At 53.8% G+C, this 57671-nt stretch carries 49 protein-coding genes, 2 tRNA genes and 10 pseudogenes (2 of these 61 running past the window's edge); 28 read left to right on the forward strand and 33 right to left on the reverse strand.

Going from position 1 to position 57671, the window contains the following annotated elements; translation table 11 throughout:
• From sufB to WH277_RS16535, 6 genes are all read left to right on the forward strand, one after another.
• Positions 1-241, forward strand: the 3' portion of a protein-coding gene (sufB, locus tag WH277_RS16510; RefSeq protein ID WP_133845279.1) for a Fe-S cluster assembly protein SufB. Its footprint begins 1253 nt before the window's first position; only the last 241 of its 1494 coding nucleotides appear in the window; its start codon lies off the left edge, out of view; its stop codon occupies positions 239-241.
• Positions 242-291: 50 nt separating this feature from the next.
• Positions 292-1038, forward strand: a complete 747-nt coding sequence (gene sufC / locus WH277_RS16515; protein WP_133845278.1) for a Fe-S cluster assembly ATPase SufC — start codon at positions 292-294, stop codon at positions 1036-1038.
• Positions 1013-2293: a Fe-S cluster assembly protein SufD gene (gene sufD / locus WH277_RS16520; protein ID WP_339505972.1), complete on the forward strand. Its 1281-nt coding sequence runs from the start codon at positions 1013-1015 to the stop codon at positions 2291-2293. The genes sufC and sufD overlap by 26 nt, the downstream gene beginning before the upstream one ends.
• On the forward strand, positions 2290-3510 hold the full coding sequence (sufS, locus tag WH277_RS16525) for a cysteine desulfurase SufS (protein WP_133845274.1): 1221 nt from the start codon (positions 2290-2292) through the stop codon (positions 3508-3510). The genes sufD and sufS overlap by 4 nt, the downstream gene beginning before the upstream one ends.
• Positions 3511-3577: 67 nt before the next feature.
• The gene (sufE, locus tag WH277_RS16530) at positions 3578-4000 is read left to right on the forward strand and encodes a cysteine desulfuration protein SufE (protein WP_133845272.1); all 423 of its coding nucleotides are present in this window, start codon (positions 3578-3580) and stop codon (positions 3998-4000) included.
• 139 nt (positions 4001-4139) lie between these two features.
• Entirely contained in the window at positions 4140-5126 is a 987-nt protein-coding gene (locus tag WH277_RS16535) for a L,D-transpeptidase family protein (protein ID WP_339505973.1), read from the forward strand.
• 84 nt (positions 5127-5210) lie between these two features.
• Here WH277_RS16535 and WH277_RS16540 read toward each other — a convergent pair whose 3' ends face one another.
• From WH277_RS16540 to WH277_RS16560, 5 genes and pseudogenes are all read right to left on the reverse strand, one after another.
• Positions 5211-5447 carry a major outer membrane lipoprotein gene (locus WH277_RS16540; RefSeq protein ID WP_034895178.1) on the reverse strand — a complete coding sequence of 79 codons (237 nt, stop codon included), beginning with the start codon at positions 5445-5447 and terminating at the stop codon, positions 5211-5213.
• Between the two features lie 304 nt (positions 5448-5751).
• Positions 5752-7164, reverse strand: coding sequence for a pyruvate kinase PykF (gene pykF / locus WH277_RS16545; protein WP_159337214.1), 1413 nt, complete (start codon positions 7162-7164; stop codon positions 5752-5754).
• Between the two features lie 427 nt (positions 7165-7591).
• A tRNA-Val gene (locus WH277_RS16550) sits at positions 7592-7668 on the reverse strand.
• A gap of 159 nt (positions 7669-7827) precedes the next feature.
• Positions 7828-7904 (reverse strand) — tRNA-Val (locus WH277_RS16555).
• A gap of 146 nt (positions 7905-8050) precedes the next feature.
• Positions 8051-9336 (reverse strand): annotated as a pseudogene (locus WH277_RS16560) (MATE family efflux transporter).
• Between the two features lie 284 nt (positions 9337-9620).
• Between WH277_RS16560 and WH277_RS16565 the strand changes: the two are divergent.
• Positions 9621-10286, forward strand: coding sequence for a riboflavin synthase subunit alpha (locus WH277_RS16565; protein WP_133845265.1), 666 nt, complete (start codon positions 9621-9623; stop codon positions 10284-10286).
• A 50-nt stretch (positions 10287-10336) separates the two neighbouring features.
• Here WH277_RS16565 and WH277_RS16570 read toward each other — a convergent pair.
• Together WH277_RS16570 and punC are read right to left on the reverse strand one after the other, a co-directional pair.
• Positions 10337-11328, reverse strand: a pseudogene (locus tag WH277_RS16570) (cyclopropane-fatty-acyl-phospholipid synthase).
• A gap of 312 nt (positions 11329-11640) precedes the next feature.
• Entirely contained in the window at positions 11641-12852 is a 1212-nt protein-coding gene (gene punC, locus WH277_RS16575) for a purine nucleoside transporter PunC (protein ID WP_339505974.1), read from the reverse strand.
• 113 nt (positions 12853-12965) lie between these two features.
• Between punC and punR the strand changes: the two genes are divergently transcribed.
• Entirely contained in the window at positions 12966-13898 is a 933-nt protein-coding gene (gene punR, locus WH277_RS16580; RefSeq protein WP_133845259.1) for a DNA-binding transcriptional activator PunR, read from the forward strand.
• On the opposite strand, the pseudogene WH277_RS16585 reads toward punR, so the two are convergent.
• Positions 13895-14780, reverse strand: a pseudogene (locus WH277_RS16585) (substrate-binding domain-containing protein). The gene punR and the pseudogene WH277_RS16585 overlap by 4 nt on opposite strands.
• A gap of 294 nt (positions 14781-15074) precedes the next feature.
• Here WH277_RS16585 and cydH point away from each other — a divergent pair.
• Positions 15075-15164 (forward strand): cytochrome bd-I oxidase subunit CydH, encoded by a 90-nt coding sequence (cydH, locus tag WH277_RS16590; RefSeq protein WP_133845256.1) that lies wholly within the window; start codon positions 15075-15077, stop codon positions 15162-15164.
• Positions 15165-15206: 42 nt separating this feature from the next.
• On the opposite strand, the gene WH277_RS16595 is transcribed toward cydH, so the two are convergent.
• Positions 15207-16079: a C40 family peptidase gene (locus WH277_RS16595; RefSeq protein ID WP_133845254.1), complete on the reverse strand. Its 873-nt coding sequence runs from the start codon at positions 16077-16079 to the stop codon at positions 15207-15209.
• A gap of 368 nt (positions 16080-16447) precedes the next feature.
• Between WH277_RS16595 and WH277_RS16600 the strand changes: the two genes are divergently transcribed.
• Entirely contained in the window at positions 16448-16786 is a 339-nt protein-coding gene (locus tag WH277_RS16600; RefSeq protein ID WP_133845252.1) for a Grx4 family monothiol glutaredoxin, read from the forward strand.
• 75 nt (positions 16787-16861) lie between these two features.
• Here WH277_RS16600 and WH277_RS16605 read toward each other — a convergent pair whose 3' ends face one another.
• From WH277_RS16605 to WH277_RS16630, 6 genes are all read right to left on the reverse strand, one after another.
• Complete coding sequence (locus WH277_RS16605) at positions 16862-17461, reverse strand: exonuclease domain-containing protein (RefSeq protein ID WP_339505975.1); 600 nt, start codon at positions 17459-17461, stop codon at positions 16862-16864.
• A gap of 96 nt (positions 17462-17557) precedes the next feature.
• Positions 17558-17965 carry a lactoylglutathione lyase gene (gene gloA / locus WH277_RS16610; RefSeq protein ID WP_133845248.1) on the reverse strand — a complete coding sequence of 136 codons (408 nt, stop codon included), beginning with the start codon at positions 17963-17965 and terminating at the stop codon, positions 17558-17560.
• Positions 17966-18052: 87 nt separating this feature from the next.
• Positions 18053-19153, reverse strand: a complete 1101-nt coding sequence (locus WH277_RS16615) for an alkene reductase (protein ID WP_133845246.1) — start codon at positions 19151-19153, stop codon at positions 18053-18055.
• Positions 19154-19197: 44 nt separating this feature from the next.
• Complete coding sequence (locus tag WH277_RS16620; RefSeq protein ID WP_133845244.1) at positions 19198-19788, reverse strand: TetR/AcrR family transcriptional regulator; 591 nt, start codon at positions 19786-19788, stop codon at positions 19198-19200.
• Between the two features lie 38 nt (positions 19789-19826).
• Positions 19827-21464: a phosphoethanolamine transferase EptA gene (gene eptA, locus WH277_RS16625; protein WP_339505976.1), complete on the reverse strand. Its 1638-nt coding sequence runs from the start codon at positions 21462-21464 to the stop codon at positions 19827-19829.
• A gap of 107 nt (positions 21465-21571) precedes the next feature.
• Positions 21572-22216, reverse strand: a complete 645-nt coding sequence (locus WH277_RS16630) for an NAD(P)-dependent oxidoreductase (RefSeq protein WP_339505977.1) — start codon at positions 22214-22216, stop codon at positions 21572-21574.
• A 101-nt stretch (positions 22217-22317) separates the two neighbouring features.
• Here WH277_RS16630 and WH277_RS16640 point away from each other — a divergent pair.
• The 3 genes and pseudogenes from WH277_RS16640 (at position 22318) to WH277_RS16650 (ending at position 24498) form a co-directional block, all read left to right on the forward strand.
• Positions 22318-23232, forward strand: a pseudogene (locus WH277_RS16640) (LysR substrate-binding domain-containing protein).
• 42 nt (positions 23233-23274) lie between these two features.
• Positions 23275-23514: a DUF1289 domain-containing protein gene (locus tag WH277_RS16645; protein ID WP_159337210.1), complete on the forward strand. Its 240-nt coding sequence runs from the start codon at positions 23275-23277 to the stop codon at positions 23512-23514.
• 87 nt (positions 23515-23601) lie between these two features.
• Positions 23602-24498, forward strand: coding sequence for an aldo/keto reductase (locus WH277_RS16650; protein WP_133845236.1), 897 nt, complete (start codon positions 23602-23604; stop codon positions 24496-24498).
• Positions 24499-24536: 38 nt separating this feature from the next.
• Here WH277_RS16650 and WH277_RS16655 read toward each other — a convergent pair.
• Positions 24537-26520 (reverse strand): annotated as a pseudogene (locus WH277_RS16655) (FUSC family protein).
• Positions 26517-27374 (reverse strand): efflux RND transporter periplasmic adaptor subunit, encoded by an 858-nt coding sequence (locus WH277_RS16660; protein ID WP_171148578.1) that lies wholly within the window; start codon positions 27372-27374, stop codon positions 26517-26519. Before WH277_RS16660 ends, WH277_RS16655 begins: the two are co-directional and overlap by 4 nt.
• A 347-nt stretch (positions 27375-27721) precedes the next feature.
• Here WH277_RS16660 and slyA point away from each other — a divergent pair.
• A pseudogene (slyA, locus tag WH277_RS16665) lies at positions 27722-28054 on the forward strand (transcriptional regulator SlyA); the annotation flags it as partial.
• Here slyA and WH277_RS16670 read toward each other — a convergent pair.
• Positions 28044-28517 carry an outer membrane lipoprotein gene (locus tag WH277_RS16670; RefSeq protein WP_339506384.1) on the reverse strand — a complete coding sequence of 158 codons (474 nt, stop codon included), beginning with the start codon at positions 28515-28517 and terminating at the stop codon, positions 28044-28046. The pseudogene slyA and the gene WH277_RS16670 sit on opposite strands and share 11 nt — an antisense overlap.
• Positions 28518-28791: 274 nt before the next feature.
• Between WH277_RS16670 and anmK the strand changes: the two genes are divergently transcribed.
• The 5 genes and pseudogenes from anmK (at position 28792) to pdxY (ending at position 33321) form a co-directional block, all read left to right on the forward strand.
• Positions 28792-29910: an anhydro-N-acetylmuramic acid kinase gene (gene anmK / locus WH277_RS16675; RefSeq protein WP_133845228.1), complete on the forward strand. Its 1119-nt coding sequence runs from the start codon at positions 28792-28794 to the stop codon at positions 29908-29910.
• A gap of 63 nt (positions 29911-29973) precedes the next feature.
• A complete protein-coding gene (locus tag WH277_RS16680; RefSeq protein ID WP_133845226.1) occupies positions 29974-30300 on the forward strand; it encodes an MliC family protein in 327 nt (108 codons plus the stop codon).
• A 64-nt stretch (positions 30301-30364) separates the two neighbouring features.
• Positions 30365-31021 carry a pyridoxamine 5'-phosphate oxidase gene (gene pdxH / locus WH277_RS16685; protein ID WP_159337207.1) on the forward strand — a complete coding sequence of 219 codons (657 nt, stop codon included), beginning with the start codon at positions 30365-30367 and terminating at the stop codon, positions 31019-31021.
• Between the two features lie 134 nt (positions 31022-31155).
• Positions 31156-32389: pseudogene (gene tyrS / locus WH277_RS16690) on the forward strand (tyrosine--tRNA ligase).
• Positions 32390-32460: 71 nt separating this feature from the next.
• The gene (gene pdxY / locus WH277_RS16695) at positions 32461-33321 is read left to right on the forward strand and encodes a pyridoxal kinase PdxY (RefSeq protein ID WP_133845220.1); all 861 of its coding nucleotides are present in this window, start codon (positions 32461-32463) and stop codon (positions 33319-33321) included.
• Positions 33322-33367: 46 nt separating this feature from the next.
• Here pdxY and gstA read toward each other — a convergent pair whose 3' ends face one another.
• Together gstA and WH277_RS16705 are read right to left on the reverse strand one after the other, a co-directional pair.
• The gene (gene gstA, locus WH277_RS16700) at positions 33368-33973 is read right to left on the reverse strand and encodes a glutathione transferase GstA (protein ID WP_133845218.1); all 606 of its coding nucleotides are present in this window, start codon (positions 33971-33973) and stop codon (positions 33368-33370) included.
• Positions 33974-34073: 100 nt separating this feature from the next.
• Positions 34074-34991 carry a LysR family transcriptional regulator gene (locus WH277_RS16705; protein ID WP_133845216.1) on the reverse strand — a complete coding sequence of 306 codons (918 nt, stop codon included), beginning with the start codon at positions 34989-34991 and terminating at the stop codon, positions 34074-34076.
• 93 nt (positions 34992-35084) lie between these two features.
• Here WH277_RS16705 and WH277_RS16710 point away from each other — a divergent pair, with 93 nt between their 5' ends.
• Both WH277_RS16710 and WH277_RS16715 read left to right on the forward strand, forming a co-directional pair.
• Positions 35085-35702, forward strand: coding sequence for a glutathione S-transferase family protein (locus WH277_RS16710; RefSeq protein ID WP_339505980.1), 618 nt, complete (start codon positions 35085-35087; stop codon positions 35700-35702).
• A 2-nt stretch (positions 35703-35704) separates the two neighbouring features.
• The gene (locus tag WH277_RS16715; RefSeq protein ID WP_339505981.1) at positions 35705-36592 is read left to right on the forward strand and encodes a pyridoxamine 5'-phosphate oxidase family protein; all 888 of its coding nucleotides are present in this window, start codon (positions 35705-35707) and stop codon (positions 36590-36592) included.
• A 46-nt stretch (positions 36593-36638) separates the two neighbouring features.
• Here the strand turns inward: WH277_RS16715 and dtpA are convergent, their stop codons facing one another.
• Positions 36639-38132, reverse strand: a complete 1494-nt coding sequence (gene dtpA / locus WH277_RS16720) for a dipeptide/tripeptide permease DtpA (RefSeq protein WP_212814260.1) — start codon at positions 38130-38132, stop codon at positions 36639-36641.
• Between the two features lie 553 nt (positions 38133-38685).
• Between dtpA and betI the strand changes: the two genes are divergently transcribed.
• From betI to betA, 3 genes are read left to right on the forward strand one after another with little or no spacing between them, the layout of a single operon-like run.
• Complete coding sequence (gene betI, locus WH277_RS16725; protein WP_133845208.1) at positions 38686-39285, forward strand: transcriptional regulator BetI; 600 nt, start codon at positions 38686-38688, stop codon at positions 39283-39285.
• 20 nt (positions 39286-39305) lie between these two features.
• Entirely contained in the window at positions 39306-40763 is a 1458-nt protein-coding gene (gene betB / locus WH277_RS16730; RefSeq protein ID WP_133845461.1) for a betaine-aldehyde dehydrogenase, read from the forward strand.
• A 46-nt stretch (positions 40764-40809) separates the two neighbouring features.
• Positions 40810-42456 carry a choline dehydrogenase gene (betA, locus tag WH277_RS16735; RefSeq protein ID WP_133845206.1) on the forward strand — a complete coding sequence of 549 codons (1647 nt, stop codon included), beginning with the start codon at positions 40810-40812 and terminating at the stop codon, positions 42454-42456.
• A gap of 88 nt (positions 42457-42544) precedes the next feature.
• Here the strand turns inward: betA and WH277_RS16740 are convergent, their stop codons facing one another.
• The 10 genes and pseudogenes from WH277_RS16740 to ydgT all read right to left on the reverse strand — a co-directional run bounded on the left by WH277_RS16740 (position 42545) and on the right by ydgT (position 50680).
• Positions 42545-43180, reverse strand: a complete 636-nt coding sequence (locus WH277_RS16740) for a carbonic anhydrase (protein WP_133845205.1) — start codon at positions 43178-43180, stop codon at positions 42545-42547.
• A 111-nt stretch (positions 43181-43291) separates the two neighbouring features.
• Positions 43292-43924: an endonuclease III gene (gene nth / locus WH277_RS16745; protein WP_133845203.1), complete on the reverse strand. Its 633-nt coding sequence runs from the start codon at positions 43922-43924 to the stop codon at positions 43292-43294.
• Positions 43921-44625: an electron transport complex subunit E gene (locus tag WH277_RS16750; protein ID WP_133845201.1), complete on the reverse strand. Its 705-nt coding sequence runs from the start codon at positions 44623-44625 to the stop codon at positions 43921-43923. Before WH277_RS16750 ends, nth begins: the two co-directional genes overlap by 4 nt.
• Positions 44618-45250 (reverse strand): electron transport complex subunit RsxG, encoded by a 633-nt coding sequence (gene rsxG / locus WH277_RS16755; RefSeq protein ID WP_133845199.1) that lies wholly within the window; start codon positions 45248-45250, stop codon positions 44618-44620. Before rsxG ends, WH277_RS16750 begins: the two co-directional genes overlap by 8 nt.
• Positions 45250-46311 (reverse strand): electron transport complex subunit RsxD, encoded by a 1062-nt coding sequence (gene rsxD / locus WH277_RS16760; RefSeq protein WP_133845197.1) that lies wholly within the window; start codon positions 46309-46311, stop codon positions 45250-45252. The genes rsxG and rsxD overlap by 1 nt, the downstream gene beginning before the upstream one ends.
• Positions 46312-48628: pseudogene (gene rsxC, locus WH277_RS16765) on the reverse strand (electron transport complex subunit RsxC).
• Positions 48621-49196, reverse strand: a complete 576-nt coding sequence (gene rsxB, locus WH277_RS16770) for an electron transport complex subunit RsxB (RefSeq protein WP_133845193.1) — start codon at positions 49194-49196, stop codon at positions 48621-48623. The pseudogene rsxC and the gene rsxB overlap by 8 nt, the downstream one beginning before the upstream one ends.
• Complete coding sequence (gene rsxA / locus WH277_RS16775) at positions 49196-49777, reverse strand: electron transport complex subunit RsxA (protein WP_133845191.1); 582 nt, start codon at positions 49775-49777, stop codon at positions 49196-49198. The genes rsxB and rsxA overlap by 1 nt, the downstream gene beginning before the upstream one ends.
• 126 nt (positions 49778-49903) lie before the next feature.
• A complete protein-coding gene (locus tag WH277_RS16780) occupies positions 49904-50344 on the reverse strand; it encodes a DUF2569 domain-containing protein (protein WP_133845189.1) in 441 nt (146 codons plus the stop codon).
• Positions 50345-50464: 120 nt separating this feature from the next.
• On the reverse strand, positions 50465-50680 hold the full coding sequence (gene ydgT / locus WH277_RS16785) for a transcription modulator YdgT (RefSeq protein WP_159337200.1): 216 nt from the start codon (positions 50678-50680) through the stop codon (positions 50465-50467).
• A 490-nt stretch (positions 50681-51170) separates the two neighbouring features.
• On the opposite strand from ydgT, the pseudogene ytfQ reads away from it, so the two are divergent.
• The 4 genes and pseudogenes from ytfQ (at position 51171) to yjfF (ending at position 55433) form a co-directional block, all read left to right on the forward strand.
• A pseudogene (ytfQ, locus tag WH277_RS16790) lies at positions 51171-52080 on the forward strand (galactofuranose ABC transporter, galactofuranose-binding protein YtfQ).
• A 7-nt stretch (positions 52081-52087) separates the two neighbouring features.
• Positions 52088-53445, forward strand: a pseudogene (locus tag WH277_RS16795) (sugar ABC transporter ATP-binding protein); the annotation flags it as partial.
• Positions 53438-54457, forward strand: coding sequence for a galactofuranose ABC transporter, ATP-binding protein YtfT (gene ytfT / locus WH277_RS16800; protein WP_133845181.1), 1020 nt, complete (start codon positions 53438-53440; stop codon positions 54455-54457). The pseudogene WH277_RS16795 and the gene ytfT, both read left to right, overlap by 8 nt.
• Positions 54450-55433: a galactofuranose ABC transporter, permease protein YjfF gene (gene yjfF, locus WH277_RS16805; RefSeq protein WP_133845179.1), complete on the forward strand. Its 984-nt coding sequence runs from the start codon at positions 54450-54452 to the stop codon at positions 55431-55433. The genes ytfT and yjfF overlap by 8 nt, the downstream gene beginning before the upstream one ends.
• 244 nt (positions 55434-55677) lie before the next feature.
• On the opposite strand, the gene WH277_RS16810 is transcribed toward yjfF, so the two are convergent.
• Together WH277_RS16810 and WH277_RS16815 are read right to left on the reverse strand one after the other, a co-directional pair.
• On the reverse strand, positions 55678-56862 hold the full coding sequence (locus WH277_RS16810) for an amidohydrolase (protein WP_445235322.1): 1185 nt from the start codon (positions 56860-56862) through the stop codon (positions 55678-55680).
• A 23-nt stretch (positions 56863-56885) separates the two neighbouring features.
• Positions 56886-57671 carry the 3' portion of a hypothetical protein gene (locus WH277_RS16815; protein ID WP_339505982.1) on the reverse strand. The gene runs 426 nt beyond the window's last position, so 786 of the gene's 1212 nt are visible here — the last part of the coding sequence; the start codon falls outside the window, past its right edge — the gene reads right to left on this strand; it ends in the stop codon at positions 56886-56888.

Raw genomic sequence — 57671 nt, forward strand, 5'->3', positions numbered from 1 at the left:
ACACACTTTCCCGTATGTGGAAGTGCGTAATAACACCGCACAGTTAGAGCATGAGGCCACCACATCACGTATTGGTGAAGACCAGCTGTTCTACTGCCTGCAACGCGGGATCAGCGAAGACGATGCGATTTCTATGATTGTTAACGGTTTCTGCAAGGATGTCTTCTCAGAGCTGCCGCTGGAATTTGCAGTGGAAGCGCAGAAACTGTTGGCCATCAGCCTCGAACACAGCGTGGGCTAACCTACGCACAGCATTGATATGGTGCCGGAAAGCACTACGAAGGAAACCTTATGTTAAGCATTAAAGATTTACAGGTCAGCGTTGAAGACAAAGCTATCCTGCGTGGATTGAATCTTGAAATCAAACCGGGCGAAGTTCACGCCATCATGGGGCCAAACGGCTCAGGGAAAAGTACCCTTTCTGCCACTCTGGCAGGGCGTGAAGATTATGAAGTCACCGGCGGCTCCGTGGAGTTTAAAGGTAAAGACCTGCTGGAACTGGCCCCGGAAGATCGTGCCGGTGAAGGCATCTTTATGGCTTTCCAGTACCCGGTTGAGATCCCTGGCGTCAGTAACCAGTTCTTCCTGCAAACCTCGGTTAACGCGGTGCGCAAATACCGTGAACAGGAAGCGCTGGACCGTTTTGATTTCCAGGACTTCATTGAAGATAAGATTCAGCTGCTGAAAATGCCTGAGGATCTGTTGACCCGCTCCGTCAACGTTGGTTTTTCCGGCGGTGAAAAAAAGCGTAATGATATTCTGCAGATGGCGGCGCTTGAGCCGGATCTGTGCATCCTGGATGAGACGGACTCCGGTCTGGACATCGATGCCCTGAAAATCGTGGCAAACGGGGTTAACAACCTGCGTGATGGCAAACGTTCATTCATCATCGTCACGCACTACCAGCGTATTCTTGACTACATCCAGCCGGACTTCGTCCATGTGCTGTATCAGGGCAAAATTGTGAAATCAGGTGATTTCTCACTGGTTAAACAGTTGGAGGAGCAAGGCTATGGCTGGCTTACCGACCAAGAGTGATAACGCGCTGCAACAGTGGCATCACCTGTTTGAAACGCGTGGTGAAAGCCGTTCGTTGCAGGCTCAGCAACACTGGCAGCAGCTGCTGCGCTTAGGCCTGCCTACGCGTAAGCAGGAAAATTGGAAATATACGCCGCTGGACCAGCTGCTGGGCCATCAGTTTGTGCTGCCTCAGCCTGCTGAACTAAATACAGACGCTATCGACGACGTGGCACTGGCGATTGATGCTGTGCGCCTGGTGTTTGTTGATGGACGTTTTGCACCGGCCCTGAGTGACAGTGAGTATGACCTGTTCGCCATTCAGGTGACTCAGGCCGCGGAACGTCGCGAGTTGAGTGCGCCAATTCAGCCCGAAGTGTTCCTGCATCTGACAGAAAGCCTGGCAGAGGAAGTGACGACCATTCAGTTGGCACGTGGTAAAGCAGCAGTACGTCCCCTTTACCTGCTTCATATCAGCAGCGGCAGTGCGGCAGGCGAGATGAACACCTCTCACTATCGTCACCATCTGGTGCTGGAAGAAGCGGCGGAAGCGACGGTGATTGAGCATTACGTCACGCTTAACGCCTCAACGCACTTTACCGGTGCGCGTTTCACCGCCGATGTGGGCAATAACGCGCAGCTGACGCACTACAACCTCTGCTTCGAAGATCAGAGCAGCTATCACTTCTCACATAACGACCTGATGCTGGGCCGTGATGTGCGCGTGCAGAGCCACAGCTTCCTGCTGGGGGCGGGTCTGACCCGTCACAACACCAGCAGCAAACTGGAAGGCGAGGGCAGCGACCTGGTGATCAACAGCCTGATGCTGCCGCTGGACAAAGAAGTGTGTGACAGCCGCACCTATCTTGAGCACAACAAAGGCCATTGCCAGAGCCGTCAGCTGCATAAAACCATTGTGCGTGACCGTGCCCGTGCGGTGTTTAATGGTCATATTAAAGTGGCCAAGTATGCGCTGAAAACTGACGGTCAGATGAGTAACAACAACCTGTTACTGGGACGTCTGGCAGAAGTGGATACCAAACCGCAGCTGGAAATCTACGCTGATGACGTGAAATGCGGTCATGGTGCGACGATCGGTCGTATTGACGAAGAGCAGATGTTCTATCTGCGTTCTCGTGGGATCGACGAAGCCGCCGCACAGCGCATGATTATCTATGCGTTTGCCGCTGAATTAACCGAAGCCATTTCTGATGAAACGCTGAAAGAAGCCGTGATGCAGCGCATCGCGCAGCGTTTCCCTGGAGGCCTGCAATGAGTTTTGACCTGGCCCGCGTTCGGGCGGAGTTTCCGCTGCTGGCGCGCGAGGTCAACGGGCAACCGCTGGCCTATCTCGACAGTGCGGCCAGTGCGCAAAAGCCGCAGGCAGTCATTGACGCAGAAAGCCGCTTTTATGAACATGGCTATGCCGCCGTGCACCGGGGTATTCACACGCTGAGTGCGGAAGCCACCACGGAAATGGAAAATGTGCGCACTCAGGCCGCACAGTTCCTCAATGCGGCTTCAGCGGAAGAGATCGTCTTCGTTAAAGGCACCACAGAAGCGATCAATCTGGTCGCTAACAGCTGGGGCGGCAGCCAGTTGCAGCCGGGCGACAACATCATCATTACGGAGATGGAGCACCACGCGAATATCGTGCCGTGGCAGATGGTGGCACAGCGCACCGGCGCTGAAGTGCGCTTTATCCCACTGACTGCTAACGGTGAGCTGGATATCGCTCAGTTACCTGTATTGATGGACAGCCGTACCCGCCTGCTGGCGGTGACGCAGGTCTCTAACGTGCTGGGAACTGAAAATCCGGTGAAAGCGCTGGTCGCGCAGGCGAAAGCCGCAGGCGTGGTTACGTTGATCGACGGTGCGCAGGCCGTGATGCATCACCAGGTCGACGTCCAGGATCTGGACTGCGATTTTTATGTTTTCTCCGGGCACAAACTTTATGGCCCGACCGGCATTGGCATCCTGTATGGCCGTAAGGCACTGCTGGATCAGATGCCGCCGTGGGAAGGGGGCGGGGCGATGATTGCTACCGTCAGCCTGACCAAAGGCACCACCTTTGCTGCGGCTCCATGGCGCTTCGAAGCGGGGTCACCGAATACCGGGGCGATTATCGGTCTGGGCGCTGCCATCAAGTGGGTCAGCGATCTGGGGCTGGATGTGATTGCCGAACGTGAACAGCAACTGATGCGCTATGCACTGGATAAACTGGCCGCAGTGCCGGATCTGGTGATTTATGGCCCGCAGCAGCGCGCTGGCGTGATTGCGTTCAACCTGGGTAAGCACCATGCTTTTGATGTTGGCAGCTTCCTGGACCAGTATGGCATCGCGATACGTACCGGTCATCACTGTGCCATGCCGTTAATGCAGCATTACGAGGTACCTGCCATGTGTCGTGCCTCGTTTGTTCTGTATAATAGCGAAGAAGAAGTGGACCGACTGGCCGCCGGTTTGACACGTATTCACCGTTTGCTGGGTTAAGTTTCAACCCGCACCGACCCGCAGGGGGGAGGCATGCCTCGCCCTTTCGTTTTTAAGTGAGGAAGCAATGGCAACTCTGCCAGATAAAGACAAGCTGGTACGTAACTTCAATCGTTGCGCTAACCAGGAAGAGAAGTATCTGTACATCATTGAGCTGGGTGCGCGCCTGTCGGGCGAGGCGGAAACCCTCCAGCAGCCGGAAAACATCATTCCGGGCTGTCAGAGTCAGGTGTGGATTGTCGTCGACACCGATGAAACAGGCTGTGTTCGCCTGCAGGGCGACAGCGATGCCGCGCTGGTGAAAGGGTTGATTGCCATTGTCTTCGCGCTGTACCAAAAGATGACGCCGCAGGAAATCGTCGATTTCGATGTCCGCCCCTGGTTTGCCGACCTTTCACTGACGCAACAATTAACGCCGTCCCGTTCTCAGGGACTGGAAGCAATGATTCGTGCCATTCGTAAGAAAGCGCTGATTCTTACTCAGCCTTGAATTGCTACACTTCTCGGTAAGCACCCCGCCAGGCTACAGTGGGGTGTTTACACATCCAGATACCGGTTACGGGGGGATTTATCGTCCGCCATAAGCGAGTCAGGTTGTGTATCTATCCATTCATAACCGAGAAATGCGCATGAAACTTTTTTACCGCTTTGCCGGGATCTCTGTTCTTACCTTTCTTGCCGGGATGCACGCCGTTAGCGCAACCGAGTATCCGCTTCCTCCCGACAACAGCCGCCTGATTGGTGAGAACACCACTTTTGTCGTGCCCAATGACGGGCAGCCGCTGGAGTCCGTGGCAGCCAAATACAAAGTGGGCCTGCTGGGCCTGCTGGAAGCCAATCCCGGTACCGACCCCTGGTTGCCCAAAGCGGGTTCACAGCTGACCATTCCAACGCAGATGCTACTTCCTGATACGAAACGTGAAGGGATCGTTGTCAACGTGGCTGAACTGCGCCTCTACTACTATCCCAAAGATGAAAACAAAGTGATCGTCTATCCCATCGGTATTGGTCAACTGGGGGCGAATACCCCGGCAATGGTCACCAGCATCAGCCAGAAAATCCCCAATCCAACCTGGACACCCACTCCTAATATTCGTAAGCGCTACGCGGCTGAAGGTAAGACGCTGCCGGTAACCGTACCCGCAGGGCCGGATAACCCAATGGGGCTGTTTGCGCTGCGTCTGGCTTACGGTAAGCAGCACTATCTGATCCATGGTACTAACGCTGATTTTGGTATTGGCATGCGCGTCAGTTCAGGGTGCATCCGTTTGCGTCCGGACGATATCGAAGCACTGTTTAACAGCGTTCCTAAAGGCACGCGCGTGCAGATCATCAATCAGCCAGTGAAATACGCGGTTGAACCGGACGGTAAGCGTTATCTGGAAGTGCATCAGCCGTTATCGCATAGCGAAAAGGACGACCCACAAACCATGCCGATTGCACTGACGGTGGCTGCTAAGAAGTTCATCAACAGTGATGCCAGCGATCGGGTAGTCATCAAAGCGGCGATTGAACGCAGAGCAGGGATGCCAGTGCTGGTCAACGAGGGTGAGAAAGTCGATGGTAACCGTGAGTTGCCTGTTAACGATGATAAACTCGTTTACAGGGCGTTTTAGACGGGGTTGGACGCATGGTGGAAGACTCCGGATAACAGGCAAAAAAAATGGCGCACAATGTGCGCCATTTCATTACCAGAACTCTTACTTACGGTAAGAGTGAGCCTGGTTGTCCAGACGCTGGTTAGCACGAGCTGCGTCATCTTTAGCAGCCTGAACGTCAGAACGGATTGCGTTCACGTCGTTGCTCAGCTGGTCAACTTTAGCGTTCAGAGTCTGCACGTCGGTAGACAGCTGATCGATTTTAGCGTTGCTTGAGCAACCAGCCAGCATAGTTGAAGCCAGGATTACCGCGCCCAGTACCAGTTTAGTACGATTCATTATTAATACCCTCTAGATTAAGTTAATCTCCATGTAGCGTTACAAGTATTACACAAAGTATTTTCTAATGAGAATAATTTTTTGATGAGAAAGTGCTTAAACTTGATCGTTCGCTCAAAGAAGCATCTTATTTCTGATATTTTACAAAAAACGAAGCGAAAACAGGCGATTTTAATCGGAGGGAACGTCGTTTCTTCGGTAATTAAATCGTTAATTTCGATTGGACGCTTTGTGAAACGTCTTACGCAAGTTGTAAAAAAAGCGCCACTGAGGGCGCTTTTTAAATGCAAGGCGTAATTTTTAATTACAGAACGTGCACTGATGCAGTATTGGTCGTTCCACTTGGTACCAATGCACCAGAAACCATGACCACTACATCGCCTTTCTGCGCGTAGCCGCTGGCTTCTGCCGCTTCTTTACCCAGACGGTAGAAATCGTCAGTTGAGGCGATTTCTTTCACCACGGAAGTGATGATGCCTTTACTGAGCAACAGCTGACGTGAAGTCTGCTCGTTTGTCGTCAGGGCGAGGATCGTTGCATTCGGGAAGTATTTACGAATGGACTTCGCAGACTTGCCGCCTTCAGTGGCAACCACAATCAGTGGCGATTCCAGTTTCTCAGCCGTTTCTACCGCTCCACGACAGACTGCTTCAGTGATACGCATTTTGCGGTTGTCGTGCTGGGAGTCGATGCGGCTTTTCATCACGCGGTCGGTACGTTCGCAGATGGTGGCCATAATGGTGACAGACTCCAGCGGGTATTTCCCTTTGGCGCTTTCACCAGACAGCATCACAGCATCAGTGCCGTCGAGAATGGCGTTGGCAACGTCACCGGCTTCCGCACGGGTAGGGCGCGGGTTTTTGATCATCGAATCGAGCATCTGAGTGGCGGTGATCACCACTTTACGTGCACGGTTACACTTCTTGATCATCATCTTCTGAGCGAAGATCACTTCTTCAACCGGGATCTCAACGCCGAGATCACCACGAGCGACCATGATACCGTCAGAGGCATCAAGGATTTCGTCGAAGTTGTTCAGGCCTTCCTGGTTTTCAATTTTGGAGATGATCTGGATATGCTCGCCGCCGTGTGCTTTCAGATGCTCACGGATTTCGATCACGTCTGAACGCTTACGAATGAACGAGGCAGCAACGAAGTCGACGCCTTGCTCACAGCCAAAGATCAGGTCCAGCTTGTCTTTTTCAGCCAGCGCAGGCAACTGAATGGAAACGCCCGGCAGGTTAACGCCTTTGTTCTCGCCCAGGTCACCGTTGTTCAGCACTTTACATACCACGGTGCTTTCAGTGACTTCGATAACTTCCATACCGATCAAACCGTCATCCACCAGTACGGTGTTACCGATTTTCAGGTCAGAAGCGAAACCAGCGTAAGTCACCGCGACGGTATCGGCGTTACCGATGATGGTCTGGTCGGTGGTGAAGGTGAAGGTCTGGCCCGCTTTCAGGGAGGCATCGTTACCGCCTTCCAGCTTCATCGTACGGATTTCAGGACCTTTAGTGTCCAGCAGAATGGCAGCCTGGTGACCGCTTTTGCTCATGACGGAGCGCAGGTTAGTAATACGCTGGCCATGTTCTTCATAATTCCCGTGGGAAAAGTTCAGACGCATCACGTTCATACCGGCATCAAGCAGGTTAGTCAGCATCTCTTCAGATTCGGTTTTTGGGCCGATAGTACATACGATTTTAGTCTTTTTCATGACGATTTATCTATTAAGTTGTGATGGATGATTAAAAAATTTGCGTTATGAAAACGTCGATACTGAGTAAGGATAGGTGACAGAATTAAAGCATGCAGGGTAAGTTGAGACGTGGTTTCGGCGCAGGCGCAGCAGGACGTTGCGCAACAGGTACTCGTTATAAATTGAGGGGCAACCATACGCTGAAACCATTCAAGTGAAACAACGTTCCGTATTATAGTCGCTAAGTGTTCGAAAACCAATTAAAAAGCGTGAAATAGCATGCAGGAATGATGCGCATCAAATTCGTTGCGCAAACCAGCACTAAGTAAGGTTAATCTGAAAGTCTGGTTGAGGGCAAAAAAAGGGGATGTGGTACGTTTCGTGGAACAGGGCAAAGACTTTTGAGTAGGGTAACACGGGTAGGGTGATGCTTCGGAAAGGAATTTGGTGCGTCTGAATGGACTCGAACCATCGACCCCCACCATGTCAAGGTGGTGCTCTAACCAACTGAGCTACAGACGCATAATTTGCTTCGTCTTTCATACTACTGCTTTGTTGGCTGCTTTCGTTCACCCCAGTCACATACTGATGTATGCTCCTGCGGATTCACTCAATTGCCGCCGCGCATTAGCACGAAATACTCGCCACTTGTTATTCGCTCATCTTTCTTTGGAAGAAAGATGGTGCGTCTGAATGGACTCGAACCATCGACCCCCACCATGTCAAGGTGGTGCTCTAACCAACTGAGCTACAGACGCAAATTGTTGTCGTGGTGACAACGGGGACGAATATTAACGACACCCCGAACGCCTGGCAAGGAGAAAAAAGGATTTTTGCGTCTGATTGCTGCGCAACTGTGCGAAGCGCAGCAATTTTAATCATTTTCCCCGGGTTTATCAGAAAATTAACGCGCTGCACGCGTGAGAATCATCTCCGCAGGCTGACGTTGCAGACGGCGCATCCGCCAAATCATCATGACGGCAGAGGAGGTCAGTCCAATGATAAAGCCGGTCCAGAATCCTGAAGGGCCCATTGCCGGGACCACCCAGTCGGTCATCGCCAGCACGTAACCGCTCGGCAGGCCGAGGATCCAATAGGCGACGAAGGTAATAAAGAAGATTGAACGAGTGTCTTTATAGCCACGCAGGATGCCGCTGCCGATCACCTGAATGGAGTCAGAGAATTGATACACCGCCGCCAGGAACATCAGCTGTGCTGCCAGCGTAATCACCTCAGGGTTATCGGTATACAGCAGGGCGATCTCTTCGCGGAACGTCACGGTGAACAGCGCGGTGAGACAAGCCATACAGATGCCCACGCCCTGTGCTGTCCATGCGGCGACCTTTGCCTGCTCAACCGAACCCTGACCCAGCCGGAAGCCTACGCGGATGGTGGTAGCGACCCCCAACGACAAAGGCAGGACGAACATCAGTGAACTGAAGTTAGCGCCAGCGCAACCGGCAGACCAAGCCCAGTCAGACGGCGTAATGCTTTCCAGTCTGGCGGACTGAAACGTCCCTCAACACGGATATCGCGCATTGATTTGGCTCGATTCACCCAGGCCTTCATCGCGATAAACATCACCCAGTAGACCGATGCGGTTGCCACGCCGCAGCCAATACCGCCCAGTGCAGGCATGCCAAAGTGACCGTAGATAAAGACGTAGTTAACCGGGATATTCACCAGCAGCCCGAGGAACCCCATGACCATGCCGGGTTTCGTTTTGGATAAACCTTCACACTGATTACGGGCGACCTGGAAAAACAGATAACCGGGAGCGCCCCACAGCAAGGCGTGCAGGTATCCCACGGCCTTTCTGGATAATTCCGGGTCAACATTGTGCATGGCGCCAATCAGGTATCCGGCGTTATACAACACCACCATAATCAGCACAGAGACCATCGCTGCCAGCCAGTAGGCCTGGCGAACCTGATGCGCAATGCGCTCACGTCGGCCAGAACCATTAAGCTGAGCCACCACCGGCGTCAGCGCCAGGATCAAACCGTGACCAAAAAGAATGGAAGGTAACCAGATTGAGGTTCCTACTGCAACGGCGGCCATATCCGTGGCGCTAACGGCACCGGCCATCACTGTATCAACAAAGCCCATGGAGGTTTGCGCAACCTGCGCAAGGATCACCGGGATAGCAAGGGCTAATAACTGACGCGCCTCTAAGAGGTACTTCTGCACACATACACCTTTTTAATTTTTCCGCTATGTTTCGCGACGTTTTACTGCGACGTGAAATCCATTGGGGAGTTGAATGATGAAAGACACTGCTGAAGAAATAAACGGCATTTGCGATGATGCCAGCAGGGCAGGCGTTCCATTCTAGTGTCAGCGGTGGAAATAGCCAATCTTCTGATAAAAGAATCGCTCTTTATGTCACGCAATTAAACGGGACTTTATTTGGTTTTGTGGCGATGCCAGGGCAAACTAACTGGAGCGAAAACACATTGATTGAGGCAACAGCTATGTTTACCGGTATTGTGCAGGGCACCGCGGAGGTGCTGGACATTGACGAAAAACCTAATTTTCGTACCCATGTGATCAGAATGCCGGAGGCATTATTGCCCGGGCTGGAACTGGGTGCGTCCGTTTCCCATAATGGTTGTTGCCTGACGGTGACCGAAGTCGATGGCGACCGCGTTAGCTTTGATCTGGTAAAAGAAACGCTGCGTATTACCAATCTGGGCGATCTGAAAGTCGGTGATACCGTTAACGTTGAGCGTGCAGCAAAATTCAGTGATGAAATTGGCGGTCATTTGATGTCAGGTCATATTATGACCACGGCAGAGATCAGCAAAATACTCACCTCGGAAAACAATCGCGAAATCTGGTTTAAACCGCAGGATGCCAGTCAGATGAAATATATCCTGCATAAAGGATTTGTTGGCATTGACGGTATCAGCCTGACGGTAGGAGAGGTGACGCGCACAAAATTCTGTGTTCATCTGATCCCCGAGACACTGATGCGCACCACCTTAGGCAGCAAACGTCTGGGGCATCGTGTGAATATTGAGATCGACCCGCATACGCAGGCGATTGTGGAAACCGTTGAGCGTGTTCTGGCTCAGCGTGAAGCGGCATTACTGGCTGCCGCAGTCAGCGAACAACAGGCTGAGAGCCCGGAAGCGTAATGCGATAAAAAAGGGCGACATGACGTCGCCCCTGCTAAACAGAGTATGTCCTAACGCGCAACGCGCAGTCCACCTTGTTTGCCATGGGTAAATACCACCTGCCAGAGCTGAATATCCCTTGCCCGAAACGCCCCCGCACAAGCATTCAGATAGTAAGTGAACATCCTTTTAAAACGCTCGCCATATTTATCGCGCCAATATTGTGCCAGTCTTCCATCACGAACCAGGGTTCGCTGGCGGCGGCAATATGACGCACAGAGGGCAGGCAACCGTTAGGGAAAATGTATTTGTCGATCCACGGGTCAACATCATTATTGGTTTTGTTAGCACCAATGGTATGCGAAACAATACGGTCGAACTGCTCAGACAGGTCGCGATAATCCTGAAGCAAAATCGTCACATTCAGCCCTTCGCAGCGCTGTTGCGCCAGCTTTTGTTGTTCGGCGGAAATGGTAACACCCACAACATTTACGCTAAAGTGACGCGCGGCATATTCGGCCAGACCTCCCCAGCCACAGCCAATATCCAGTAAAGACATGCCCGGTTCCAGCTGAAGTTTTTCACAGATCATCTGCAATTTGGCTTCCTGAGCGTCTTCCAGCGTACGGGCTTCTTTCCAGTAACCGCAGGAATATTGCATATAAGGATCGAGCATGTGGGTGAAGAGATCGTTACCCAGATCATAATGCTCTTTGCCAACAATCCACGCGCGTTTGCGCGTTTGCAGATTCGTGAGTCGGGAGGCCACAACACGCAAGGTGTCGCGGAAATGGTGAGGGAGTTGCTGATCTAATTTTGACTGCAAAACACGCTGGAAAAAGATATCCAGGCGTTCGCATTCCCACCAGCCATCCATATAGCTTTCACCTAACCCCAGCGATCCTTCCTGCAGAATGCGTTTAAAAAAATCGGGGTTGGTAATCTGGATATCCCAGGGACGGGAACCATTGATTTCAATATTGGCCTGACTCAACATTTCCTGGACGATTCGATACCACGGGTTGTCGTCAAGGCTCACTTCTTCTATACACGATGAACTCATAGCTTCTCCATCACCCTGTGTGATTAAAACCTGAGAAAAAGAATTGTCTGTTTCTACAGGCCTGTGAGAGCACTCACGGCGAATGCCGCAGTCTGATATCCGACGTTAAAAAAGAGGTTTGATGTGAAACTGACAGAGGTCGTAACGTAGTCACTCGGAACAACTCCATGACAACCCTGTCAGGAACCAACAGTGGACGACGACAAACGCCATCGCCCACTCAAAAATGGTGTTAAGTTGTTATTTTATATTGCGCTGAAAAGTATATGCCCACGAAAGGTAATATTCAATTCATTATTGTTAGGGCGCTAACTAAGTGTTTTTACAGGATTCCACCTGGCCCGGCGCCGTCAGGTGGGGCTGTTTTTGCTCCGCCAGTCGCTGGACGATATAGCCAACGACAGCCAGAACAATCGTGCCAGCCATCACCAGCGTAGTGGTCTGTAACGGGGATTCAATCCATGTTGACACCGCCAGACTGGCGAAAAAACAGAGGCCGAGCTGCAACATATTCTGCAAGGCGGCGGCTTTACCGGTCGCCTGGGGGAAGGGCAGTAACGCACTGGACACCACAATCGGGTAAATCGCACCGTTTGCCATCGCCATTCCACAAAACGGCAGTAGCAATGCAAACAAGGAAGGCTGCGGCTGCAGTGAAACAAAATAGATCGCGAGAATGCTGACGCTGTAGAAGGCCAGCAGCCATGGCAACAATTGGCGCCCGGCAAAGTGGTTCAACAGGGCGCGGCAGCTAAACCCGCCGACAAGAAACGCCACAGTTTGCGGAACATAGCTGAGGCCAATATCTGCAGGGGACAAACCAAGGTTACCCAGAATGAAAGGGGAGCCGGTGAGCCAGGCAAAGAAGCTGGCAGAGCACGCGGCATAAATCGCCACGTTGCCACTGTAAATAGGCGACTTCAGCAATGTGAGGAAGCCAGGCGTGCGGGGCTTAACGGCAGCGTGATCGTCCACCGGGCGTGACGGCAAGCGCAATGTAGGGATCAGTAGCGCGAGACTGAGCAGTAACAGGACAACGAAAATAGAACGCCAGGAAAAGTGTTGCAGTAACCAGGCACCCAACAGGGGAGCCAGCGCAGGCGAGAGGGCGACCAGGGGCATAATGGTGGCAAAGACACGGTTGGCCCGCGGACCACTGTAGCGATCAACCACCAGAGCCTGCCAGCTCACCGCCGCAGCGCACACACCCACGGCCTGAACAAAGCGAACGATCAGCAACCAGAAAGCCGACTCCACCCACAGCATGGCTGCACAACCAACGGCGAACAAACTCAACCCCATCATCAATACTGGTTTTCGGCCGATGCGGTCTGACAGCGGGCCCCAGACTAGCTGTGCGCAGGCAAACCCGGCGAGGAAGATACTTAAACTGGCGCTAATGGCACCGGCTTCCGTCTGCAAGTCATGTTGCATCACGCCAAACGCGGGTAGGTACATATCGGTAGCAAGAAAGCCCAGCATGCTGAGCAGCGTAAGGTAAATCATAAATCCTTTGGAACGCATGGTTTTTAACTCTTATTAGACAATTTTTTTACGCGTGCAGTGTAATCGCGTGCTGACCCGTCTGTGAAACGCTAATATTCGTGGGTTGCGATGAAAAATATTGAAGGCGAATCATGTGGTCTGAACATTCTCTTGAAGTGGTTGATGCGGTGGCGAGGACGGGCAGCTTTACCGCTGCTGCGGCGGAATTGCATCGCGTCCCCTCCGCAGTAAGTTATACCGTGCGCCAGCTGGAAGCCTGGCTGGCCGTGAGTCTGTTTGAGCGTCGTCATCGTGATGTGGAGTTGACGGACGCCGGACGGGTTTTCATTGAAGAAGGTCGTGCTGTTATCAAAAAAATGCTCGCCACCCGCACACGCTGTCAACAGGTGGCTAACGGCTGGCGGGGACAAATCAATATTGCGGTCGACAGAATTGTGCGCCCGGCACGCACCCGGCAGCTGGTCGTGGATTTCTACCGGCATTTTCCGGATATGGAACTGCATATCATGCCGGAAGTGTTCAACGGTGTGTGGGATGCGCTGGCTGACGGTCGCGTCGATGTTGCGATCGGTGCGACTCAGGCGATCCCGGTACGAGGACGTTTTGCTTTTCGTGATATGGGAAGTCTTAACTGGCGCTGCGTGGTGAAAACGTCACATCCTCTGCTGAGCCATGAGGGACCGTTAAGCGAGACGTTAATCCGTGAGTGGCCATCGCTGGTGCTGGAAGATACCTCACGTGCCTTGCCGAAACGCACCACGTGGACATTAGATAATCAACGACGGCTGGTGGTGCCTGACTGGGAAAGTGCGTTTGACTGCCTGCGAGCCGGGCTGTGTGTTGGGATGGTACCCGGTCATTTTGCCCAGCCCTGGCTGCAACAAGGCGTGTTAGGAGAAGTGACGCTGACGTCCCCGTTTCCCGACAGTCCCTGTTATCTCAGCTGGTCGGAACAAAGCGCCTCACCGGCGCTAAGTTGGTTACTGGACTATCTGGGGAGCACAGAAACCCTGAATGCAGAGTGGTTAAGCGAACATCCTGGCCAGTGGCAGGTGAGTGATTAACGGCGGTAGTCGCGGAAAGGACCATCGGCAACGGAACGACGCTCGATCAGTGAAGGGTGAACTTCAATGGTTTGCGGATCTTCGCGCTTGCTGGTAATACGGTCCAGCAACATATCAAAAGCGGTTTCGCCCAGACGCTCTTTTGGCTGGTGGACGGTGGTCAGTGCGGGCGTAAAGTAGCGGGCGTTGCGCACGTTATCATAACCGATCACTGAAATATCCTGCGGTACGCGTAGCCCCATTTCATCTGCTGCGCAAATCGCGCAAAGTGATGCCCGCTTCTGCCAGTGCCTTCAGGAATCCGGCATGGCGGCCACCGCCTGTATTACGCTCAAGCTGGCCTGGGATCGCGCCGATATCGCGGTGCCCGCGTTCGATCAGGTAGCGCCCCGCCAGGTAACCACCCTCAAAAGCGACGGTATCAGTGAAATCACCGCGGATCGCCCCAATCCATGACGACCATCGGATATTACGGTTATCTTCCAGCATGAAATCAACGTGTCAGGATATTCGAACACATCACCAGCACCCATCGACGCGTTTTTGCGCCATCATTGACAGATAGGCTTGTTGCTTTTGCAGGTCGTTGTGCGCATTGCCCAAAATCAGCGTATAGCCTTTGGCAAAGCAGCGGTTTTCTATTGCTTCAATGATCTCTGCAAAATAGGGCGCTTCACTGGATGTTGCCAGAAGGCCAATGGTTTTGGTGTGGTTGACCTTCAGACTGCGGGCTACGGCGCTGGGGGAGTAATGCAATTCTTTGATTGCAACCCATACCGCTTCGCGCGTCTCTTCGGCTACAAAGCGCGTTTTGTTAATCACGTGAGACACAGTGGTGGTTGAAACACCGGCGCGCTTTGCCACATCCTTAATTGTTGCCATGAAAATCGTACTCCTGGTGTTATCGTAACATCTTGATAACTAATTGGTTAAACGTTTGCCTGGGTACAGCCATTCCTGCCCGACCAGAATTATTTTGGGTGCTGTCTCAAAGGGTCGGGAAGGGGTAAAATCGTCCGTAGAGTGACATGCAGTGCTGACTTTTACACGTTGCCAACGGTGTTGCGCAACGGAATAAAGAATTCTAACAAGGCTGCGCACAGAAAACGAGATTTTTACGGGTAACTGTGGGAAAATCTGTTGGCTTACTAATAACAAGGTTATTGAGGAGAGAGAATGAACACTGATATGAAAATGACGGCGCTGACCGTTGTGGGTTCACTGCTGATGATTATTGCGTTTAGTTTTACGGCGGTAATGCATTAATTCTTGCACGGGAGGAGGAAACTCTTCCCGAACCCACACGCATTATCGAATCGTTTTAGGCGTCATCATACGGCGCGCACCGATGTAATGTTCCTGCCAGTAATCTTCGCTCAACGCACTGACCTGAATATCTTTACCTGTCCGTGGAGACTGAATAAATTTCCCTCCACCCAGATAGACGCCAACATGATCTGCTGTGCCACGTCCGTTAATACGGAAGAAGACCAGATCACCTTTCTCTAACTGATCGCGCTTAATCGAAGCCGCATCACGCAGATGGTACATTTCATTAGCCGTGCGTGGGATCTTGAACTTCACCAGGTCTTTATAGGCATACCACACCAGACCACTGCAGTCGAAACCGGTTTTCGGAGAGGTGCCGCCCCATTGATAAGGTTTACCGAGCTGGCCCATCAGCTTGTTCATCGCCGTCTCACGTGCTTTCTGGTAGCGAGCGCGATGCGCTTTGCTGAGTTTGAGCGGGGCGTTCAGAGCATCGTTATCATCGTCAGTGGCTTTGCTGCCTGCGCGTTGACGACCATAATGTTTTTTATCTGCTTTTTTGCTGGCCGCGAGTTTTTTACTCAGTGTTTTCTTCTCCACCTTCGCATTACGCACCGGGGCCACGCTGGTTTTTTTCTTTTCTTTCTCTTTCAGTTTTTTTGCCAGCAGAAGCCGTGCTGATTTAGAGGGTTCTTTTTTAGCGGTTTCTTTGGCTTTCTTACTGACAGGTTCTTTGACTTTTTTGGTCGAAGTGGCTTTTACCGGGCGGCGCTTACGGCGGTCATCTACACGTGCAGTATTGCTTTCGGCTTTTTGCTGTTTTGCATTAATAGGGGCATGTGGCGATGCGTGCGCCATGTTGAAGAACAACTGAGTGAAAGCCAGTATGAAGAGCGTGATGAGTAAACGCATCGTTCCCATTAACAGTTTGTGCGCTACAAAAAAAAAGAGATTTCTGCGGTATGCAGAAGGTTAGGCCAATTCTAATCTAACTTCTTAACAAAGGGTAAGGTCTTTTTTGTTTCAATAATACAGATCAAGAAAATGATGTAATATTGAGCACAATCAGGTGGTTAACCCAGCAATAAAACCAGTGTTAGTCATAACAGGTGCAGCAGTGATGATAAGAAAATGTTATTTTGTTTCCCTGTTTTGTCTATTGGTCACATTTTTACCTCTCTCGCATGTGAAAATGTCATTTTCATCGCCAGGGCAGAATCGCTACAATAAGCAGGCTGCGCCCAGCCTACACACGATGTATCGTATTGAGGAAGATATTTATGAGTACTGTTGAAAAAATTCAACGTCAGATCTCTGAAAACCCTATTCTGTTGTACATGAAAGGGTCCCCTAAACTGCCAAGCTGCGGTTTCTCTGCTCAGGCTGTTCAGGCGTTATCTGCTTGTGGCGAGCGCTTCGCGTACGTTGATATTCTGCTGAACCCGGACATCCGTGCAGAAATGCCAAAATATGCCAACTGGCCAACGTTCCCACAGCTGTGGGTAGACGGTGAGCTGGTGGGTGGCTGCGATATCATCATCGAGATGTATCAGCGCGGCGAGCTGCAGCAGCTGATTAAAGAAACTGCGCAGAAATATCCGTCTGACGCCGCAGAGTAACGCAGGCACATTGGCAGCATAAAAAAACCGGGCCCTGAGAGGTCCGGTTTTTTTTCGAGTTTACAGCACGTTGCTTTATTCTTCGCTGTCGTCACTTTCTGCATCAACCGGCAGTGGCCAGCCTCCCAGACGTTTCCAGCGGTTGACCAGTTCGCAGAACAGATCGGCCGTTTGCAGGGTATCGTACAGTGCGGAGTGTGCCTGGGCGTTATCAAAAGTGTCAAAGGTGACGAATGGGTGGAAAGGATTACGCTTCAGGCTGGCGCGTTCGGCAGCCGCATTCATGAAGTTCAGATCGAATGTGGCGTTGTGTGCCACCATAATCGCCCGGCTACAGCCGCTCTCCTTAATTCCCTTGCGCACCAGTTTGAAAATGGCATGCAACGCTTCATGTTCACTGACCGCACCGCGCAGCGGATTCTCCGGGTCGATACCGTTAAATGCCAGCGCTTCAGGTTGCAGAACTGAACCGACAAAAGGCTCTACGTGGAAATGGATCGTCTCATCTTTCTCCAGCCAGCCATCGTCATTCATCTTTAGCGTCACCGCTGCGATTTCCAGTAATGCGTTAGTTTTGGCATCAAAACCGGCGGTTTCAACATCAATAACGACTGGATAAAAACCGCGAAAACGGCTGCTAAGGGTATTCAGTTCATTCGATTCAGACATCGGCATCTCACAGGAGAAAAAAAGGCAGCGCGCATTATGGCAAATTTTGTCGGGGGATGCAGCAGGGAGGGGAAGCGGGTGCCTAAAAGGCACCCGAAATACTTAGTGGCCGAGGCCGTTACCCGCTTGTTTGTTCTCGATCAGCTCAATTTTATAGCCATCCGGGTCTTCAACAAACGCGATCACGGTGGTGCCACCTTTTACCGGACCGGCTTCACGGGTCACGTTCCCGCCATCGTTGCGGATACGATCGCAGGTCGCGGCCACATCATCCACGCCCAGTGCGATATGTCCGTAAGCATTGCCCAGGTCGTATTTATCCACGCCCCAGTTGTAGGTCAGCTCAATGACAGCACCTTCGCTCTCTTCGGTGTAGCCGACAAACGCGAGGGTGTATTTATATTCGGTATTTTCACTGGTGCGCAGCAGGCGCATGCCCAGCACTTTAGTATAAAAATCAACAGAGCGTTGCAGATCGCCAACGCGCAGCATGGTGTGAAGTAAACGCATAACATCCTCTTTTATCGGCGTCATCGATGGATGACGTAAAAAAACCAGTATAACGATTATGCCATCGGGTGCGAACCCTTGTGGAAATTAACCGAGGAACGGATAGTCTGTATAGCCTTCGGCACCGCCGCCATAAAAAGTTTCTGGCTTAGGTTCGTTCAGCGGAGCATCGTTTTGCAGACGCGCGACCAGGTCCGGGTTGGCAATATAGCTGCGGCCAAACGCAACAGCATCAATCAGGCCTTGCCCGATAAGGGCTTCGGCTTTTTCTGCCGTGTAACCGCCCGCGCCGACAATGACGCCAGGATAAACAGCACGGATGGCCTGACGGAATTCACGGGTGTAAGGCTTGCCACCGGCCCAGTCAGGTTCAGAGATGTGCAGGTAGGCCAGTTGGCGTTTTGCCAGCTCAGCAATAAAGTACAGGGCGGCTTCTTCCTGATCTTCGCCGTTATCCAGACCGTTGAAAGGCCCCAGCGGAGAAATACGGATACCGATGCGATCGGCACTCCAGCCTGCAATGGCGGCATCCACGACTTCCAGCGCAAAGCGGGTACGATTTTCGATACTGCCACCGTACTGGTCGTCACGCTGGTTGGATGCCGGAGAAAGGAACTGGTGAATCAGGTAGCCATGAGCGGCATGCAGTTCAACCAGATCAAAATCGGCCTCACGTGCATTAATTACGGCCTGACGGAAGTCACCAACGATGCCTGCAACTTCTGCCGTGGCTAATGCGCGCGGTGTGGAAGTGGCCTCGCGTACCGGTTTCCCCTCTGCATCACGCAGGGATGTGCGGGTTTCGGCATTAATAGCAGAAGCAGAAACGGGATCCTTACCTTCAGGTTGCAGGCTGGCATGAGAAATACGCCCGGTGTGCCAGAGCTGCACGGCGCTGTGGCCGCCATCCTGATGAATCCCGGCGTTAATCGCTTTCCAGGCACTCATCTGCTCTGATGAATGTAATCCCGGTGCACCGGCATAACCTTTCGCCTGGAAGCTGATCTGTGTCGCTTCAGTAATAATCAACCCGGCAGTTGCGCGCTGGCGATAATATTCACCCATCAGTGGGGTAGGGATATCGCCGGGCTCAATGCTACGCAGGCGCGTCAGCGGTGCCATAAAAATGCGGTTAGGCACGGTGATGGCACCGGTTTTCAACGGGGTAAACAGCGTGTTCAGTTTCATAACTTACTCCTGGTAGACCGGTCGACTAGTGTGGGTTGTTTTTTTTAAGCTTTACGCAATATGCGCGTCATTTCCTGCCATGCATTGAGTAACGGTGCATTATCACGGCAGATTTTACTTTGCAGACTGGCGCCCAGCCACAGCGTGTACAGGGTTTGTGCACAGGCTGCACTGTTCACGTCAGCATGCAGTGTTTGCTGTTGTTGTGCTCTTTCCAGTGATGCCTTCAGGGTATCCATCAACGCGGTTGATCCCGCATGTAACGCACTGCGCATAGCTTCAGACAGATCGCAGACTTCGGCGGATAATTTCACCGACAGGCATCCCGCAAAACTGCTTTCTTCACAGTAAGAGAGTGACTGATGATAATAGTCGAGCACGCGCTGGCGGGAATCATCCTGATGATCATTCAGATAATCTTGCAGACGCTGATGATAGCGGGCGAAGTAGCGTTCCAGCATGGCAACGCCGAACACTTCTTTAGAGGCAAAGTAGTAGTAGAACGACCCTTTTGGCACTTCTGCCTGTTTGAGCAGCTCGATCAGGCCCATACCGTTGAAGCCGCGCTGAAGGCAGAGCAGTTCACCGGTATCGAGCAGATGTTCACGTGTGTCAAAGCGGGTCGTTTTATTAATAGCAGCAGAGTACTAGACCGAACGGTCGGTTTCAACCCTTAGCTGCTTTTACGACACGATCGGATCATATCCAGAGAAGGTTGATACTCCCGGGTTTGCACATTCATCATACCCAACAGGGTATGGAAGATGTTGTCTTGAGAGACATCATCGGTCTGCGCCTGTCGTTGCAGGCATTGCTGATCAATGCCAAATGCGGTGGCGTAGTCCGGTGACATCCAGAGTAAAAACGGAATATGTGTCTGCTGGCTCGGTGCAAACACGTAGGGGGTGCCGTGCAGATACATCCCATGTTCCCCCAGAGACTCCCCGTGGTCGGAGAGATAGACCATCGCCACGTTGTATTTATCACTGTACGACTTCAGCAGATTAATCGTGCTGTCCAGCATGCTGTCAGTATAGAGAATGGAGTTGTCGTAAGTATTGACCAGCGCCTGAGGGTCGCAGTCCTGAATCTGATTACTGTCACAGGTTGGTGTGAACTGTCGCAGGGCATCCGGGTAACGCAGATAGTACGCCGGGCCATGGCTGCCCATCTGATGCAGGACAATCACCGTGTCATCCTTCACGCTGTCAATATAGTTACTGAGGCGATGCAGCAGCACGTCATCAAGGCAGTAATCACTTTTGCATAATGCACTGACCTTCCATTTGGTCATATCAGTATGAGGTACGCGATCGCAGGCACCTTTACAGCCACCGTCATTTTCTCGCCAGAGTACGTTAACACCGGCATGCGCCATGACATCCAGCAATCCTTCCTGATGGTGTGCACGACCCGCGTCATACTGCTGGCGCGGCATATTAGAAAACATGCAGGGCACGGAGATGGCGGTTTCGGTGCCGCAGGACGTAGCGTTGCGATAGTAGATGACATTGTCACGTTTCAGTTTTGGGTTAGTTTCCCTCGTATAGCCCCCGAGTGAGAAGTTTTCAGCCCGCGCGGTTTCACCCAACACAAAAATCACCAGTGTTTTTTTCTGCTCACCGGCTAACTGTGGGCCTTTACGGGCATCCTGGCCTATTTTAATCAGCGCCTGATCACCCGCAAACCAGCGGTTGTCAGTGTAGTGTCCAATACTGCTGACCACATTGGCTGGCGTGATCATTTTCACCAGACCTTTATTATTACGGATCATCGAGGCGTAATCTTTGTAGAACAGCGCTGCCACCAAAAGTACCACAAGAATGGCACCCAGAGACGTCACTGCGCGCCAGACGATAGCCATCCACCACGGGCGGTTGTTTTCGATTCGGGTCAGCAACATGATCGCCGCAGGGAGTACGCCCAGTAGCAGCAGCCAGAGGAGATATTTCACGCTGAACAGCGAGGTCGCTTCCTGCAGATCCGTTTCAAACACGTTCTGGATCATGTTGGTATCGATCACCGTACCAAAACTGTACATAAAGTAGTTGGCGGCGGCACTGGCAACGATCAGTATCACCAATAAAGGCTTACGTAGCCACGGCAGGGCGGCGACGTTGAAGATCACTAAAAAGGCGCAGAACAGCACCAGAGGAAGCGTAGCCGCATAAAGATAGTCGTGCAGTCCTTGATAGGGAATAATTTCCCATGCCCGAAGCAGGAAGATACTGTTGAGTATCAGCGCGAAAAACAGCGCAGCGCAAACGTTAAAGGTAATTTCATTACAACGTAACTTGTTCAGGCGTTTCATGGTCGTCCAGTAACAGAATAATCTGAAACAAGAGTAACCGGGAAAGCTTAGATAAACCTTAACTTTGCTTAAACATCGGGATAGCCCGCCAGAAGCGGGCCATAATATTAGTAAGCAACGGTAAACTGCTGGCGAATATGTTGCGGATGTTCGATTTCGTCCAGGATGGCTACGGCCAGATCAGCAACGCTGACAGACGCGGGTTTGTCTCCATCCATCAGTAATGAGGTGGTGCCCAGACGGAACTGCCCGGGGCGCGGGCCTGGTTCGAGAACCGCGGCCGGGGAAAGGTAAGTCCACTCCAGCGCCTGTTCTTCAGCCTGAAGCTGATTACGCAATGCACGTGCACCCAGCGCGCCGGGTTTGATATTAGCCGGGAAGGCTTCCGTATCGACCAACTCTACGCCCGGAGCCACTTCCAGGCTGCCAGCGCCACCCACTACCAGTATGCGCTTCACGCCGCTGCTTTTTACGGCTTGCAGGATTTGCTGGCTGCCGCGGGTAAATTTTTCAAAAAGATCGCTCTCCGCCCAACCCGGATTATAGGCGCTGATGACGGCATCCTGACCTTTCAGAACGCCACTCAACCAGGCGCTGTCATGAATATCACCTGTGACCACAGTCAACTGAGGATCTGAAGGCAGATTTTTTCCTGAGCGAGAGAGGGCCGTCACCTGATGGCCGCGTGCCAGGGCTTCTTTTACAACATCAGGGCCGACAAAACCCGTTGCGCCAATAATGGTAATTTTCATTTATTCATTCCTCTGTAAGTGTGGATTCAACTTTACGGCTTAACAGATAGGATGATAAGTGGCATATTTTAGCTTTTATAATGAAGTGATACTTACGAATAATGGAAAAACTCAATCGTATGGCCGTGTTTGCAACGGTTGTCAGCGAAGGCTCTCTGGCAGCCGCTGCACGCCGTCTGGGCATGTCGCCTTCAGCGGTTAGCCAGCATCTGCGGGCACTTGAGCAGGCGGTGGGTGTGCCATTACTGCATCGTTCAACCCGAAAGCTCACACTTTCTGAGGCGGGGGCGGCATTCTATCCGGGCTGCGAGGCCATGCTTCACCACGCGCTGGAAGCGTAAACACGACTCGCGGAAATGCGCGATACGCTGAGCGGAGAGTTGCGCATCAGCGCAACGGTAGGGATCGGCGGCCAGCCGCTGTGTAGTGCGTTATCACCCTTGTTACAACAGAATCCGGGGCTGAAGCTACGCATTATTGCCACCGATAACGTGCTGGATATGATTGAGCATCGGATTGATATTGCTTTACGCTTTAGCCGCCAGTTAAGTGATGCCAATATTATTGCCCATCCGCTGGCAGAATGGCCGATGGTTATCTGCGCAGCACCCGCCTATCTCAGCCGTTATGGCGTGCCGCAAACGCCGCAGGCACTCTCAGCCCATCGCTGGATACACGGTCATCGGACGCACCGCCATATTGATTTCCATCATCCAAGAGAAGGGGCGTTGACGCTGCGTCTGGCTGAAGGGCAGGTAGTCAGTGACAGTATGAACGTGATGCGTGCATTTACCGTTGCGGGGATGGGGCTGTCATTGCAGCCGTTGCAGGAGATACAGGAGGAGCTGCACAGCGGGCAACTCATGGTGCTGCTGCCTGAGTGGCGCGCCAGCCCTCTAAAGCTGACGGCACTCACGCTGGAACGCGTTTTACCGGAGAAAAGTCAGCAGGCGTTACGTGCGTTACGTGACTATTTTAGTAAAAATCACCGGGTCACACTTGCAGACATGGGATGAGCCGTCTTCAATGAAGACAGAGTGAACTTACCAGGAGTGGCGGTGGCAGAGCAATTAGAGTTTTTCCCGGTACCCAGTCCCTGTCGCGGGATCTGTCAGGTTAACGAACGCGGTTACTGCCGTGGCTGCCTGCGTAGCCGTGAAGAACGGTTCAACTGGATGACGTATAACGATGCACAGAAACGTGACGTTCTGCGTCTGTGTCGCCTGCGTCTCCAGCGCCAGCGTCGTGGGGAGAATCCAGACATTCCGGATCAGCCAGAGCAACCCACGTTGTTTTGACGCGGAGTTTGATCCGCCCCTGTTGTAGCGATGACCTGATGGCGTATTATCCGGGTCAGCTATTTCATCAACGGGAGTAAGAATAAGATGCTACAACGTGTACAGATCGCCCCACAGGGACCGTCATTTTCACCGCTGGTGATGGGATACTGGCGGTTGATGGAGTGGGGAATGACCTCTCAGCAGCTGGTGCAATTTATTGAGCAACATCTGGAATGTGGTATCAGTACGGTTGACCACGCTGATATTTATGGCGGCTATCAGTGTGAAGCCGAGTTTGGCAAAGCGCTGCGCCTGCAACCGTCTTTGCGTCAACGTCTGGAGTTGGTGACGAAATGCGGGATTGCCACAACGGCAAACCCAGACAACGCCCTGGGTCACTATGTCACTGATGCCGCGCACATCATGACGAGTGCTGAAAATTCCCTGCGTTATTTTAATACCGACTACCTCGATCTGTTATTGATCCATCGTCCCGATCCCCTCATGGAGGCAGATGAAGTTGCCAGTGCGTTTCAGCAGCTTCATCAAAGCGGAAAAGTAAAACATTTCGGTGTATCTAACTTTACTCCTGCACAATATTCGCTGTTACAGTCACGACTGCCGTTTACACTGGTCACCAACCAGGTTGAAATTTCCCCTGTGCACCAGCCGCTGTTATTAGACGGTACGCTGGATCAGTGTCAGCAGATGCGGGTCAGGCCGATGGCATGGTCATGTCTTGCAGGCGGGACGATGTTCAGCGCACCTGAGTTCCAGCCGCTGCGTGATGAACTGTTATTGATCCAGCAAGAGACCGGTGCAGAGAATATTGAGCAGTTGATTTATGCCTGGATTCTGCAATTACCTTCTAAGCCACTGCCGATTATTGGAAGTGGTAAAATTGAACGAGTCAGCGCGGCAGCGAGAGCGGTTAACGTGACGCTGACTCGTCAGCAGTGGTTCCGTATTCGTAAAGCGGCCCTGGGTTTTGATGTGCCGTAATCCGCAATCAACAGTAGTAGCATCATTGTCTGACGACATCACGTTGATGTCGTTTGCAACCGTGAGAGTGAACAGTATAAACGCCAGATAATCCCGGCCAGATCGATGCCTTGATCTTCATGAGTATCACGCAGTATATCGATGCGCTGTTGTAGTGTTTTCAACGTATCGTTCAGGGGAATAGGGTGTATCCCGCGTTCACTGATAATAGATTGCAAATCGTGTAGCACGGCGTCGCGTATATTTGCTAATGCTGAAGAGGGTGTTTTCCAGTTGCGCAGATTCCAGGCAATATGCGAACAGTTGAGCAATACAACGCCCCAGCGCATCAGCCACAGATGTGCCTGGTCATCGCGACTATTTTTAAGTTGGTTGATGCGGTGATAAACCAACGATTCAAAACTATTCTGACTTAGGCGAGGGCGTCTTCCCAACTGGTCGACAAACTCACTGCGCAAAGCGCGGATATGACGCCTGCTGCGGTGTTTATCAGAACTGGGACGCAAAATACAGAAGGCCAGCCAGACCATCGCCACGCCACAGACTTTTGCCAGGTTATCATTAACAAAACCCGAAAAATCATAGGTGGGAGGATTGGTGACTGACAGGAAGGACCCCATAAAAACAACCAGTTGCCCCCAAAGGGCAGCCCGTTTTTTATCCTGTAATTTAATCAGTTGCATGGTGATCAGCAGAGGGAAAAGTACGATAAGAAATTGCCACAGTACGGTCACCTGAATCATGAAAGCAAACTTCATGACAAAGCTGAAGAGTGACAGCAGCACCAGTGTTTTGATCAATAATGTGGCGCTGCTGACCGGGGATGCAGAAGATGAATAAAGCACGCAACTGATAGCGGCCAGCGTCAGTGCTGAGTCACCGGAATCCCACTGCGTTGTGATCCAGAAACTGGTTCCGAAAAAAATCACACAAAAGGTTCGCAGTGCATTCCAGCTGGCTTCTGCCCCATCTGCTTCGCGAGCCAGTGATGGCACAACCGGAGGAGTGAGATCCGTATGGTTATCTGCACGTTCGAACTGGCGTAGCCAGCGTGCGATATTCAGATACAGCCAGCAGAAATAACGTAGCTGCTCCCAGAAGGCCCGGTGCCGATAGTCCGTCGTGTCCATCGGGGCAGCGCGATAGAGTATTTGCGCCAGGTAATACTTATCTTTTTCACCCTTAGCCATGGCTTCCAGGGTTTTCTGGTGGGTTTTCCCAGTTAAGCAACATCCGACGCAGGCTGGAGATAATGCTGGTCAGGCGCAACTGCTGGTGCAAAACATAGTTCAGCACATTGTTTTGACGGCGAAAGCGGTAATGACTCCAGAATGCCTGGATGCGCAGCAGATTCATTGTCAGGATTTCGCCAATCACGTTTTCGTGGGCCTGGCGTATCGTGCTGGTGTCCTCTTTATTTAACATCTCCGTTGCATGGGCGAGCAGCTTGCTGTGCATCTCTTTGAGGGAATGAATTAACGTCTCTCCATCCGAGGTGCTGGGCAAGATCATCATCATGAGTGCGCCGCACAGTATTCCGGAAATGACCTCACAGACGCGTGCCTGCGTAATGGTCCATATACTGTCGATCTCAACTTCATTGACACAGGTAAAGGCGATGATGGCGGCGGTATAGCCTGCCAGCGAAAAGGCGTAGGCCACATTATTCTGATAATGGTTTGATATCCACGTGCACAAAGCCAGCCAGCTTGCAATCGACACGGCAAAAAGCCATGGCTCGTCCAGTGTATGACCGGCGATCACCAGGGCTGCCGTCGCGCCCAGCATACTCCCCACAATGCGCCCGAGGCTTTTACTGATCACGCCGCCAACAGTAGGAAAACTCACCACGGCAGCAGAGGTCATCGCCCAGTAAGGTTCATCCAGCTGAAGACCGTAAGCGATACTCAAGGCCAGACACATGGCGATGGTATAACGCAAGGCGTAGCGCCATTGCGCAGCAGTGGCTTTGTTCCACGGCAACTGCTGCCATTGCAGCCAGCTCAGATTAAGTCGACTCATTGCTGGACAGAAATTGTGCAGGTGGTCCCGGCGACCAGTGTTATGGCGGGCGGAAGATGAGTCAGGCGGATACGCACCGGTACGCGCTGGGCCAGCCGGACCCAGGGGACGTTCGGTTTGATATCCGGCACCAGGCCGCTGTCGGATTCGATACTCTGGTCGTAGATTGCCCGGCCAATACTTTGTACCACGCCGGTGAGTGGCTGATCGTTACTGTACAGGGTGATATTCGCCTTGGCGCCTGTGCGGATATGACGCAGTTTGGTCTCTTCAAAATAACCCATCACGTAAAACGAATGGCTATCTACCAGCACAAACAGCGGTGATCCGGTGGTGGCGTAGTTGCCTATCCGGGTTTCCAGATTGTTGATCCAGCCATCGGTGGGGGCAAAAACCACGGTTTGCGACAGGTTCCAGCGTGCACGGTCCTCCTCAGCCTGAGCAGCCTTAACGTTTGCTTCCATTGCCTTGACGTTGAGATTAGCGACATCAAGCGCTTCTTCTGAAATAACATTACGGCCAAGATTTTGACGGCGATGAGCCTCATGCTGTGCCTTGATAAGGTCCGACTGTGCTTTTGCCAGTTGGGCTTCTGCATTCAGTACGGCAATACGATAGGGCTTATCATCAAGGGTAAACAAGCGGGTTCCTTTAGTCACAAACTGGTTATCTTCGACATCGAGCTCAACAATGCGCCCGGAAACCTGTGGAGTAATACTGACCAGTTCGGCTCTGACTTTGCCATCTCGTGTCCAGGGTGACTGCATATAGTAATTCCACATCCACCAGCCGGCACAGAGTGCCGCCGCGAAAAAAAACACGGTGGAAAAGTATCTTAAATAATTTAGTTTCATTACGTTACCCGACGATTAACAACCCCAGAGAGGCGGCTATGCAGAGAGTAAACAATCCAGTCACGCAGTAACGGATGAAGTACAGCCATAAGAAAAAACCGAGCAGAACGACTTTGAACAGGGGCGGAAAAAAAGTGAGTCCCCGACACCAGCTCGGTGATGGGGCTGGCAGCCGTTAATATTGATGTCATCACACACAAAATCCCTATGACCAGTGAATTACCGATGAGGATAACTGAATGCGTCCATCTGATTATGATGGATTTGTGTTTTGCCTTGTAAACTCGCAGAATAGTCTAAAATCATGCTTGATAGCTAGCAAGCTAATTATAAGAGGTAGAAATTGAATACAACTCTGGGAACCGACTGTCAAGATTGGTCGTCTGGCGCCATTAATGATCACGATTGAAACCGTTGCAGCTGACCAAACCCATTGGAACATCCACCAGCTACCGCCTGAACAGTCGCAAATTCAGCTGGCAAAAGCCATTGGTATTGAGCAACCTTCTTTGGTACGCACCCTCGACCAGCTGGAAGAGAAAGGGTTAATCACGCGCAGCACCTGTGCGAATGACCGCCGTGCTAAGCGTATCAGCCTCACTGCGCAGGCAGAACCGATTATTACTCAGGTTGAGCATGTGATTGATGCGACTCGTGATGACATCCGCGCTACTGTGTCATTGGGGAAACAGTGATCTGGCTACCGTTTGACGCCATTGCTACGCGCTGACCTACAGAGTAGCGGCTTACAGCCTGTTTCTGGACCACCATGATGGTGTTGCCATCATCTTTGCGGATTTCCAGCTCAACGCCCTGGCTTTTATTCAGCGAGCCCTGAACACCCTGGCCTGCAACACCACCAGCGACGGCACCAGCTGCGGTTGCCAGACTACGACCCGCACCACCACCAACTGTGTTACCAAGGAAACCGCCCAGTACTGCACCACCAATGGCACCGATAACGTTGCTGTCATCGCCACCCTGAATTTGCACCGGACGAACAGATACCAGCGTACCGTAACTCACGGTCTGAATCTGTTTAGCTTCAGAGGCGCTGTAAACATCACCGGAAAGAGTATTGTCATTTACACAGCCAGCCAGCGTTATCCCGGCAAGCGCCACGATTAATAAACGCATCGTCATCATTAAAACTCCTATGTGTAGCAGGTGCTGCGGATCATCGGGCAGCGGTCAATAACACTATTATAAGGTACAAGCCGCGCCTTTCTCACAATTAGTTTGTAAAAGCACCGCAGAAAGATAACCTGGAGTGCTTAAACGTGGATTCAATCACGACAAGAAAATACGACGTCGTTAACAACGTGAATAAAAGATCACTAAATCATAGAATTGACGCGCTAATTTTGCCAGGCTGGCGCAATGACACTCATACCCGCAGACGGGATAAGGCGAAGGCATGAAATCAGGTCGGTTTATTGGCGTTATGTCTGGCACAAGCCTGGACGGCGTTGATGTGGTGATGGCGGTGATTGATGAACATATGGTGGCACAGCAGGCCAGCTATAGTCACCCGATCCCACAAACGCTGCGCCAGCAGATCCTGGCAATCTGCCAGGGGCAATCATTAACGCTGTCGCAGTTAGGGCAACTGGATACCCGCTTAGGACGATTGTTTGCGGATGCGGTACTGGCGTTACTCAAGCAGCAGGGATTGTCAGCGGATGATATTACCGCCATTGGTTGTCACGGCCAGACCGTGTGGCATGAGCCGCAGGGCGATGCCCCAAATACCTTACAAATTGGCGATAATAATCAAATCGCAGCAGCAACGGGTATCACCGTAGTGGGCGATTTCCGCAGGCGCGATATGGCGCTGGGCGGGCAGGGCGCACCGTTGGTGCCGGCTTTCCACCATGCGGTACTGATGCACCCCACTGAGCGCCGCATGGTGCTGAACATCGGAGGCATTGCGAATTTGTCTTTGCTGCTACCCGGGCAAACATTGCGTGGGTTTGATACCGGGCCTGGCAATATGCTGCTGGACGCCTGGATCTGGCGGCAGCAGGGCAAACCCTATGATAAAGAGGGGGCATGGGGGGCCGGCGGTAACGTGGCCTGGCCACTGCTGCAACAGATGCTCAGTGACCCCTATTTTGCACTGAGTGCACCGAAAAGTACCGGACGCGAATATTTCAATCTGAGCTGGCTGGAACAGCAGCTGTCATCCTTCCCGGGTCTGCCCGCACAGGATGTGCAGGCAACGTTGGTGGAACTGACGGCAACCACTATCGCACAACAGGTCTTACTCAGCGGGGGGTGTGACAGGCTGCTGGTCTGCGGCGGTGGGGGCCACAATCCTCTGTTGATGTCCCGTCTGGCGGCGCAGCTGGCCGGGACGGAAGTGACGAGTACCGACCAGGCTGGCATCAGTGGCGATGATATGGAAGCACTGGCTTTCGCCTGGCTGGCCTGGTGTACCTTGAGTGGGTTACCCGGCAATTTACCGTCGGTAACCGGTGCGCGTGAGGCCAGCGTGATCGGGGCAATATTCCCGGCAAATCGTCCTTTTCGCTGATTGCATCACCTGAAAAGACGTTTTAGCCTAAGTGAACCTCCCGTAGCTCACAAGGAATAAACAATGAAAAAGGGGTATATCGCCGTCGCCGGCATGCTGGTGGCGCTGTCAGGATGCAGCTATTTTCAGACCGACTCTCATACGCCGGTCAACACATTGCATTATACCTGCGGCACGCTGCCGTTAACGGTCAAACTGGATAACAGTAAAAGCGAAGTCAGCCTGATCCTCGACGGTCAACCGCTGGTGCTGAAGCAGCAGCCTGCGGCGTCCGGAACCCGCTACAGCGATGAGCATTACGTTTTCTGGTCGAAGGGCGACAGCGCATTCATTGAGCGCAATGACAAAATCATTATCGATGACTGTCAGCTTCAGCAACCAGCCAGTTAACCCATTGAACTATTGTAGGGTGCGGCGCACAATGCGGTATCCCTACTTATCAGAAGCCAGAGCGATGACTGACAGCGACCATCTGCAACAAATTGCCCATCTGCGGCGTGAATACACCCGTGGCGGCCTGCGCCGCAAGGATCTCCCCGCTAATCCGTTGACCTTGTTTGAACACTGGCTTAACCAGGCGGTTGAAGCACAGTTGCCGGATCCCACGGCCATGAGTGTGGCCACGGTGGATGACCAAGGACAACCCTATCAGCGTATCGTCCTGTTGAAGCATTTTGATGAGCGCGGCATGGTGTTTTACACCAACCTGGGCAGCCGCAAAGCGCAGCAGCTTGAAATTAACCCGCGCATCAGCCTGCTGTTTCCCTGGCATATGCTGGAACGTCAGGTCATGGTGCTGGGGAGTGTTGAGCGTTTATCTACGCTAGAAGTCTTGAAATACTTCCACAGCCGCCCGCGAGACAGTCAGCTGGGGGCCTGGGTGTCGAAGCAATCCAGCCGCATCTCTGCCCGTGGCATTCTCGAAGGCAAGTTCCTTGAACTGAAGCAGAAGTTCCAGCAGGGTGAAATTCCGCTGCCGAGTTTCTGGGGCGGTTATCGGGTCAACATTGACTCAATGGAGTTTTGGCAGGGCGGCGCTCACCGTCTGCATGACCGTTTTTTCTACCAGCGTGAAGATGACGCATGGAAAATCGACCGCCTGGCACCCTAAAACACGAAATAATGCCGTCAATGGGTGGATCGCAGCGGTCCGGCCCATTATTCTATATCCCTTATTTTCTCTCCGCGTTTCAGCGGAAAGCTGTGTACCAGCTTAGGTGCAGACTTTTTCACATGGAGTCTTAGATGGCCAGCAGTAACCTGATCAAACAATTGCAAGAGCGGGGCCTTGTCGCCCAGGTAACGGATGAAGAGGCGTTAGCAGAACGACTGGCGCAGGGGCCAATCGCACTCTATTGTGGCTTCGACCCGACTGCCGACAGCTTGCACTTGGGGCATCTGGTGCCGTTGCTCTGCCTGAAACGTTTTCAGGATGCCGGACATAAGCCAGTGGCTTTAGTCGGTGGCGCAACTGGCCTGATCGGCGACCCGAGCTTTAAAGCAGCCGAGCGTAAGCTGAACACCAGTGATACCGTGAATGAATGGGTCGATAAAATCCGCCATCAGGTTGCCCCTTTCCTTGATTTCAACTGCGGCGACAACAGCGCGATTGCAGCCAACAACTATGACTGGTTTGGCGGCATGAATGTGCTGACCTTCCTGCGTGATATTGGCAAGCACTTCTCTGTTAACCAGATGATTAACAAGCTCCTTTACTGAGTTTTCTTACAACCTGCTGCAGGGTTACGACTTCGCCTGTCTGAACGAGCGCCACGGCGTGGCGTTGCAGATTGGTGGGTCTGACCAGTGGGGGAACATCACCTCCGGTATCGACCTGACGCGTCGTCTGCACCAGAACCAGGTGTTTGGTTTGACCGTTCCGCTGATCACTAAATCTGACGGCACCAAATTCGGTAAAACCGAAGGTGGCGCTGTGTGGCTGGACGCGAAAAAAACCAGCCCTTACAAGTTCTATCAGTTCTGGATCAACACCGCTGACGCAGACGTATATCGTTTCCTGAAGTTCTTCACTTTCCTGAGTATTGACGAGATCAACGCACTGGAAGATGAAGACAAAAACAGCGGTAAAGCACCCCGTGCCCAGTATGTTCTGGCCGAACTGGTGACCAAACTGGTACACGGTGAGGACGGTTTGGTGGCTGCACAGCGCATTACCCAAAGCCTGTTCTCCGGGGCGCTGAGCGAACTCACGGAACAGGATCTGGCACAGCTGGCACAGGATGGCATGCCGGGTGTTGAGTTGGAAAACGGGCAGGATCTGCAACAGGCATTGGTCAATACCGAGCTGGCCCCGTCACGTGGTCAGGCTCGTAAACTGATCGAGGCGAAATCCATCAGCATCAACGGTGCACTGCAAACGGAGGCAGAGTATGCCTTCGTAGAGGCCGACCGCCTGTACGGCAAATACACCCTGCTGCGCCGTGGTAAAAAGAACTACAGCTTAATCAGCTGGAAATAATAAGCAGGTTCGTTACGTACTGAAGCCGGCAATGCCGGCTTTTTTTAGGCAAGAAGGGTCAGAGTCGCGCGATGAAAAATATTCTCTCCATCCAGTCCCATACTGTTTTTGGTCACGCCGGAAACAGTGCAGCAGAATTTCCTATGCGCCGCCTGGGCGCAAACGTTTGGCCACTGAATACCGTTCAGTTTTCCAACCATACTCAGTATGGTCACTGGGCCGGAACGGTCATGCCGGCCAGCCATCTGACCGAGATTGCCCGGGGTATTGGTGATATTGATCGTCTGAAAACCTGCCATGCGGTGTTAAGTGGTTATCTCGGCTCCGCCGAGCAGGGAGAGGCTATTCTTGAGATTGTACGGATGGTCAAAGCGGCAAACCCGGAAGCCTGGTATTTCTGTGATCCGGTGATGGGTCATCCGGAAAAGGGCTGCATTGTGGCACCGGGTGTGGCTGAGTTCCATGCGAATGCCTCCCTACCCGCCAGTGATATTATCGCGCCCAATCTGCTGGAGCTGGAAATGTTGAGCGGGCGTCAGGTGGCCGATGTGGAGCAGGCTGTTGCGGCAGCACGTGAGCTGATTGCTAAAGGGCCAAAAGTGGTGCTGATTAAGCACCTTGCGCGGGCCGGTTACCGTAGCGATCGCTTCGAAATGCTGCTGGTGACGGCAGATGAAGCCTGGCATATTGCCCGTCCGCTGATTGACTTTGGCGTGCGCCAGCCGGTAGGGGTGGGTGACCTGACCAGCGGATTATTGCTGGTGGACCTTCTGCACGGGCTATCGCTGCAACAGGCGCTGGAACATGTGACGGCCGCTGTGTATGAAGTGATGCTGAAAACCCATCAGATGGGTGAGTATGAGCTACAGCTGGTTGCTGCACAGCAGGCGATTGCTGAACCGCAGCAGCATTTTGCGGCAGAGAAACTCTGACCCGCTATCGCGATACCGGGCAGGCCTTTTAGGCCTGCCGTCGTCATTAGTTCAACCCTTCAGCTTTCAGCGCAGCGATCACGTCAGGGCGCGCAGCCACCCGTTCAAACCAGTCGTTTAACGCATCCAGTCCACTCAGGTTCAGCTTCAACGCATGAGCCCAGCGGGTCACGGTAAACAGATAAGCATCTGCCACGGTGAAACGCAGCCCCATCAGCCACTGCTTCTCTTTTAATTCGGCATTCACGTACTGGAATTTCTGCTCCAGCAATTCTCTGGACAGTACCTTAAACTCGTCCGGAGTGGTGGGGCGAAACAGCGGGCTGAACCCTTTATGCAGTTCAGTGGCAATATAATTGAGCCATTCGAGCGTATGGTAGCGTGTCAGGCTGCCGGGTGGGGCCAGCAGTTGGCGGTCAGGTTTGAGGTCGGCAAGATACTGCACAATCGCCACGCCTTCAGTCAGCACCGACCCGTCATCCAGTTGCAGCGCCGGAACCTGGCCTTTCGGATTGATTCGCAGATAGTCTTCGCCCTGTTCCGTCTTCTTCGTTTTGGTATCCACGGTGACCAGCGTGAAATCAAGGCCGGATTCGCGCAGCACAATATGGGGTGACAGTGAACAGGCCCCGGGTTTACAGAACAGCTTCATTGCTCGCTCCTTTCATTGAATGATGACGATCTCCTCAGCTTACTGCCGAAGAACATAAAAGTCAGTGTCAACGCGCGGACAATGGCGCATTTTTTGCGGGTTAATTAACCACTGGCAAACGCTGCTGCCCCAGACTGCTCAGTTCAGGCAGAGATGTTCGGGCCAGATCCCAGAATGCGCGCACTTTTGCCGGCATATATTTTACGTTCTGCGCGACCAGTTGCACTGGAACGGCCGGAGGGCGGAAGTCCGGCAGAATTTCGATCAGGGTGCCCCGCAGCAGGTCATCATGCACCTGATAAGAGAGCAGGCGGGCAATACCTTTCCCGGCGCGGGCAGCAATCAGCTGAGTTTCGACCTCATTGACAGTCAGTCTTGGCGTAATGCGTACTCGCTCCTGCTGCACCTCAGGGCCGAAGCGCCATTCTCTTTGCGCGGTGAGTGCCGCACTGGCGATGAGGTGATGATCGATCAGCATGGCGGGCGTCAGCGGTGTGCCGTGCAGGGTGAGGTAGTCAGGGCTGGCAACCAGCATCCTTTGCACCTGACCCACCTCCGTCGCCACCAGTGAGGAGTCCCGCAACTGGCCGATGCGTACCGCCATATCCAGCCCCTGTTCGATGAGGTCCTGATAACGGTCACTGAGCATCAGGTCAATCTGGATATCGGGGTAGCGATCGAGAAATGTCAGCACCAGCGGTGCAATATGCTGGCGGCCGAACTGAACCGGCGCGGTCAGACGGACCCTGCCACTCAGCTGATTGCGGGTGGTGGCGTTCAGTGCTTGCTGATAATCCTCCAGCACGCCTTTTGCACGTTCAAAAAGCGCCAGTCCGGCGGGCGTGGGCGACAGACGCCGGGTAGTTCGTTCAATCAGGTTCACGGCAAAACGGCTTTCCAGCGCTGTCAGGGCACGCGTAATCGCCGGAGGCGACCGCCGCAGAGTGCGTGCCGCTGCGGCAAGGCTCCCCTGTTGCACCACGGCGACAAACACCGCCAGTTCATCCAGTTTATCCATGATTATTCCACTTTGCGAAATTATGAATTGCTATTTTTGCCTGTTTACCTCGTTTTCAGCAAGAGTAAGCTGAGTAAAAAACAGGAGATCATCATGAGTTCATTAACGTTATATGGCACCGGACTTTCCGGCCACGTTCACCGCGTCAGCGTGTTGTTAAGCATACTGGGTCTTTCCGCCACCTGGGTTGAAGCTGATGCCCAGGTCAGACAAAGTGCCGGATATCGGGCGCTCAATCCTCTCGGGCAGGTGCCCGTTTTAGTGGATGGTGACACGGTGATCAGCGACAGTAATGCCATTCTTATCTGGCTGGTGAAGCGCTACGCACCCGACAGTGGTTGGTTGCCGGCTGATTTGCTGGAGGAGGTGCAGGTGCACCAGTGGTTGGCAAAAGCCGCCGGAGAAATCCGTTATGGTGTGGCGTCTGCGCGTCTGATTAAGCAGTTCAACGCGCCGGAAAACTACGCTTCAGCGGTATATGTGGCAAAGAAATTTTTACCTCAACTGGAGGCACATCTTAGCGATCGTCAGTGGCTGGTGGGAAAACGTGCCACCCTTGCTGATCTGGCCTGTTATGCCTACGTGGCCTGTGCGCCTGAAGGGGGCATTGGTCTGCATGCCTATCCCCACATTCAGGCCTGGTTGCAGCAGACGGCCGCACTGCCGGGCTTTATCACGCTGCCACCTCTGCCTTTACCGGCGGAAGCGTAACGATGTTCCATCCAGGGGAGTTGCAGGCGCAGAAAAAAGCAGGCTATCAGCAGGTGAAAGCCGCCCTTTATCCATCGATGCCTGAACAGCACCGTCTGTTTTATCAGGACCTGCAGACTTTCTATATGACCGTACAGGATGACAGCGGTTACCCGTTTGCAGCCCTGGTTCAGGGGGCTCCCGGGTTCATTACTACGCCGGATGAGAGCCATTTTTCCCTGCTGCGCAGTGCCATCGAGGCGGTACCTTATCTGCCTGCATTGAAGTCCGGAATGGCGTTCGGTGGCCTTGGTATCGACTTCGCCAGCCGTCGCCGTAATCGGGTCAACGCGGTGGTAGAGGGTTTCAGTGACAATCGGCTACAGCTGCATGTACAGGAAAGTTTTGGCAACTGTCCGCAGTATATCCAGCGACGAACACTGCCCGCGCAGGATAAGCGACGATCGCTGCATGTCGAACCTCTCTACACGCTGGATGCCGATGCGCGCTATCTGATTTCTGCTGCGGATACTTTCTTTGTGGCCAGCCATGCACCGCGCAGTCAGGGAATGGGAGGGGCGGATATCTCGCATCGGGGAGGGTTACCCGGGTTTATCACCCTCAGGCAGGGAAAGCTTTTTATCCCGGATTATTCAGGTAATCGTTATATGAACACGCTGGGAAACCTGCTGCTGGATCCCCGCTGTGCTTTGCTGATCATGGACTTCCATCAGGGTGCAGCACTGCATATTCAGGGAAGGGCTGAGATCCTGTGGCAATCACCGGGGGAAGGGCGAGTGGAACGTTACTGGACGGTTGAACCGGAACGCATCCTGCGCCTCAGGCAGTTATTACCCGCTACCGGAACGGACGTGGAATATGCCGTGTCCACACTGGCAGCTGAAAGATAAAAAAAGGGCGACATCACTGTCGCCCTCATCATCATACTGTTAGTAATCAGTCATTCGCGTTCTGCGGAGCGGGGGTCCCGTCCTGAGTCATACGGTTCAGCAGGGGAGCTGTGAACATCATCAGTACAGCGATCACCCCAGTGACGATGCCGATTTTCAGGAACACATCACCATAAACGTGCAGCGACAGCAGCGGATCGGTAATGTTTTCTGGCACCGCCATCAGGTTGGCCACTTTACCGGCCACCATGGCAGCACCTGCGGTGGTCAGGAACCAGGAACCCATGATAAAGCCCATCAAACGCTGTGGAACCAACTGTGCCACCATCGCCAGGCCCAGACCAGAGATCATCAGTTCCCCAACGCTTTGCAGCGCGTAGCTGAGGATCAGCCAGTTGACGGAAACAATACCCAACTCGTTAGCCAGAGAGGCACCCAGCGGCAACACCAGGAAGGCTGCGGAGCACAGCACCATGCCCAGCGCAAACTTATGTGGCATCGGCAGGCGGTCGCCCATCTTGTTATAGATAGCGGCCAGCAACGGACTGAACACCATAATCCAGAAAGGATTCAGTGCCTGGAACTGCTCTGGCTGGAAAGTGATGCCCAGAATGCTGTGCTCGACGTTACGAATAGCGAAGAAGTTCAGCGAGGTGGGCATCTGCATATACAGCACGAAGAAGACGATAGCCTGTACCATCAGTACAAAAGCGACAATCATCTTGCGGCGCGCATGGCCTTTCAGTGCGAAGGTTTCTTTGGCAAACACCAGTACGATACCGACAGCGATCACGCCAAGTACCAGGCGGGCAATACCCTGGTTATGCAGCAACCAGGTTGCCAGAGTGATCATGACGACAATACCAACCAGCGTCATCAGCAATTTGCGAATGTCCAGCGGGGAAAAATCTGCTTTCGAACCGTGATTTTTCACCCATTTACGGAAGAACATAAAGTTCACCAGGGTGATCAGCATGCCGACAAATGACAGAGCAAATGCCGTACTCCAGCCAAACTCCGCCGCCAGCCACGGCGTGGCAAGCATAGAGAAGAAGGACCCGATATTAATCGCCATGTAATACATGGTGAACGCACCGTCGAGGCGCGGATCGTCTTTCTCATAGCAGGTAGACAGCAGAGACGACGGGTTAGCTTTAAACAGGCCATTACCCACGGCGATGGTCGCCATGCCGATATACACCAGGCTAATGTCGTGACCTGACCAGGCCACCAGCGCGTAGCCCAGCGCCAGCACCAGCGTGCCGAGCACGATAACGCGCTTGGTTCCCAGCACCTTATCGCCGAGCCATCCGCCAACGGCGACCAGTCCATACACCAGGGCGCTGAACGAAGCGAACAGGGTAATGGACTGCGCTTCTGACATCCCCAGCATTTTCACCAGGTAGACAGCCATAATCCCTTGCAGGCCGTAGTAACCGAAACGCTCCCATAACTCGATGGAGAAAATCAGATAAAACGATCGGGGTTGCTTGAACGCGTTGAGGCTTGCTACCTCAGGTTTCTTGTTTGCAGTTGACACTAGTACCTCTGAATGCTTGACCTGTTTCGTGACAGGAAATAAGTCGGCGTAACGCGGGACGTGCGCTCACCGTATAGTTATAAGATGGAAAAACGCCAAATAATTTCGCCGATTGCAGGCCTTGAGGCAAGCGTTATTTCAATATCGCTAACTGATGAAATAACAGTCTTAAATGAGTGGGCTTGCAGTTTACTTGTTTTATTGTGCTGATTTTGGTGCTTTATGTGAATGATTGCACCAGTGGTTGTTGCGTGATCGTCCGATGGGCAGACAATAATTCTGGTGAGGGCTTTTCTGGTTGTAACGTCTTAAATAAATAAATTTGTGAGATTTATTGACTGCTTTATAGGGTTTTCTTAGTGATTATTGGTTGTTGTATACGGGTGTGTGGAGTGAATAACAGGTAAAGCCACTTTGTGTGATTTTAATCACAGAAGGTGTGATAATTTTTGTTGCAAAGCAACTGATAAGTTCCAAATGTTTTTTATTAATTGAACGTTCAATATAAAACGTCTACAATTAAGCTCATTCAATAGTTAAAACCGATGAAGCAATGCCAAAAATTGGAATGAAGGCGATTCGTCAGGCGCAGTTGATTAATGCGACGCTGACGGTAATTGACCGGGTCGGACTGGCAGATGCCAGTCTGGCATTAATAGCGAAAGAAGCCGGGGTTTCTACCGGGATTGTCAGCCACTATTTTGGCGACAAAAACGGTCTGCTCGACGCCTGTATGCGCCAGATCCTCTCTGACCTCTATGTAGCATTAGAGCACCATCGTCAGAAGGCGGCACCGGACCCTGCTGCGCAGATCCGCGCTATTATCGATGGCAATTTTGACGTTACACAGATTGCTGCGCCAGTGCTGAAAACCTGGCTGGTGTTTTGGGCTGACAGCCTGCATCAGCCAAATCTGCACCGCCTGCAACGCATGAACGATCGTCGCCTTTATTCCAATCTGACGGCGCATTTCCGCCGTGTTTTGCCTGAGGAACAGGCCCGTGCCGCAGGTGCATGTCTTGCGGCGCTGATTGATGGGGTGTGGCTGCGCATGACGCTGGCACCTCAGCCGATGGAACAGGGCCTGGATCAGGCCCGCATGCTTTGTTATCAAAATCTTGCGCTGTGGCTGAACAGCGCACCCACCCCCTGACAGGAGGAGACATGGCCGATATGAAACGCCGCGGTTTATACATCAACGGACGCGAAGTGCCTGGCAATGGCGAACTGTTCACCACCGTTAACCCTGCCAACGGCAATGTCCTGGCTGAAATAACCGCCGCCAGCCAGCAGGATATTGATGACGCTGTTGCTTCTGCACAAGCCGGCCAGCGTATCTGGCGTAGCTATACTCCGGTTGAACGCAGCCGCGTTCTGCTGAAGGCCGTTGCCCTGTTGCGCGAACGCAATCAGGAACTGGCCGAGCTGGAAACGGCCGATACCGGCAAACCGATCGGTGAAACCTCAGCCGTGGATATCGTCACCGGCGCGGATGTGCTGGAGTATTACGCCGGGCTGGCCGTCGCCGTCGAAGGCGAATCCATTCCGCTGCGTGACACCGCGCTGGTCTATACCCGCCGCGAGCCGCTGGGCGTCTGTGCTGGCATTGGTGCCTGGAACTATCCGATTCAGATTGCCCTGTGGAAAAGCGCACCTGCGCTGGCAACGGGCAACGCGATGATCTTCAAGCCGAGTGAAGTCACGCCTCTCAGCGTACTCGAACTGGCCAAAATCTTTACCGAAGCCGGGCTGCCGGATGGCGTGTTCAACGTCGTTCAGGGCGCTGCTGCCGTGGGTCAGGGGTTGAGTCAGCACACCGGGATTGCCAAAGTGTCCTTTACGGGTGAAGTGAACACCGGTAAACGCGTAATGGCCGATGCCGCACTGGCTAACCTGAAGTCTGTCACTATGGAGCTGGGCGGGAAGTCACCGCTGGTGGTGTTTGAGGACGCCGATCTGGAGCGTGCGGTCGACGGCGCGATGATGGCAAACTTCTACAGCAGCGGCCAGGTATGCACCAACGGAACGCGCGTGTTTGTCCAGCGTTCGCTGTTGCCTGCCTTTGAAAAACGTCTGCAAGAGAAAATGGCCGGGATCCACTGCGGTGACCCGACCGACCCGGCGGTCAACTTTGGCCCGCTGGTGAGTGAAGGGCATTGCCAAAAAGTGGTCTCGTATCTGGAGATCGGTAAACAAGAAGGGGCGCGTCTGCTGGCTGGCGGTTCACGTATTACCGAAGGTCCACTGGCGAAAGGGTGTTACGTGCAGCCAACGGTCTTTACCGACTGCACCGACGACATGCGTATCGTGCGTGAAGAGATCTTTGGCCCTGTTATGAGCATCCTGGTGTTTGACGATGAAGACGAAGTCATCAAGCGCGCCAATGATACCGAGTACGGTCTGGCGGCCGGGGTGTTTACCACTTCACTGAATCGCGCACATCGGGTGATCCATCAGCTGGAAGCCGGTATCTGCTGGGTAAACAGCTGGGGCGAGTCACCTGCACCGATGCCTGTTGGCGGCTATAAGCAGTCGGGCGTAGGGCGTGAAAATGGTCTGGAAACGCTGCATCACTACACCAGAACCAAATCTATTCTGATCGAGATGGGTGAGTATCCATCCGCGTTCTGATTTTTCGCCGCGGCGTGCGCGTCGCGGCAATATTTCCGGAGGTTTAATGCAGAAATTTGACTATATCATTATTGGTGCGGGTTCAGCAGGCAACGTGCTGGCAACCCGTTTGACTGAGGATGCTGACGTATCGGTACTGTTACTGGAAGCAGGCGGCAAAGATCACCGCTGGGACTTCCGTACCCAAATGCCAGCCGCTTTGGCTTATCCACTGCAGGGTAAACGCTACAACTGGGCATTTGAAACCGATCCTGAACCTCATATGGATAACCGCCGTATGGAGTGCGGACGCGGCAAAGGCCTTGGCGGTTCTTCACTGATCAACGGTATGTGTTACATCCGTGGTAACGCGATGGACTACGACAACTGGGCGAGCAAACCCGGTCTGGAAAACTGGTCCTATCTGAACTGCCTGCCGTATTTCCGTCGTGCGGAAAAGCGCGATATCGGAGAAAACGACTGGCACGGTGGTGACGGTTATCTCAGCGTCACCACGCCGAAAAAAGGCAATAATCCGCTCTATCGCGCCTTTATTGATGCCGCCCAGCAGGCAGGACATCATGAAACCGACGATCTTAACGGATATCGCCAGGACGGCTTTGGCCCAATGGACCGCACCGTGACCGCCAAAGGCCGTCGTTCCAGCACCGCGCGCGGCTATCTGGATGTGGCCAAAACGCGTCAGAACCTGACCATTGTTACCCATGCGCAGACCGACCGTATTCTGTTCAGCGGCAAAACCGCCACGGGTGTCACCTGGCTGCGTAACGGTAAACAAGAGCAGGCGGAAGCCCGCCGTGAAGTGCTGCTGTGTGCCGGGGCGATCAACTCGCCGCAGATCCTGCAACGTTCGGGCGTTGGGCCGGAAGAGTGGCTGCGTGAGCTGGATATCGAGGTGGTTCATGCACTCCCAGGCGTCGGGCGCAACTTACAGGATCACCTGGAAGTTTACATGCAGTACGGCTGTAAAAAACCGGTCAGCCTGTATCCTGCCTTGCAGTGGTGGAATCAGCCCGCTATCGGTGCTGAGTGGCTGTTCAACGGCACGGGTGTAGGTGCCAGCAACCAGTTTGAAGCGGGCGGGTTTATCCGCAGTGACGATCAGCCAGACTGGCCCGATCTGCAATACCATTTCCTTCCGGTAGCGATTAACTACAACGGCAGCAGCCCGGTGAAACAGCATGGTTTCCAGGCTCACGTCGGCCCGATGCGCTCTATGAGCCGTGGCCGTATCAAGCTGACATCCAAACACCCGTATGCTGCGCCATCGATCTTCTTCAACTATATGTCGGAAGAGCGTGACTGGGTGGAGTTCCGTAACGCAGTGCGTCTGACGCGCGAGATTATGCGTCAGCCAGCGCTGGCCGAATATTGCGGTGAAGAGTTGCAGCCCGGGATCAACGTGCAGAGCGATGAGGAGATCGACGCCTTTATCCGTGAGCATGCGGAAACCGCCTATCACCCCTGTGGTAGCTGCGCGATGGGTACCGATGCGATGGCCGTGGTGGATGCAGAAGGGCGCGTGCACGGCATGAACAGCCTGCGTGTGGTCGATGCGTCGATTATGCCGCAGATTGTCACGGGCAACCTGAATGCCCCAACGGTGATGATTGCGGAGAAAATATCTGACGCCATTCGCGGCAAAGCGCCATTACCGCTGTCAGAAGCGGATTACTATCAGTTAAGCCGTTAATACGATGTGGGCTGACCGAAACAGAAGGTCAGCCCCGACGTTTGCTGTAGGGCGACTTTTCGTTTCGGTCGCCCCGTAACCAAAATCGTTACTCGAAGTAAACCTCAGGGTTTTCCGACAACAGAACAAACTCCTTCGTGTCTTTCTCCAGTGCGCGAATAGCACCACTTTCAATGTCATACACCCAGCCGTGCAGCCGCAGCGCATTGTTGCGCAGTCCTACGGCGACCGAGGGGTGAGTTTTAATATTATTTAATTGCGCAATGACATTTTCCTGCACCATCGCATTCACTTTGTCTTCTTCAGTGGCATAGGTCTTTTTCTCGACCACGGCTTTCGCCGCATCAGAATAGTGCAGCCAGTGCGCTACGGCAGGCATCGGATCAAGGCACTGACAGGTGGCAATCGCCTTCATTGCACCGCAGTTGGAGTGGCCGCAAATCACGATATCCGTCACACCCAGCGCCACCACGGCATATTCGATAGTGGCAGACACGCCGCCAGGCTCAGGCCCGAATGACGGCACGATGTTACCTGCGTTACGAATCACGAAGAGTTGTCCCGGGTCCTGCTGGGTGACCAGTTCCGGCACCAGGCGGCTGTCGGAGCAGGAGATAAACAGCGCTTTGGGATTCTGGCTTGAAGCAAGGCTGCGGAAAAGTTCTTTTTGCTCGGGGAAAATGTCTTTCTGGAAGTTGAGGAAACCTTCAATGATATGTTGCATAGCACTCTCTCTATCCTGGATTATGGCCGCGAACCACGTCAGGGAACGGGCCGATAATAGTCATAAAATGATATTGTTATGAGGGTCAGAAGGCATTTTTAAGACGTCTGGTCATTCTACTTTAGCATCAAATTCACAAAGATCTTCAATCAGGCAGGAGCCGCAGCGCGGTTTACGCGCAATGCAGGTGTAGCGGCCATGCAAGATCAGCCAGTGGTGGCAGTCGACCATAAACGCTTTCGGCACCACCTTCAGCAGCTTCTCTTCCACCTGTTCCACGTTTTTGCCAGGTGCAAAACGGGTGCGATTACAGACGCGGAAAATATGCGTGTCGACGGCGATAGTCGGCCAGCCAAAGGCGGTATTTAATACGACGTTGGCCGTCTTACGCCCAACGCCGGGTAACGCTTCCAGTGCCTCACGACTCTCCGGCACTTCACCGCCATGCTGTTCCAGCAGAATCCGGCAGGTCTTTATCACGTTCTCAGCCTTGCTGTTAAACAGGCCGATGGTCTTGATGTACTCTTTCACCCCATCGACACCCAGCGCCAGAATGGCGGCAGGCGTATTAGCAACCGGGTAGAGTTTTGCCGTGGCTTTATTCACGCTGACATCGGTAGCCTGCGCAGACAGCAGAACCGAAATCAGCAGTTCAAAAGGAGAGGTGAACATCAGTTCCGTGGTGGGATGCGGGTTGTTATCCCGCAGCCGGGTCAAAATTTCCTGACGCTTTTCCTTATTCACAGCACACCTGTTGTTTTTCCATCCGGCAACGCCTGCGCTTCTCTTTCAGCCTTCAGAGCGGCACGTTGTTTCATTTTATTATCAATCAGATACTTAGCGGCCAGCAGCATGCCCAGACCGATAAAAGCACCCGGCGGCAGCATCGCCAGCAGCATCGGGGAATCAAAGTGGACAACCTCAATGCGCATCACTTTCGCCCAGGGGCCGAGCAGTTGATCCGCACCGTTAAAGAGGGTGCCGTTACCGATGATTTCGCGAATCGAACCCAGCACCACCATCACGCTGGTGGCCCCCAGGCCGATGGCCATGCCATCCAGGGCCGAGAGCGGAATACTGCTTTTCGATGCCACCGCTTCCGCACGCCCGACGACAATGCAGTTGGTGACGATCAGCGGGATAAAGATCCCCAGCGACTGATAGAGGCCGTAAGCATAGGCATTGATCAACATCTGCACGCAGCTCACCACCGCAGCGATAATCATCACGTAAATAGGAATACGTATTTCAGAGGGCACCCAGCGGCGCGAAAGCGAAATTCCGCTATTGGTGCAGGTCAGTACCAGCGTGGTTGCCAGACCGAGGCCGAGCGCATTTGTCGCCGTTGAGGTCACGGCCAGCAGCGGGCACAGGCCTAGCAACTGAACCAGCGCTGAGTTATTCTTCCACAGCCCGCCGACCAGCAGGGTTTTGGCTTCACTCATTGGACTCTCCACAAGGTGGCAGCGAAGAAAGCTGCTCCGGTAAGGTTTCAATATACAACGTTGTGCGCTTAACCGCATTCACCACGGCGCGTGGGGTAATGGTGGCACCCGTAAACTGGTCAAACTCACCCCCGTCTTTTTTCACTGCGAACTGGCTGTCATCGGCGCCTTTTACCTGTTTGCCGTTGAAGCTGTTGATCCAGTCGGAAATGCGCAGCTCAATTTTATCGCCCAGACCCGGCGTTTCGTGGTGTTCGACCACGCGTGTGCCGTAAACCGTGCCGGTAAAACTGGCGCCAACAATCATCTGAATATTACCCGAATAGCCATCGGGAGCGGTGGTTTCAACGGCTACGGCAACCGGTTTATCGCCTTTACGCGCCAGATAAAGATGGTGCGGACTGGCATTACCCAGGGCCGGATTACTGACGATATAGCACTCCTGCTGAATGTGGTTATCATACAGCTCCGGCGGCACCACCTGGTCCAGCAATACTTTCTGCTGTAACGCAGTCTGATGAGCAATCGTCGGTTTGGTGACCGTGTTGACCACCGCCGTCAGCCCGGTAGTGATAGCGGCAAACACGGCCAGCGTGACACCGTTTTTACGAATGGCATCCAGCATTATTTATCCTTCCGATGGCCGTAAACGCGCGGCTGCGTGTAGTAATCGATCAACGGTACGCAGATGTTGGCCAGCAGCACGGCAAAGGCCACGCCATCCGGGTAACCCCCGAAACTGCGGATCAGCCATACCAGCAGGCCAATTAATGCGCCATAGATCAGCCGGCCTTTGTTCGTGGTTGAGGCGGTGACCGGGTCAGTGGCAATAAAGAACGCGCCAAGCATGGTCGCACCGGACAACAGATGAATGACGGGAGACACCAGACTGTGCGGAGAAATTAACCAGCCCAGGGTGGCACAAAACGCCAGCGAGATCAGCATCCCTGCCGGAATATGCCAGCGGATGCTGCGGGTGCAGAGCAGGAAAACACCGCCCAGCAGATAACCGACGTTCACCCACTGCCAGCCCAGCCCGGCCAGTACGCCGCTGTAAATCGGCTGCGCCAGCAGCTGTTCTGCGCTGTGCCCGGCGCGCAGTCCGGTCTTGAAGGTGTCCAGTGGCGTTGCCTGGCTGACCCCGTCAATCCCCACCTGCAACTGCTGCATGGTGTGACCATCCAGCGTATGGAAATGGAAGATCATGCTCAGGGTGTCACCGAGGGTCGGTGTCATTCCCTGTAAACCGTCCGGCGGCAACCAACTGGTCATCTGCACCGGGAAGGAGATCAGCAGCACCACATATCCGACCATCGCCGGGTTAAACGGGTTCTGCCCAAGACCACCGTAAAGCTGCTTGGAAATCACCACGGCAAACAGCGTACCGATCACAATCACCCACCAGGGCGCCAGCGAAGGAATGCTGATGCCCAACAGCAGGGCAGTGAGCAGCGCAGAATTATCTTTCAGTGTGTCTGCCAGCGGCAGTTTGCGCAGGCGCAGTATGGCGGCTTCAGCACCGATGGCAGCGATGGCAGCAATCAGGACCTGAATCAGGTTACCCCAGCCAAAATAGTACCACTGTGCCACCATGCCAGGCACGGCAGCAATCAGCACCAGCAGCATAATGGTGCTGGTGCTGCGGCGGTTGTGAGTGTAAGGCGAACTTGCAATACGAAAAGCCATTTAATCCTCTTGCGTTGAAGGCTGCTGCGATTTACGCGCTTTCACGCGCGCAATGGCCGCTGCCACCGCCGCTTTACGTGCATCATCTGAAGCGGCAGGCGCTTCACTCTCTTCTGTTTTCACTGACTCTGCGGCCTGCGCGGCTTTCTTCGCTTTTGCCCGGGCAATGGCGGCTTCAATAGCCGCTTTGCGTGCATCCACCACCGGTTCTGCCGGCGGCGATTCGGCTTCAGCGGGTGCTGCTGCGCTGGCAGTGGCCTGCGCGGCTTTCTTCGCCTTTGCGCGGGCAATGGCGGCTTCAATAGCCGCTTTGCGTGCATCCACAACCGGTTCAGCCGACGGCGATTCGGCTTCGGCAGGTGCTGCTGCGCTGGCAGTGGCCTGAGCGGCTTTCTTCGCTTTTGCCCGTGCAATGGCAGCTTCCACTGCTGCTTTGCGTGCATCCACCACCGGTTCAGCCGACGGCGATTCGGCTTCGGCAGGTGCTGTTGCGCTGGCAGTGGCCTGCGCGGCTTTCTTCGCTTTTGCCCGTGCAATGGCGGCTTCTACTGCCGCTTTGCGTGCATCCACCACCGGTTCAGCGGCAGGGGGTTCGGTTTCAGCAGGTTCCGCTGCGCTGGCGGTGGCCTGCGTGGCTTTCTTCGCTTTTGCCCGTGCAATGGCGGCTTCTACTGCCGCTTTACGCGGATCGTCAGTCTGGCGGGTAACGGGTTCGCTGCTGGCCTGTTCTTCCACCTGGCGGGCATGGGCTTCCGCCTGACGCGCTTCCCGCTGCGCCTGTTTTGCTGCCTGATTTGCAGCATCCTGGCCGGATGTTTCAGCCTGCTTCGCTTTGACTCGCTCGCGTGCCGCGCTGATCGCATCGGCGTCACTGGCGGCTACGCTGCGTTTTGCCTGTTGATGTTTGGCATCGCGCGCGGCTTTTTCACGTTCAAGGCGAAGCTGGCGTGCTTCAAAACGGCTCTTCGCCAGCGCATTACGTTCGGCCTCCTGGTCAATAGCCAGGATCTCCGCTTTCTCCTGACGGTAATACTGTACCAACGGGATATTACTCGGGCAGACGTAAGCGCAGGCACCGCACTCAATACAGTCAGCAATATTATGTTCACGCGCTTTATCGTGATCGCCGCCCCGGCTGTACCAGTAAAGCTGCTGCGGTAACAGGGCTGCCGGGCAGGCATCGGCACAGGCGCTGCAACGGATGCAGCCCTGTTCCGGTTCGTTCTGGCCCATTTCGCTGGCGGCGGGCGCGAGAATACAGTTGGTGATCTTCACCACGGGCACATCCAGCGTTGGCAAGGTAAAGCCCATCAACGGGCCGCCCATCACCACCATCTGCTCTGCACCCGGCATAAAATCAGCCTGTTGCAACAGATGGCTGATGGGGGTGCCGAGACGCGCCCAGACATTGCCCGGCTTTGCCACAGACTCACCGGTCAGGGTGACCACGCGTTCGGTCAGTGCTTCACCGTCGACAATGGCGCGCTTAACGGCAAAAGCGGTGCCGACGTTTTGCATCAGTACGCCGATATCGGTTGAACGACCACCGTGCGGCACTTCCTTCCCGGTCAGAATTTTTGTGAGCTGCTTGGCACCGCCTGAGGGGTACTTGGTCGGGATCACCCGGATATGCAAATCCGTGGCGCTGCCTAACGCCTGCTTAAGCGCGGCAATCGCCTCGGGTTTATTATCCTCGATGCCGATTAAGACCTGCTCTGCTTGCAGGATCCACGCGAGGATGCGGCTGCCTTCCAGCACGTCATCGGCACAGTCCTGCATCAGACGGTCATCGGCGGTGATATAAGGCTCGCACTCGGCGGCGTTGATGATCAGCGTGTTTACACCCCGCAGGCCACCTTTCAGTTTTGTCGCCGTAGGGAAACCCGCGCCGCCAAGACCGGCAACGCCAGCCTGATGGACTTTTTCTACCAGGATATTGCGTTCCACGCTGCGATAATCGCTCAGGGTTTGCTTATCCACCCAGAGGTCTTCACCATCCGGGGTAATAAACAGGCACATTTCAGCCAGCGCCGACGGATGGGCCGTCATATGTGGCGCAATCTTCGTGACAGTACCCGACGTCGGCGCGTGGATCGGTAACATGCGGCCGTTGCCGAAGGTCAGCGGTTGCCCGCGCAGCACCTTATCGCCCGGACGCACGCCAATCTCGCCTTCATGGCCAATATGTAAATTGCGCAGGTAACGGCAGGTGACGCAGCGGCACGCCATTAGACTGGGTTTTCATCTCCGGTGGATGAATGCCACCTTCGAAATCCCAGAGCCGATCTTTTTTAAAGAAATTAAGCAGGTTAAACATGACTTTCTACAGGAATAACCCGGATTGGGATGGTGTTGAGATCCCATTTCCAGTTAGCAGTGGTAGTCGCAACCGGACGCATCTCAATGCAGTCGGTCGGGCAGGGGGCAACGCACAGATCGCAGCCGGTACAGACGTCGCTTAACACGGTGTGCATCGCGCGCGTGGCACCGACAATGGCATCAACCGGGCAGGCCTGAATACATTTGGTACAACCGATACAGTTGGCTTCGTCAATCCAGGCCACTTTGCGTTCCGGCTCCGTGGGCATTTCATCGCCCAACGGTTGAGGATCAACATTAAGCAGCGCCGCCAGCTTAAGCATGGTCTGCTCGCCGCCGGGAGCACATTTATTGATCATCTCACCGTTATTGCCCACGGCGTCCGCGTAGGGACGGCAGCCAGGGTAACCGCACTGGCCGCACTGGCTTTGTGGCAGAATCGCATCGATCTGCTCAACAATCGGATCTTCTTCCACTTTGAAACGGCGCGAGGCATACCCCAGCAGTCCACCGAAAACCAGACTGAGCGCACTTAACACGGCAATCGCTATCCAAATCGCACTCATCAGAACTTGACCAACCCGCTGAAGCCCATAAATGCCAGCGCCATCAGTCCGGCGGTGATCAGTGCAATGGAAGAGCCTTTAAACGGTGCCGGGACATCGGCCAGCACCAGGCGCTCGCGGATACCGGCGAACAGCACCATCACCAGAGAGAAGCCCAGTGAAGCACTGAAACCGTAAAGCGCGGCCTGAAGGAAAGTATGATTAAGATTAACGCTTAACAGCGGTACGCCAAGCACGGCACAGTTAGTGGTGATCAGCGGCAGGAAAATGCCTAACAGGCGATAAAGGTCAGGACTGGTCTTACGCACCACCATCTCGGTGAACTGCACCACCACGGCGATCACCAGGATATACGCCATGGTACGCAGATAGACGAGGTCCAGCGGCAGCAGGATCAGATGGTTCACCAGCCAGGCGCAAATGGAGGCCAGTGTGATGACGAATGTCGTGGCGAGTCCCATGCCAATTGCCGTTTCCAGTTTTTTGGAAACGCCCATAAAGGGACAGAGGCCGAGAAACTTCACTAAAACGAAGTTATTCACCAGCACTGTGCCAATAAAAAGAAGCAGGTATTCGGTCATTGATACGCCTGAAAATATAGAGAAAGCCGCTTATTATCAGGCATTGCGAGCCTGACCACAACCGCATCGGGGCAGTGGGTTTTTAATAGCGCACTCAGGATTAAATTTCTGACGCTTTTTTCGACATCAGGGTGCGATAAAAGTGTTTTTAACCCGCTGAGAACGCTTGAAATAGGGTACAAACACGCTGGCCGCCAGCAGAGCGAGCAGCAAGCTGTTGACCACCGCGCTGTCTTCCACCGGAGCGAAGAGAAAGGCCTTAAGCGCCAGTAGCACGTTGATCAACAGCCAGATAATGTAATGGCGCGGCAGGCGCGGAGAACGCTTGCAGAACATCCAGATAATCCAGGTACTGTAGCTCAGCATCAGTATTGTCGTCAGCAGGAAGGCCCCCCACAGCAACAGCGCAGACGATGGCAGATTGGTTAACGCACTGCGAAAGGCTGGGCCAATCAGTCCGCCCCCATAGATTATCAACACCAGAATCATGTTCATGACGACTAACACCAGCCAGGTCAACGGCACAAAAAGCCAGCCACCGAGGCGCGGTTTAGAATTAACAGGCACAGATTGTCCTTATTCAGCCAGAGACGGCAAAGCGCGCATTGCACAGAGCCCTACGCATGATGAGGAGGATTATACGGAATATCGCGCTTCAGGTCATCAGGACGATAATCAACTGCCGGACTACACCACGTAGTGCCAGACCGTTTTCGGGACGCAGCCGAGGTCGAACAGGCGTCCGCCGGAGGCCAGCTCCGCCCGACGATGGTCGGCGGCGCGGTACATCTTGATAATATCGCTGTCATCGGTCAGGGAGTAATTCAAATGGTCAAAGAGTTTTTCCAGCGTCTCCAGAGAATTAACTTTGCGAAATTTTAACAAATAGTCTTGAACGGTCATTGCGGTCAGCCAGCGACAGAATAATGAGTCGCTGATTATATGTTGCAGAGAAAAAGATTCCACGTTGTTTCGGCTTGGTAATATAAAAATCAGAAAATTCAGCATTCCTCCTAAGCCATACGCAATACGGCCCCGGCGGGCAGCCGGTTTTACGCGACAGATTAAACTGTGCAGCAGCTCACAAATCTGCTGTTTGATCGGGGGTGAACGGAAGGGGAGTGCGGGTGACAGAACTTCACGCGGTATTGTAATCGCTTCCAAATGCTTCTGGCGCAACCGCTTATGTTTATTACAGTTATTTAACCTTCTTTTGGCGCCCTGTGCGCGTTTTTTCCATATCGATTAGCACAGAAACAGATCGGTCTTGTCGCGTAAGCTATTTGATTTGTTGAATTTTGTGAGCATTGTCGTAAATGTTTTGCGGTGAATAGTCCAGGCTTTAGTGGCTCTTAACCCTATACGATAAAATCCCATCAGAGGAAAAATGATCATGTGGAAGCGTTTACTCTTAACCACTCTCATCAGTGCCAGCCTGTCTGCACCGGCGCTGGCCGAATCCATGACCGTTGGATTCTCACAGGTTGGCTCTGAATCGGGCTGGCGCGCAGCAGAAACCAGCGTGGCAAAAAGTGAGGCTCAGAAACGCGGCATTACGCTGAAAATCCTTTATCGCTCAGGGCGTTGACGCAATCTTTATTGCGCCCGTCGTTCAGACCGGCTGGGAGCCCGTGCTCTCGGAAGCCAAAGACGCCAAAATTCCGGTCTTCCTGCTCGATCGTGCCATCGTCGTCAAAGATAAATCGCTCTATCAGGCCGTCGTCACCGCCGATAACGTTTACGAAGGTAAATTGATCGGTGACTGGCTGGTCAAACATCAGGCAGGCAAACCCTGTAACGTCGTAGAGCTGCAAGGCACGGTGGGTGCCAGCGTGGCCATTGACCGTAAAAAAGGCTTTGCTGAAGCCATTGCTAACACACCCAATATTAAAGTGATCCGCTCGCAGTCCGGTGACTTTACCCGTAGCAAAGGGAAAGAGGTCATGGAAAGCTTTATTAAGGCAGAAAACAACGGCAAGAATATCTGCATGGTTTACGCCCATAACGATGATATGGCGATTGGTGCCATTCAGGCTATTAAAGAAGCCGGACTTAAACCGGGTAAAGATATTTTAACCGGATCGATTGATGGCGTGCCGGATATTTATAAAGCGATGCTGGCAGGTGAGGCAAATGCCAACGTGGAGCTGACGCCAAATATGGCGGGGCCGGCGTTTGATGCGCTGAAAAAACTAAAAAAACACGGCACCATGCCGCCAAAAATTATCAAAACTGAAACGAAACTTTTCCTGCCAGCCGATGCTCAGGCACAGCTGGACACCAAAAAAGGGATGGGTTACTGATCCCCTCATCATGGCGCTACTGGGGGAGAACGGTGCAGGAAAGTCCACGTTGATCAAGGTACTGACTGGCGTCTATCAGCGCGATGCCGGGACCATCATGCTCGGCGGGCAGGCGATAAATCCCCGCAACACGGCAGAAGCCCAGCAGCTGGGAATTGGCACCGTCTACCAGGAAGTGAACCTGCTGCCCTGATTGACCGTAAGACATTAAATCAGCGGGCGGTGAAGCTGATGGCCGACTACGGTTTTGAGCTGGATGTGACACGTCCCCTCGGACAGTACTCGGTGGCAATGCAGCAAATTATCGCCATTTGCCGCGCGGTGGATCTCTCGGCAAAAGTGCTGATCCTCGACGAGCCGACTGCCAGTCTGGATGCCAGTGAAGTCACCATGCTGTTCACGTTGATGACGCAACTCAAAGAGAAAGGCATGAGCCTGATCTTTGTCACTCATTTCCTTGACCAGGTTTACCGCATTACCGACCGTATTACCGTGCTGCGTAACGGGCAGTTTATCGCCACACGCGATACCCGGACGCTGCCGCAAATAGAGCTGATCAAGCTGATGCTGGGGCGCGATCTGCTGGAAACCGCCTTACAGCGGGCTGGCAGCACGCTGAAAAGCAATCAGCCCGTGGTGGAATTTAAAGACTATGGCAAAAAAGGGACGATTGAACCCTTCAGCCTGAGCGTGCGTCCCGGGGAGGCTGTTGGGCTGGCTGGCCTGTTGGGGTCAGGACGGACGGAAACCGCTGAACTGTTGTTCGGCATTAAACGTGCTGACAGCGGCCGCGCTTTCATAAAAGGAAAACCGCAAACAATCCGTTCACCGGCCCAGGCATCGAAGCTTGGCATGGGCTTCTGTCCGGAAGATCGTAAAACCGACGGCATTATTGGTGCAGCATCGGTACGCGAAAATATCATCCTGGCGTTGCAGGCCCAGCGAGGCTGGCTGCGACCGATCCCCAAACGTGAGCAGCAACAGGTGGCTGACCGCTTTATCAAAAGCCTGGGGATCCGTACCCCGGATGCGGAGCAGCCGGTAGAATTGCTCTCCGGCGGTAACCAGCAGAAGGTTTTGCTGTCCCGCTGGCTGGTCACAAAGCCGCAGTTTCTGATTCTGGACGAACCCACGCGTGGCATTGATGTGGGTGCCCACGCAGAGATTATCCGCCTGATTGAGACGCTCTGTGCCGACGGCCTGGCGCTGCTGGTGATTTCGTCGGAGCTGGAGGAACTGGTCGGATACGCTGACCGCGTGGTGATCCTGCGCGACCGCCAGCAGGTGGCGGAAATACCACTGGAGCAACTGTCCGTTGCGGCCATTGTTAACGCGATTGCCGCAGGAGGGGAGCAACATGCCTGAATCGCATCTGATGGCGGGGAAACCACCGATGTTAAAACGAAAACTACCGCCGGGATTACCGCAGATTGGCGCACTGCTGCTGGTGCTGATTATTGACAGTCTGGTGGCAAACAACTTTTTTGCTGTCCATCTGCAGGACGGACGACTGTTCGGTAGCCCGATTGATATTCTCAACCGCGCCGCCCCCGTCGCGATCCTGGCTATCGGTATGACGCTGGTGATCGCCACCGGGGGCATCGATCTGTCGGTGGGTGCCGTGATGGCGATTGCAGGCGCAACGGCGGCCACGCTGACCGTGGCCGGGCACAGTATTCCGGTGATTATTCTGGTCACGCTGGGCAGCGGCATTCTGTGTGGATTATGGAATGGGGTGCTGGTGGCGTTGCTGAAGATCCAACCGTTTGTGGCCACATTAATCCTGATGGTGGCGGGGCGCGGTATCGCGCAGCTGATCACCCAGGGGCAAATTGTCACCTTCGACAGTGATGCGCTGGCGCGGCTCGGCAGCGGGACACTGCTGCTGTTGCCCGTTCCGGTGTGGATCACGCTGACCCTCGCACTGCTGGTGTGGTTGCTGACGCGAAAAACAGCGCTGGGGATGTTTATTGAAGCGGTGGGGATCAACCTGCGTGCGGCGCGCAATGCGGGCGTCAACGGCTGGCTGGTGGTGATGAGCACCTATATTCTCAGCGGGCTGTGTGCCGCGGTGGCCGGGCTGATTGTGGCGGCGGATATTCGCGGTGCCGATGCCAACAACGCCGGATTGTGGCTGGAGCTGGACGCGATTCTGGCGGTGGTGATTGGCGGTGCATCTCTGATGGGCGGGCGATTTAATCTGCTGCTGTCGCTGATTGGTGCGCTGATTATTCAGGCCATGAACACCGGTATTCTGCTTTCCGGTTTCCCGCCAGAACTGAATCAGGTGGTGAAAGCGGTGGTGGTGATGCTGGTTCTGTTGCTGCAATCCCCGCGCTTTATTCAACTGTTTAAACGAGGGCACCGCCGTGATTAAACGTCATCTGCCATTAATGATCACCCTGCTGGTGTTTGTGGCGGGGTATCTGTTCTGTCTGAGCCAGTTTCCGGGGTTTGCTTCAACAAGGGTGATCGCCAATATCCTCACGGACAACGCCTTCCTCGGTATTATTGCCGTTGGCATGACCTTTGTGATCCTCTCTGGCGGTATTGACCTGTCGGTGGGCGCGGTGATCGCCTTTACCGGGGTGTTCCTTGCCCGTTTGATTGGTGATTTCCATGTCGACCCGTGGCTGGCCTTTGCGCTGGTGATGTCGCTGGGGACGGCGTTCGGTGCCTTTATGGGCTGGCTCATTGATGCCCTGAAAATCCCGGCGTTTATTATCACGCTGGCCGGGATGTTTTTCCTGCGGGGCTGTAGCTATCTGGTGGCTGAAAGTTCATTACCGATCGATCACCCACTGTATGCCACGCTCTCATCCATGGCGTGGAAGATCCCGGGGGGCGGGCGCCTGAGTTTGCTGGCGGTGATTATGCTGGTGGTGGTGGCGTTCGGTATCCTGCTGGCGCACCGCAGCCGTTTTGGTAATCAGGTCTACGCCATTGGCGGCAACGCCACCTCTGCACAGCTGATGGGGATTTCCACCCGCAGCACCACGGTGCGGATCTATATGCTGTCATCGGGTCTGGCGACGCTGGCAGGCATTGTATTCTCCATTTATACCTCGGCGGGTTATGCGCTGGCAGGAATGGGCGTGGAGCTGGACGCCATCGCCTCGGTGGTGATCGGCGGCACGCTGCTGTCGGGGGGTGTCGGCACGGTACTGGGGACGCTGTTTGGCGTGCTGATCCAGGGGCTGATTCAGACCTGGATTAACTTCGACGGCACATTGAGTTCATGGTGGACGAAGATTGCCATCGGCGTGCTGCTGTTTGCGTTTATTGCGCTGCAACGGCTGCTGACGGTGATGTGGGATCGGCAGCAGAATGCGCCGGTGAAGCGATTAAGTTAAGTTCACAACTCATAACCTCAAGGGCGGGCCTTCTTATGCGGTCCGCCAGTCGCCGCCGCCCTTTGCGGCAGGCGCTGCGTCCACTGCGTGGATGCCTTCGCAAGCGCGGTTCACTTCACGTAGGGGCAGACCCTTTTTTCCGGTTTGCCCGTGATGTTGAGCAGGGGCCTTACCCGGTTTTACGGGGAGATCATCTAAATATGTCTTGCCAGTGATCTGGCAAGACAGTGTCTACGTGATGAGGTTAAAAATCATCCTGTTGCAGGTAGCACCAGGCGTACTGCGCATAAAGTTCGGCCCCGGTCACCATCACATCTTCATCGATATTAAAACGGCCGTGGTGGTGCGCCCAGTCGGTGCCTTTCTCGGCATTGCCACAGCCGAGCAGGGCAAAACAGCCGGGGATATTTTCCATAAAGAAGCTGAAATCCTCACCACCGGTGGTCGGTTTCTCGTCAAACAGCACCCCGGCCCCAAACGCATCGCTGATCACGGACTGTGCCAGTAGCGCACTGCGTGCCTCGTTAATCACCGGCAGTGTGCCGTAGGTGTACTCAACCTGCGCTGTTGCACCATAGATTGCCGCCGTATGCTGCGCATAACGCTCAATCGCCGCTTTAAGACGTTCACGGGTGTCGACGTCAAAGCAGCGCACCGTGCCATCGAGAACCGCATTTTCGGCGATAACGTTAAAACGTGTGCCCACTTCCATACGCCCGATGGTCACCACGGCGGACGCCAGCGCGGACGTTTCCCGCGCCACAATGGCCTGCAGATTCATCACAAACGATGAGGCCACCACCGCCGCGTCAATACAGGCTTCCGGCATCGAACCGTGGCCACCGCGCCCTTTAAACGTGACTTTCAGCAGGTCGGCGGAGGCAAAGGATGAACCGACGTTGCAGGACACTTTACCAGAGGCAGTCGTCGTCCAGATATGCATGCCAAAAACGTTATCAACGCCGTCCACCGCGCCCTGTTTCACCATGGCACGCGCACCCTGGGCGATCTCTTCTGCAGGCTGGAAAATCAGTCTTACATTACCGCGCAAACGGGAGCGATGCTCCTGTAAAGCTCTGGCTGCCGTCAGCAGCATTGCGGTGTGGGCATCATGCCCGCAGGCGTGCATTTTACCGTCGGTCAGGGATTTATAGCTGAGTGAGTCGCTGAGCTCTTGCACTGGCAGCGCATCCATGTCGGCGCGCAGGGCAACAGTTTTACCCGGTTTACCCCCACGGATCTCGGCAATGATCCCGGTCGGTTGCGTGCGGCGATAGTCGATGCCCATTTCATCCAGCAGAGCGGTCACCGTATTGGTGGTGCGTACTTCTTCCCATGGCAGTTCCGGGTGGGCATGCAGGTCGCGGCGCAGGGCGATCATCGCGTCAACATGCGCATGGACGGATTTTTTAATATCGTGATTAATCACTGTTTAGCTTCCTTGTTGGTTTTTTATGCAGTAATAATATACGCCACCATGACACCGGCCATCACCACGGACACCATGGTCACGGAGATAAATCCACCGACCAGCATCGGGGCCAGCATGTGCTGCATCAGCACCTCGCGCTCATTTTCATCGCGGGTCAGGGCGGTAATGGCTTCATGGGTAATAATATAGTCTGCCGGGAAACCGTACATTGAGGTCAGGGCGATGGCGAAGGCCATCTCGGTGCTGACGCCCAGCAGCTTACCCACCACCCAGCAGACGATAAACATGCCGATAACCGCAGTGGCGATCAGCACCAGCATGGGCAACAGCAGGCGCAATAACATCTCCGGCGTCGCGCGGTTCAGCGTATCAAAGATAAACAGCATCAGCCCCATCACCGCAAAGCCAAAACCGTTGGCTTTCTGTAATGGCTGCTTCTCTAAAAAACCTAGCGTGGTCGCCACCACGCCAAACAGCAGGCACAGGACAAACGGGCTGACGGAGATGACTGGCGCCAGCCAGTCAGACACCCGATACGCCAGATAGCCGACGGCCGCCAGGCGCAGGAATTTAAAGTAGCTGGTGTTGTAATGGGCTGGAAAGCGTTTAAACAGGCGTGGCATGACATCCGCTGACGGGTGCGCTGTCACCGCAGGCGTCTCTGCCGTCACGACTGCCTGAGGCCACGCCCCGCTGCGGTACAGGCTCAGCACTCGCTTGCCCTCGCGTTGCAGCATAATGGCGGTTAGCGGATAACCGGCAAAGCCCTGCATCACGTAGATCAGAATAGCGAATACCGACAAATC

The sequence above is a fragment of the Erwinia sp. MYb416 genome (genome assembly GCF_037479575.1).
Classification (GTDB): Bacteria; Pseudomonadota; Gammaproteobacteria; order Enterobacterales; family Enterobacteriaceae; genus Erwinia; species Erwinia rhapontici.

Excerpts from the sequence above, each read along its gene's own strand:
- betB (WP_133845461.1), top strand. The coding sequence starts at position 39,306 with ATGAAACGCCGCGGTTTATACATCAACGGACGCGAAGTGCCTGGCAAT.
- WH277_RS16670 (WP_339506384.1), bottom strand. The coding sequence starts at position 28,517 with ATGACGATGCGTTTATTAATCGTGGCGCTTGCCGGGATAACGCTGGCT.
- cydH (WP_133845256.1), top strand. The coding sequence starts at position 15,075 with ATGAACACTGATATGAAAATGACGGCGCTGACCGTTGTGGGTTCACTG.
- ytfT (WP_133845181.1), top strand. The coding sequence starts at position 53,438 with ATGCCTGAATCGCATCTGATGGCGGGGAAACCACCGATGTTAAAACGA.
- betA (WP_133845206.1), top strand. The coding sequence starts at position 40,810 with ATGCAGAAATTTGACTATATCATTATTGGTGCGGGTTCAGCAGGCAAC.
- ydgT (WP_159337200.1), bottom strand. The coding sequence starts at position 50,680 with ATGACCGTTCAAGACTATTTGTTAAAATTTCGCAAAGTTAATTCTCTG.
- WH277_RS16615 (WP_133845246.1), bottom strand. The coding sequence starts at position 19,153 with ATGAAACTGAACACGCTGTTTACCCCGTTGAAAACCGGTGCCATCACC.
- gloA (WP_133845248.1), bottom strand. The coding sequence starts at position 17,965 with ATGCGTTTACTTCACACCATGCTGCGCGTTGGCGATCTGCAACGCTCT.
- sufD (WP_339505972.1), top strand. The coding sequence starts at position 1,013 with ATGGCTGGCTTACCGACCAAGAGTGATAACGCGCTGCAACAGTGGCAT.
- WH277_RS16535 (WP_339505973.1), top strand. The coding sequence starts at position 4,140 with ATGAAACTTTTTTACCGCTTTGCCGGGATCTCTGTTCTTACCTTTCTT.
- WH277_RS16630 (WP_339505977.1), bottom strand. The coding sequence starts at position 22,216 with ATGAAAATTACCATTATTGGCGCAACGGGTTTTGTCGGCCCTGATGTT.
- punC (WP_339505974.1), bottom strand. The coding sequence starts at position 12,852 with ATGCGTTCCAAAGGATTTATGATTTACCTTACGCTGCTCAGCATGCTG.
- pykF (WP_159337214.1), bottom strand. The coding sequence starts at position 7,164 with ATGAAAAAGACTAAAATCGTATGTACTATCGGCCCAAAAACCGAATCT.
- WH277_RS16750 (WP_133845201.1), bottom strand. The coding sequence starts at position 44,625 with ATGAGTGAAGCCAAAACCCTGCTGGTCGGCGGGCTGTGGAAGAATAAC.
- WH277_RS16600 (WP_133845252.1), top strand. The coding sequence starts at position 16,448 with ATGAGTACTGTTGAAAAAATTCAACGTCAGATCTCTGAAAACCCTATT.
- WH277_RS16650 (WP_133845236.1), top strand. The coding sequence starts at position 23,602 with ATGCTACAACGTGTACAGATCGCCCCACAGGGACCGTCATTTTCACCG.
- WH277_RS16660 (WP_171148578.1), bottom strand. The coding sequence starts at position 27,374 with ATGAAACTAAATTATTTAAGATACTTTTCCACCGTGTTTTTTTTCGCG.
- anmK (WP_133845228.1), top strand. The coding sequence starts at position 28,792 with ATGAAATCAGGTCGGTTTATTGGCGTTATGTCTGGCACAAGCCTGGAC.
- sufS (WP_133845274.1), top strand. The coding sequence starts at position 2,290 with ATGAGTTTTGACCTGGCCCGCGTTCGGGCGGAGTTTCCGCTGCTGGCG.
- betI (WP_133845208.1), top strand. The coding sequence starts at position 38,686 with ATGCCAAAAATTGGAATGAAGGCGATTCGTCAGGCGCAGTTGATTAAT.
- WH277_RS16595 (WP_133845254.1), bottom strand. The coding sequence starts at position 16,079 with ATGCGTTTACTCATCACGCTCTTCATACTGGCTTTCACTCAGTTGTTC.
- WH277_RS16715 (WP_339505981.1), top strand. The coding sequence starts at position 35,705 with ATGTTCCATCCAGGGGAGTTGCAGGCGCAGAAAAAAGCAGGCTATCAG.
- WH277_RS16705 (WP_133845216.1), bottom strand. The coding sequence starts at position 34,991 with ATGGATAAACTGGATGAACTGGCGGTGTTTGTCGCCGTGGTGCAACAG.
- pdxH (WP_159337207.1), top strand. The coding sequence starts at position 30,365 with ATGACTGACAGCGACCATCTGCAACAAATTGCCCATCTGCGGCGTGAA.
- WH277_RS16540 (WP_034895178.1), bottom strand. The coding sequence starts at position 5,447 with ATGAATCGTACTAAACTGGTACTGGGCGCGGTAATCCTGGCTTCAACT.
- WH277_RS16605 (WP_339505975.1), bottom strand. The coding sequence starts at position 17,461 with ATGCCGATGTCTGAATCGAATGAACTGAATACCCTTAGCAGCCGTTTT.
- sufE (WP_133845272.1), top strand. The coding sequence starts at position 3,578 with ATGGCAACTCTGCCAGATAAAGACAAGCTGGTACGTAACTTCAATCGT.
- eptA (WP_339505976.1), bottom strand. The coding sequence starts at position 21,464 with ATGAAACGCCTGAACAAGTTACGTTGTAATGAAATTACCTTTAACGTT.
- sufC (WP_133845278.1), top strand. The coding sequence starts at position 292 with ATGTTAAGCATTAAAGATTTACAGGTCAGCGTTGAAGACAAAGCTATC.
- punR (WP_133845259.1), top strand. The coding sequence starts at position 12,966 with ATGTGGTCTGAACATTCTCTTGAAGTGGTTGATGCGGTGGCGAGGACG.
- rsxG (WP_133845199.1), bottom strand. The coding sequence starts at position 45,250 with ATGCTGGATGCCATTCGTAAAAACGGTGTCACGCTGGCCGTGTTTGCC.
- pdxY (WP_133845220.1), top strand. The coding sequence starts at position 32,461 with ATGAAAAATATTCTCTCCATCCAGTCCCATACTGTTTTTGGTCACGCC.
- WH277_RS16710 (WP_339505980.1), top strand. The coding sequence starts at position 35,085 with ATGAGTTCATTAACGTTATATGGCACCGGACTTTCCGGCCACGTTCAC.
- gstA (WP_133845218.1), bottom strand. The coding sequence starts at position 33,973 with ATGAAGCTGTTCTGTAAACCCGGGGCCTGTTCACTGTCACCCCATATT.
- rsxA (WP_133845191.1), bottom strand. The coding sequence starts at position 49,777 with ATGACCGAATACCTGCTTCTTTTTATTGGCACAGTGCTGGTGAATAAC.
- WH277_RS16680 (WP_133845226.1), top strand. The coding sequence starts at position 29,974 with ATGAAAAAGGGGTATATCGCCGTCGCCGGCATGCTGGTGGCGCTGTCA.
- rsxB (WP_133845193.1), bottom strand. The coding sequence starts at position 49,196 with ATGAGTGCGATTTGGATAGCGATTGCCGTGTTAAGTGCGCTCAGTCTG.
- WH277_RS16565 (WP_133845265.1), top strand. The coding sequence starts at position 9,621 with ATGTTTACCGGTATTGTGCAGGGCACCGCGGAGGTGCTGGACATTGAC.
- rsxD (WP_133845197.1), bottom strand. The coding sequence starts at position 46,311 with ATGGCTTTTCGTATTGCAAGTTCGCCTTACACTCACAACCGCCGCAGC.
- WH277_RS16740 (WP_133845205.1), bottom strand. The coding sequence starts at position 43,180 with ATGCAACATATCATTGAAGGTTTCCTCAACTTCCAGAAAGACATTTTC.